This is a genomic window from Thermoanaerobacter sp. X514, from assembly GCF_000019065.1.
Taxonomy (GTDB): Bacteria; Bacillota; Thermoanaerobacteria; order Thermoanaerobacterales; family Thermoanaerobacteraceae; genus Thermoanaerobacter; species Thermoanaerobacter pseudethanolicus.
The window spans coordinates 393,529-451,199 of record NC_010320.1; the positions used below are offsets into that span (position 1 = coordinate 393,529).

General features: G+C 34.4%; 50 protein-coding genes and 4 pseudogenes (2 of these 54 only partly in view). 40 read left to right on the top strand and 14 right to left on the bottom strand.

Annotated elements, in window-relative coordinates; all coding sequences use genetic code 11:
* Positions 1–2,785 carry the 5' portion of a pyruvate:ferredoxin (flavodoxin) oxidoreductase gene (gene nifJ / locus TETH514_RS01925; RefSeq protein WP_009051791.1) on the bottom strand. It extends 743 nt beyond the left edge of the window, so 2,785 of the gene's 3,528 nt are visible here — the first part of the coding sequence; it begins with the start codon at positions 2,783–2,785; its stop codon lies off the left edge, out of view.
* 490 nt (positions 2,786–3,275) lie between these two features.
* On the opposite strand from nifJ, the gene TETH514_RS01930 reads away from it, so the two are divergent.
* From TETH514_RS01930 to TETH514_RS12495, 3 genes and pseudogenes are all read left to right on the top strand, one after another.
* The gene (locus TETH514_RS01930) at positions 3,276–3,875 is read left to right on the top strand and encodes an HD-GYP domain-containing protein (protein WP_003867539.1); all 600 of its coding nucleotides are present in this window, start codon (positions 3,276–3,278) and stop codon (positions 3,873–3,875) included.
* Positions 3,876–3,889: 14 nt separating this feature from the next.
* Positions 3,890–4,087: pseudogene (locus tag TETH514_RS01935) on the top strand (chemotaxis protein); the annotation flags it as partial.
* Between the two features lie 101 nt (positions 4,088–4,188).
* A pseudogene (locus tag TETH514_RS12495) lies at positions 4,189–4,326 on the top strand (ISLre2 family transposase); the annotation flags it as partial.
* Positions 4,327–4,770: 444 nt separating this feature from the next.
* On the opposite strand, the gene TETH514_RS12830 reads toward TETH514_RS12495, so the two are convergent.
* Positions 4,771–4,917, bottom strand: a complete 147-nt coding sequence (locus TETH514_RS12830; RefSeq protein WP_012268597.1) for an ISNCY family transposase — start codon at positions 4,915–4,917, stop codon at positions 4,771–4,773.
* Positions 4,918–5,261: 344 nt separating this feature from the next.
* Here TETH514_RS12830 and TETH514_RS01940 point away from each other — a divergent pair, with 344 nt between their 5' ends.
* From TETH514_RS01940 to TETH514_RS01960, 5 genes are all read left to right on the top strand, one after another.
* Complete coding sequence (locus tag TETH514_RS01940) at positions 5,262–7,025, top strand: methyl-accepting chemotaxis protein (RefSeq protein WP_009051789.1); 1,764 nt, start codon at positions 5,262–5,264, stop codon at positions 7,023–7,025.
* Positions 7,026–7,206: 181 nt separating this feature from the next.
* On the top strand, positions 7,207–8,103 hold the full coding sequence (gene ftcD, locus TETH514_RS01945) for a glutamate formimidoyltransferase (protein WP_003867534.1): 897 nt from the start codon (positions 7,207–7,209) through the stop codon (positions 8,101–8,103).
* A gap of 9 nt (positions 8,104–8,112) precedes the next feature.
* A complete protein-coding gene (locus TETH514_RS01950; protein ID WP_003867533.1) occupies positions 8,113–8,574 on the top strand; it encodes a hypothetical protein in 462 nt (153 codons plus the stop codon).
* Between the two features lie 33 nt (positions 8,575–8,607).
* Positions 8,608–9,039, top strand: a complete 432-nt coding sequence (locus TETH514_RS01955; RefSeq protein ID WP_009051788.1) for a nucleotidyltransferase domain-containing protein — start codon at positions 8,608–8,610, stop codon at positions 9,037–9,039.
* A gap of 17 nt (positions 9,040–9,056) precedes the next feature.
* A complete protein-coding gene (locus tag TETH514_RS01960) occupies positions 9,057–9,485 on the top strand; it encodes a DUF86 domain-containing protein (RefSeq protein ID WP_003867531.1) in 429 nt (142 codons plus the stop codon).
* A gap of 67 nt (positions 9,486–9,552) precedes the next feature.
* Here the strand turns inward: TETH514_RS01960 and aglA are convergent, their stop codons facing one another.
* The 4 genes from aglA to TETH514_RS01980 form a co-directional block, all read right to left on the bottom strand.
* Positions 9,553–10,995: an alpha-glucosidase AglA gene (gene aglA / locus TETH514_RS01965; protein WP_009051787.1), complete on the bottom strand. Its 1,443-nt coding sequence runs from the start codon at positions 10,993–10,995 to the stop codon at positions 9,553–9,555.
* A gap of 25 nt (positions 10,996–11,020) precedes the next feature.
* On the bottom strand, positions 11,021–11,854 hold the full coding sequence (locus tag TETH514_RS01970) for a carbohydrate ABC transporter permease (protein ID WP_003867529.1): 834 nt from the start codon (positions 11,852–11,854) through the stop codon (positions 11,021–11,023).
* 12 nt (positions 11,855–11,866) lie between these two features.
* Complete coding sequence (locus tag TETH514_RS01975; protein WP_009051786.1) at positions 11,867–12,790, bottom strand: carbohydrate ABC transporter permease; 924 nt, start codon at positions 12,788–12,790, stop codon at positions 11,867–11,869.
* Between the two features lie 78 nt (positions 12,791–12,868).
* Positions 12,869–14,155, bottom strand: a complete 1,287-nt coding sequence (locus TETH514_RS01980; protein WP_009051785.1) for an ABC transporter substrate-binding protein — start codon at positions 14,153–14,155, stop codon at positions 12,869–12,871.
* Positions 14,156–14,323: 168 nt separating this feature from the next.
* Between TETH514_RS01980 and TETH514_RS01985 the strand changes: the two genes are divergently transcribed.
* The 26 genes and pseudogenes from TETH514_RS01985 to TETH514_RS02110 all read left to right on the top strand — a co-directional run bounded on the left by TETH514_RS01985 (position 14,324) and on the right by TETH514_RS02110 (position 47,696).
* A complete protein-coding gene (locus TETH514_RS01985; protein WP_009051784.1) occupies positions 14,324–16,027 on the top strand; it encodes a sensor histidine kinase in 1,704 nt (567 codons plus the stop codon).
* Between the two features lie 10 nt (positions 16,028–16,037).
* A complete protein-coding gene (locus TETH514_RS01990; protein WP_009051783.1) occupies positions 16,038–17,135 on the top strand; it encodes a response regulator in 1,098 nt (365 codons plus the stop codon).
* Between the two features lie 92 nt (positions 17,136–17,227).
* Positions 17,228–17,866 carry a cyclodeaminase/cyclohydrolase family protein gene (locus TETH514_RS01995; RefSeq protein WP_009051782.1) on the top strand — a complete coding sequence of 213 codons (639 nt, stop codon included), beginning with the start codon at positions 17,228–17,230 and terminating at the stop codon, positions 17,864–17,866.
* A gap of 287 nt (positions 17,867–18,153) precedes the next feature.
* Positions 18,154–19,209, top strand: a complete 1,056-nt coding sequence (locus TETH514_RS02000) for a BMP family protein (protein ID WP_009051781.1) — start codon at positions 18,154–18,156, stop codon at positions 19,207–19,209.
* A 59-nt stretch (positions 19,210–19,268) separates the two neighbouring features.
* Positions 19,269–20,798 carry an ABC transporter ATP-binding protein gene (locus TETH514_RS02005; protein ID WP_009051780.1) on the top strand — a complete coding sequence of 510 codons (1,530 nt, stop codon included), beginning with the start codon at positions 19,269–19,271 and terminating at the stop codon, positions 20,796–20,798.
* Entirely contained in the window at positions 20,798–21,856 is a 1,059-nt protein-coding gene (locus TETH514_RS02010; RefSeq protein WP_003867520.1) for an ABC transporter permease, read from the top strand. The genes TETH514_RS02005 and TETH514_RS02010 overlap by 1 nt, the downstream gene beginning before the upstream one ends.
* Positions 21,856–22,776: an ABC transporter permease gene (locus TETH514_RS02015; RefSeq protein WP_003867519.1), complete on the top strand. Its 921-nt coding sequence runs from the start codon at positions 21,856–21,858 to the stop codon at positions 22,774–22,776. The genes TETH514_RS02010 and TETH514_RS02015 overlap by 1 nt, the downstream gene beginning before the upstream one ends.
* 15 nt (positions 22,777–22,791) lie before the next feature.
* A pseudogene (locus TETH514_RS02020) lies at positions 22,792–23,515 on the top strand (GntR family transcriptional regulator).
* A 15-nt stretch (positions 23,516–23,530) separates the two neighbouring features.
* Positions 23,531–23,938, top strand: a complete 408-nt coding sequence (locus TETH514_RS02025; protein WP_003867517.1) for a cytidine deaminase — start codon at positions 23,531–23,533, stop codon at positions 23,936–23,938.
* 32 nt (positions 23,939–23,970) lie between these two features.
* A complete protein-coding gene (locus TETH514_RS02030) occupies positions 23,971–25,140 on the top strand; it encodes a phosphopentomutase (RefSeq protein WP_009051779.1) in 1,170 nt (389 codons plus the stop codon).
* Between the two features lie 15 nt (positions 25,141–25,155).
* Positions 25,156–26,451 carry a pyrimidine-nucleoside phosphorylase gene (locus TETH514_RS02035; RefSeq protein ID WP_009051778.1) on the top strand — a complete coding sequence of 432 codons (1,296 nt, stop codon included), beginning with the start codon at positions 25,156–25,158 and terminating at the stop codon, positions 26,449–26,451.
* 121 nt (positions 26,452–26,572) lie between these two features.
* Entirely contained in the window at positions 26,573–28,219 is a 1,647-nt protein-coding gene (locus TETH514_RS02040; RefSeq protein ID WP_009051777.1) for a methyl-accepting chemotaxis protein, read from the top strand.
* Between the two features lie 122 nt (positions 28,220–28,341).
* Positions 28,342–29,289, top strand: coding sequence for a hypothetical protein (locus TETH514_RS02045; RefSeq protein WP_009051776.1), 948 nt, complete (start codon positions 28,342–28,344; stop codon positions 29,287–29,289).
* A gap of 450 nt (positions 29,290–29,739) precedes the next feature.
* Positions 29,740–31,140 carry an N-acetylglucosamine-specific PTS transporter subunit IIBC gene (gene nagE / locus TETH514_RS02050; protein WP_009051775.1) on the top strand — a complete coding sequence of 467 codons (1,401 nt, stop codon included), beginning with the start codon at positions 29,740–29,742 and terminating at the stop codon, positions 31,138–31,140.
* A 112-nt stretch (positions 31,141–31,252) separates the two neighbouring features.
* Complete coding sequence (locus tag TETH514_RS02055) at positions 31,253–31,738, top strand: PTS glucose transporter subunit IIA (RefSeq protein WP_009051774.1); 486 nt, start codon at positions 31,253–31,255, stop codon at positions 31,736–31,738.
* A 17-nt stretch (positions 31,739–31,755) separates the two neighbouring features.
* Positions 31,756–32,583: a glucose PTS transporter transcription antiterminator GlcT gene (glcT, locus tag TETH514_RS02060; RefSeq protein WP_003867510.1), complete on the top strand. Its 828-nt coding sequence runs from the start codon at positions 31,756–31,758 to the stop codon at positions 32,581–32,583.
* Positions 32,584–32,714: 131 nt separating this feature from the next.
* Entirely contained in the window at positions 32,715–33,866 is a 1,152-nt protein-coding gene (gene nifV / locus TETH514_RS02065) for a homocitrate synthase (protein WP_003867509.1), read from the top strand.
* A gap of 24 nt (positions 33,867–33,890) precedes the next feature.
* Complete coding sequence (locus TETH514_RS02070) at positions 33,891–35,810, top strand: aconitate hydratase (protein ID WP_009051773.1); 1,920 nt, start codon at positions 33,891–33,893, stop codon at positions 35,808–35,810.
* A gap of 534 nt (positions 35,811–36,344) precedes the next feature.
* Positions 36,345–37,466: a winged helix-turn-helix transcriptional regulator gene (locus TETH514_RS02075; protein ID WP_009051772.1), complete on the top strand. Its 1,122-nt coding sequence runs from the start codon at positions 36,345–36,347 to the stop codon at positions 37,464–37,466.
* 310 nt (positions 37,467–37,776) lie between these two features.
* Positions 37,777–39,789 carry a hypothetical protein gene (locus TETH514_RS02080; RefSeq protein ID WP_009051771.1) on the top strand — a complete coding sequence of 671 codons (2,013 nt, stop codon included), beginning with the start codon at positions 37,777–37,779 and terminating at the stop codon, positions 39,787–39,789.
* 267 nt (positions 39,790–40,056) lie between these two features.
* Entirely contained in the window at positions 40,057–41,352 is a 1,296-nt protein-coding gene (locus tag TETH514_RS02085; protein WP_009051770.1) for a transporter, read from the top strand.
* Positions 41,353–41,431: 79 nt separating this feature from the next.
* Entirely contained in the window at positions 41,432–42,937 is a 1,506-nt protein-coding gene (locus TETH514_RS02090) for a DUF4127 family protein (protein ID WP_009051769.1), read from the top strand.
* Positions 42,938–42,962: 25 nt separating this feature from the next.
* Entirely contained in the window at positions 42,963–43,643 is a 681-nt protein-coding gene (locus tag TETH514_RS02095) for a hypothetical protein (RefSeq protein WP_009051768.1), read from the top strand.
* 24 nt (positions 43,644–43,667) lie between these two features.
* Positions 43,668–45,815, top strand: coding sequence for a hydantoinase/oxoprolinase family protein (locus TETH514_RS02100; RefSeq protein WP_009051767.1), 2,148 nt, complete (start codon positions 43,668–43,670; stop codon positions 45,813–45,815).
* A gap of 4 nt (positions 45,816–45,819) precedes the next feature.
* Positions 45,820–46,350 (top strand): hypothetical protein, encoded by a 531-nt coding sequence (locus tag TETH514_RS02105; protein WP_009051766.1) that lies wholly within the window; start codon positions 45,820–45,822, stop codon positions 46,348–46,350.
* A gap of 8 nt (positions 46,351–46,358) precedes the next feature.
* Positions 46,359–47,696 carry an FAD-dependent oxidoreductase gene (locus tag TETH514_RS02110; RefSeq protein WP_009051765.1) on the top strand — a complete coding sequence of 446 codons (1,338 nt, stop codon included), beginning with the start codon at positions 46,359–46,361 and terminating at the stop codon, positions 47,694–47,696.
* Positions 47,697–47,739: 43 nt separating this feature from the next.
* Here TETH514_RS02110 and panD read toward each other — a convergent pair whose 3' ends face one another.
* The 6 genes from panD to TETH514_RS12835 form a co-directional block, all read right to left on the bottom strand.
* Complete coding sequence (panD, locus tag TETH514_RS02115; protein ID WP_009051764.1) at positions 47,740–48,093, bottom strand: aspartate 1-decarboxylase; 354 nt, start codon at positions 48,091–48,093, stop codon at positions 47,740–47,742.
* On the bottom strand, positions 48,093–48,944 hold the full coding sequence (panC, locus tag TETH514_RS02120; RefSeq protein WP_009051763.1) for a pantoate--beta-alanine ligase: 852 nt from the start codon (positions 48,942–48,944) through the stop codon (positions 48,093–48,095). The genes panD and panC overlap by 1 nt, the downstream gene beginning before the upstream one ends.
* Complete coding sequence (gene panB, locus TETH514_RS02125) at positions 48,941–49,765, bottom strand: 3-methyl-2-oxobutanoate hydroxymethyltransferase (RefSeq protein WP_009051762.1); 825 nt, start codon at positions 49,763–49,765, stop codon at positions 48,941–48,943. The genes panC and panB overlap by 4 nt, the downstream gene beginning before the upstream one ends.
* Positions 49,725–50,615: a Rossmann-like and DUF2520 domain-containing protein gene (locus TETH514_RS02130; RefSeq protein ID WP_009051761.1), complete on the bottom strand. Its 891-nt coding sequence runs from the start codon at positions 50,613–50,615 to the stop codon at positions 49,725–49,727. Before TETH514_RS02130 ends, panB begins: the two co-directional genes overlap by 41 nt.
* Before the next feature lie 201 nt (positions 50,616–50,816).
* On the bottom strand, positions 50,817–51,581 hold the full coding sequence (locus TETH514_RS02135) for a tRNA (adenine-N1)-methyltransferase (RefSeq protein ID WP_003867503.1): 765 nt from the start codon (positions 51,579–51,581) through the stop codon (positions 50,817–50,819).
* Positions 51,582–51,784: 203 nt separating this feature from the next.
* Positions 51,785–52,072, bottom strand: a complete 288-nt coding sequence (locus TETH514_RS12835) for a tyrosine-type recombinase/integrase (RefSeq protein ID WP_369791825.1) — start codon at positions 52,070–52,072, stop codon at positions 51,785–51,787.
* On the opposite strand from TETH514_RS12835, the pseudogene TETH514_RS12505 reads away from it, so the two are divergent.
* From TETH514_RS12505 to TETH514_RS02160, 5 genes and pseudogenes are all read left to right on the top strand, one after another.
* Positions 52,001–52,165, top strand: a pseudogene (locus TETH514_RS12505) (ISLre2 family transposase); the annotation flags it as partial. The gene TETH514_RS12835 and the pseudogene TETH514_RS12505 overlap by 72 nt on opposite strands.
* Before the next feature lie 176 nt (positions 52,166–52,341).
* Positions 52,342–52,701 (top strand): DUF2294 domain-containing protein, encoded by a 360-nt coding sequence (locus TETH514_RS02145; protein WP_003866908.1) that lies wholly within the window; start codon positions 52,342–52,344, stop codon positions 52,699–52,701.
* Positions 52,702–53,084: 383 nt separating this feature from the next.
* Positions 53,085–54,245 carry a 5-(carboxyamino)imidazole ribonucleotide synthase gene (locus tag TETH514_RS02150; RefSeq protein WP_003866907.1) on the top strand — a complete coding sequence of 387 codons (1,161 nt, stop codon included), beginning with the start codon at positions 53,085–53,087 and terminating at the stop codon, positions 54,243–54,245.
* Complete coding sequence (purE, locus tag TETH514_RS02155) at positions 54,242–54,769, top strand: 5-(carboxyamino)imidazole ribonucleotide mutase (protein ID WP_003866906.1); 528 nt, start codon at positions 54,242–54,244, stop codon at positions 54,767–54,769. Before TETH514_RS02150 ends, purE begins: the two co-directional genes overlap by 4 nt.
* On the top strand, positions 54,762–56,012 hold the full coding sequence (locus TETH514_RS02160; RefSeq protein ID WP_009051760.1) for an OFA family MFS transporter: 1,251 nt from the start codon (positions 54,762–54,764) through the stop codon (positions 56,010–56,012). Before purE ends, TETH514_RS02160 begins: the two co-directional genes overlap by 8 nt.
* Before the next feature lie 266 nt (positions 56,013–56,278).
* Here TETH514_RS02160 and TETH514_RS02165 read toward each other — a convergent pair whose 3' ends face one another.
* Together TETH514_RS02165 and TETH514_RS02170 are read right to left on the bottom strand one after the other, a co-directional pair.
* Complete coding sequence (locus TETH514_RS02165) at positions 56,279–56,662, bottom strand: DUF4363 family protein (protein ID WP_003866904.1); 384 nt, start codon at positions 56,660–56,662, stop codon at positions 56,279–56,281.
* A 2-nt stretch (positions 56,663–56,664) separates the two neighbouring features.
* Positions 56,665–57,339, bottom strand: coding sequence for a DUF421 domain-containing protein (locus tag TETH514_RS02170; protein ID WP_003866903.1), 675 nt, complete (start codon positions 57,337–57,339; stop codon positions 56,665–56,667).
* Positions 57,340–57,560: 221 nt separating this feature from the next.
* On the opposite strand from TETH514_RS02170, the gene TETH514_RS02175 reads away from it, so the two are divergent.
* Positions 57,561–57,671 carry the start of a Cof-type HAD-IIB family hydrolase gene (locus TETH514_RS02175; protein ID WP_003866902.1) on the top strand. It continues 711 nt past the right edge of the window, so 111 of the gene's 822 nt are visible here — the first part of the coding sequence; it begins with the start codon at positions 57,561–57,563; its stop codon lies beyond the right edge, outside the window.

The following is a 57,671-nucleotide window of genomic DNA, read 5'->3' on the forward strand; positions in this document are numbered from 1 at the left end:
GTTTAATTGTGGCTTCTTTTGATTTTTTGCCGTCCATCATGTTATCAAGCCAGAATTGTAAAGCTTCTTTGAGTTCTGCTGTAATGTTAAGTTCTAACAGTTCTTTTACTATATCAGCTAATTTTTCTCTTTGCTGTTTTACAGCTAATGCCATACCAAGACCAAATTCTGCATTGTCCTCAAAGAGAGAATTTGCCCAAGCAGGTCCTTTCCCTTCATGATTTGTGCAGTAAGGTGTAGATGGCGCACTTGCTCCCCAAATTGAAGAACAACCTGTAGCATTTGCTATCATCATTCTATCGCCAAATAATTGGGTTACAAGTTTTGCATAAGGTGTTTCACCGCATCCTGCACAAGCGCCTGAGAATTCAAGCAATGGTGTTTCAAATTGACTTCCCTTTACTGTTTCTTTGTTCATTGGGTTTTCTTTTGGTGATAAAGTCATTGCGTATTCCCAGTTCTTTGCTTCTTCCATTTGTGTTTCTAAAGGTTTCATAACAAGCGCTTTTTCTTTTGCAGGGCATTCATTTGCACAAACGCCGCAACCTGTACAATCAAGAACGCTAACCTGAATTCTGTAGTATAATCCTTCAAAGCCTTTTCCGATAGCCTTTTTAACTTTAAAGCCTTCGGGTGCATTTTTAACTTCTTCTTCAGTAAGAAGGAATGGTCTTATTGCGGCGTGAGGACATACAAATGCACATTGGTTACATTGGATACAGTTGTCTATCTGCCACTCAGGTACGTCAACAGCAATTCCACGTTTTTCATAAGCTGCTGTGCCTGGTGGGAAGGTTCCATCTTCTCTTCCAAGGAAAGCACTAACAGGAAGCTTGTCTCCTTCCAATCTATTCATTACATCGGCAACATTCTTCACAAAATCAGGTGCTTGCCTTTCTTCTTTTGGTTCATCTTCAGCATCTGCCCAAGAAGCAGGAACTTCTACTTTGACTAAAGAATTTATACCTCTATCTACAGCCTCGTAGTTCATCTGTACTATCTTTTCGCCTTTATGTCCGTATTCTTTTACGATAGCTTCTTTTAAGTGTTTTACTGCCTCTTCAATTGGTATTATGTTTGTGAGTTTGAAGAAAGCAGATTGCATTATCATGTTGATTCTTCCGCCTAAACCTATTTCTTTTGCGATGTCTACAGCGTTGATGATGTAGAAGTTGATGTTGTGTTTAGCTAAATATCTTTTGATTGAAGCAGGCAATTTTTTGTCTAATTCTTCAACTTTCCAATTGCAGTTTAGGAGGAAAGTACCACCATCTTTTAATCCTGCTAATATGTCATAGTTGTAAACGTAAGACTGCTTATGGCAAGCAATAAAGTCTGCTTTGTTTATCAAATATGTTGACCTTATTGGTTTTTTGCCGAATCTTAAGTGAGATACTGTCACACCGCCTGATTTCTTTGAGTCATAAGAGAAATATGCTTGCACGTATAAATCTGTGTTGTCACCTATGATCTTTATAGCACTCTTGTTTGCACCTACTGTACCATCAGAACCGAATCCCCAGAATTTGCAGCTGGTTGTTCCTTCTGGTATTGTATCGACTTCTTCTCCTACAGGAAGTGATGTAAAGGTTACGTCATCAATTATTCCTATTGTGAAGTGGTCTTTTGGCTCATCAGCTTTGAGGTTGTCAAATACAGCAATGATTTGTGCAGGTGTAGTATCTTTTGAGCCAAGACCATAACGACCTCCAACAATGACTGGACGCAATTCACTGTCAAAGAAAGCTGTTTTTACATCTTCATACAAAGGTTCACCAATTGAACCGGGTTCTTTTGTTCTATCGAGTACTGCTATTTTCTTAACAGTCTTCGGTATCGCTTCCAAGAAATGTTTTACAGAGAAAGGCCTGTAAAGATGTACCTTGACTACTCCTACTTTTTCTCCTTTTTTCATCAAGTAATCAACTGTTTCTTCAATAGTTTCTGTCACAGAACCCATTGCTATTATTATTCTTTCTGCATCTGGTGCTCCGTAGTAGTTGAATAATTTGTATTCTCTGCCTGTTAATTTGTTTATTTCATTCATGTAATATTCTACGATTTCAGGTATAGCATTGTAGAATCTATTGGCAGCTTCTCTTCCTTGGAAGAATATATCTGGATTTTGCGCTGTACCCCTTGTTACAGGATGTTCTGGATTTAGTGCTCTTTGTCTGAAGGCTTTTAAAGCTTCATAATCTACAAGTTTTTTGAGGTCTTCGTAATCTAAAACTTCGATTTTTTGTACTTCATGCGATGTTCTAAATCCGTCAAAAAAGTGCAAGAAGGGCACTCTTCCTTTAATAGCAGAAAGGTGTGCAACGCTTGCTAAATCCATTACTTCCTGTACACTGCCAGAAGCAAGCAGAGCAAAGCCTGTCTGACGGCATGCCATAACGTCAGAATGGTCACCGAAAATTGAAAGAGCATGGGTTGCAACGGCACGTGCACTTACATGGAATACCCCAGGTAAAAGTTCCCCTGCAATTTTATACATGTTGGGAATCATTAAAAGAAGTCCTTGTGATGCAGTGAATGTTGTTGTGAGAGCGCCTGCTGCTAGTGACCCATGAACAGCTCCTGCAGCACCGGCTTCCGACTGCATTTCAATTACTCTTACCGGCTGACCAAATATGTTTTTTCTTCCATGTGCACTCCATTGGTCTACTACTTCTGCCATTGGAGACGATGGAGTTATAGGGTAAATCGCAGCTACTTCCGTAAAAGCATAAGCCACATGGGCAGCAGCTGTGTTACCATCCATGGTCTTCATTACTTTAGCCATTTCTTTACTCCTCTCCTTATTTATTTAATAATTAAATAAAAGGGTCAAAAAATCACCAATCAAAGAAGGATGTACCTGATATAGTACAGTATACAATATTTCATTTTATTATATAACAGGTATTTATAGTGTGTATAACAGGTCGCATTAATTTAGATTTTTACTTTTATTAAAGCTATATAACAGGTACAAAATAATTATACCATACCAACTTAAAAATTAAAACTTTTTTTGTGACAAATTTATATCAAAAACTTAAGGTTAGATAAAAAAGTGCTTTTTATCTATATTGCGATATTATGCTAAATACATTTTTCAAATAAACCACGCAAGAATAAATATCAAGAAAAATTCCACAAAAAAAACTTTTTTTTTTTTTTTTTTTTTTTTTTTTTTTTTTTTTTTTTTTTGAAACTTTTTTAAAATTGACATTTCAAGAAACAAATGGTATAATTTCTTTGTCAAATTATGTCGAAAAGAAGGGAAAACGGTGGAAGTATACAATTACAGCGAGTATTATCTTATAAAGCATTTAATGACGAGTTTGAAACATTATCACTATACGACTTACTTACACAGTATAAGAGTTGCAAAACTTACTTATTTAGTTTCTAAAAAATTAGGATTACCTAAAGAGGAGCAAATTTATAACTGTAAGGGGGGATTATTACACGATATTGGCAAGGTATTGGTACCTGTCTCCATTCTTGACAAGCCAGGTCCGCTTACAGAGTTAGAATACGAGTTTGTGAAGATACATCCGAGTTATGGCTCGGAAATGTTAAAAATTTTTCCTTCATTGAAGGATTTGGTTCCAGGGGTACTTTACCATCATGAAAGGCTAGATGGTTCTGGCTATCCTTTTGGTGTCAGTATTATCCCTTTAAGTGCTCAAATAATAGGAATTTGTGATTCTTTTGATGCAATGACTACAAAAAGGCCTTATAATGAAAAGAGGTTAAAAAGTATACACGAGGCAATATTTGAATTAAAAACCCAACTACAAAAATATAATTACAAAATCGTAGAAGCACTGGAAGAAGTCTTGCGGGAGAAAAAGGGGAATCAACAACACTTTATTTCTATATAATAGGAGGGTAACAAATGAAAAGTATTAAAACAAAACTTTTGGTGTTTATGCTCTTGCTTATTTTAATTCCCCTTGTCATAGCAGGATATTTTTCTACAAATATTGCAGAGAGTGTTCTTAAAACCAAGATAAACGATTCCAATCAAGCAGCTTTATCGGTTTTAAATAAGTACATAAATTCTTTTAAACAAAACACAGAAGATAGTGTAAAATTTCAGTAGGTGATTAAGCAGGAAAAAGAGGTGCAAATGTAGAAAAAAGACCTCACCGCGAAAAAAATCAAAACAACATCAAAAGGGAGGTGAGGTCTGATATGTTATTAGATGTTCGACACATAGTGGGTGCAATCCTGCTTTTTGTAGAAGGTTTAATAAAAATAATAAAAGAGAGTAAAGATTTTTATGAACTAGAAAAAGGGATACATGAACTTACTCAAAAAGTATCAAAACAGTTCAATAGCGATTAACAATCTTTACCATATAAAAGATGGTAAAGAAAGAGGAATTTTTTAGTTTTTGAAATCAATAATTTAACATAAATAGAAATATATATCATAAACACTAGAAGGAATAGTAATTAGCGGTGAGGTAATTTAGAGAATCAGCTAAAATATTTAGTTAAAAAATTTTACCTACAAAATCTTGACACGGACTTAAAATAGAAGCATGTTATGCCGACAAATAAAATGTAATATAAATAAGCAAAAAAAGATAAAGAAAAAATATTAGAATCTATTAGAAAAGGGAATATTGATACAGCCAATATAAGTTTTCCGAATTTAATAGATACCATAATACTAAAAATGAAACAGGAGGGAATACTGAAATTCCTGGAGAAGGTGTTTTTGGACAAGCATGCGGACAACATGAATATACCCTTATACCTGATATTAACACTAACTATTGCAACAGAATTGAGAAGCATTAGGAACTCTTGAGAAGCCACAAAGCTCTCTCAGTTCTTTAGATAGACCAAGGATATAAACGAGCAGTTGAATAGTAGGGATAGAGAGAATTTTTTGGATAATGAGAGCAGTAAGCATAGATTCAAGACTAATTCCCTATAGGTAGTGGAAATAATAATGGACGTAAAAAGAAGGCGGAATAAGTTCAGATAAATCAACAAAAGACTCAAAGAGTTTAATAATCTTAGGTTTATCTTCTTCAAAAAAAGATTGGACATTAGCGTAATTATCTGAGAGAGATAATTTTTAGCTTTGATTTTCATGGGATTTCCCCCCCATTTTGTTTTTGGATTTGGTCGTCTATATAAAATTTGACAAAAGTGGAGGAATTCCTTTAAAAATATATAGCAGAACCCCTTAATTTGTGAGGATTTTGGGGTTCTGCAAAGACCTATGGATACTAAACAAAGGAGGAACATTAAATGAAAAAACTGCAAAAAGTAGGTACAAAAAGTATTAAATCAACATTAGTTTTAATGTTCATTGCAGTAACTTTAATAAGTATGTCTGTTTTAGGTTTTGCTGCTTATAATGTATCTAAAAAGGCACTTTTAAATCTTGGAGAAACCGCACTAAAAAATAAAGTAAATATGGGAATTGCTTTCATGGAAGCATTAGAAGAACAAGTTCAAGCGGGTAAACTAACAAGAGAAGAAGCACAAGAAATTTTTAAATCTAAGATGTTAAATCCTAAAAAGGAAGATGGAAAAACCAGAGGTCAAAATGATAAACTAGAACTAAATATAGGAGCTTATATGTATGCTATAAATAGTCAAGGAATAGAAATGATGCATCCATATAAAGAAGGAGAAGATATATCCGAAGTAGTAGACCCTAAAGGTAATAATATAGTAAAGCTTATTATTGAAGAAGGTAGGAATCCTAAAAATAATGGTATTATACATTTTTATTGGCAGAATCCTGGCGAGAAAAAAATGCGTCCTAAAACTAATGCAGTTGGGTATTTTGCGCCCTGGGATTGGTTTGTAAATGTTGGTGCTTATGATGAAGACTTTTATAGACCAGTAAAAACAGTTCTTAATGTAATAATTATAATATCAATAATAAATTTAATTGTTGGTTCTATGCTTATTATTTGGTTCCTTAATAGAAAACTTAATCCTCTTAATGAACTATCAAAAACAATGGAAGAGGGAGCAAATGGTAATTTGAATGTAAATATTGATATTAAATCAAAAGATGAAGTTGGAATACTGGCAAACAGCTTCAACACAATGATAGAAGGAATAAAGAAACTTGTTTTTGACATAAAGAGCATATCAGAATCTGTAAATCATTCTGCAGAGAATTTAGCAGTAGCATCAGAGCAGGCAGCTCAAGCCACGCAGGATGTTGCAAAAGCCATTGAAGAAATCGCACAAGGAGCTTCTAGCCAAGCAAAAGAGGCAGAGGAGAGCGCTAATGCCACTGTATTACTTGGGCAATTGATAGACCAATCCCTTAAAAACGCTGATGAGATAAACCAAGAAGTAGCAAATGTCAGCATGGTATCCAACGAAGGGCTTGTGATTATAGATGACTTAATTAAAAAGACAGAACTGACAGTAGAAGCGAATAACAATGTAAAAGAATCCACAAATTATCTTTTAGAAAAATCTACGGAAATAAGCAAGATTGTAGAGACGATAACAGGTATAGCTGACCAGACAAATCTTTTATCACTAAACGCAGCGATAGAGGCAGCGAGAGCAGGAGAAGCAGGAAGGGGCTTTGCAGTTGTAGCGGATGAAGTGAGGAAATTGGCAGAGCAGTCTTCACAGGCAGCGAGAAACATAGCAAACTTAATATCTGAAATACAAAACACTATTAACGATACCTACAAAACAGTAGAAGATTCAACAAAATCGATAGAAGAGCAAAGCAATGTAGTCAATACTACAAAAGATGTATTTGAAGGAATACTTCATGCAGTGAATTTCATAGTAGAAAAAATTGACAATCTTAATAAATCTTTAAAGGAGATAGAATCTCACAAGAACAAGATAGTTGATTCAATACAAAACATAGCGGCTGTATCAGAGGAGGCTGCAGCATCAGCCGAGGAAGTATCGGCAACTTCAGAGGAGCAGTCAGCGATTGTGGAGGAAATGGCTACAACAGCAAATGAGCTTAAAAATTATGCCAATACGCTTATGGAAGCAATTAAGCAGTTTAAAGTAGAGTAAGCGGGAGAACTCCCGCTTTTTTAAATTTTAAAAATGCATAAATATTAGCAGGATTTTTGACATATTAAATAGAAATATACTATATTGACAAATTCAAAATTTAGAAATGGTTTTGAAAGCGAAAGAAAAAGGAATAAAAATGCCTATGCTAAAATAAACGTTGGAAAGGATGAGGAAATAAATGGATCAGATAATTGAATGTGTACCTAATTTTAGTGAAGGAAGAGACCAAGAAAAAATAGCACAGCTTGTCAAAGAAGTTGTGTCGACGGAAGGAGTAAAGCTTTTGGATTACTCTTCCGATAAAGACCACAACAGGACAGTTATAACCTTTTGTGGAGATGCAAAGGGAGTAAAAGAGGCGGCTTTTAAGCTCATTAAAAAAGCTTCAGAGATAATTGATATGAGGTACCATAAAGGAGAGCATCCGAGGATTGGGGCAACAGATGTAGTACCCTTTATACCTGTAAAAAATGCTACAATGGAAGAATGTATCCAAATTGCAAGAGAAGTAGGAGAAAGGGTTGGAAGAGAGCTTAATATACCTGTGTATTTATATGAAGAAGCTGCTACAACTCCTGAAAGAAAAAATTTAGAGAATATAAGGCGGGGAGAATATGAAGGCTTTTTTGAAAAGATAAAACAGCCGGAATGGAAGCCAGACTTTGGTCCGCAGGAGATGAACCCAAAAAGCGGTGCGACAGTGATTGGCGCAAGAAATTTTCTCATTGCCTACAATGTCAATCTTGCTACAGACAATATTGATATAGCTAACAAAATTGCTAAAGCTATCCGATTTTCAAACGGCGGTTACCGGTATGTAAAGGCGATGGGGGTGGAATTAAAAGAAAGAGGAATTGTGCAGGTGTCGATGAACCTTACTGATTTTAATAAAACACCTATTTACAGAGTTTTTGAAACAATTAAAGCAGAAGCTAGTAGGTATGGGGTAAATGTTATAGGCAGTGAAATAATAGGGCTTGTGCCAGCAAAGGCTTTGTTTGATGTGGCAGATTATTATTTAAGAATAGAGAACTTTTCTGAAAATATGGTTTTAGAAAATAGAATATACGAATGAGGTGTTAAAATGGAGGCAGATTTGTTAATATACAACATTAAGAAAATTTATACACCTCTTGGCAATTGCCCGCTATGTGGAAGTGACATGGAAAATATAGAAGAAATTGAAGATGCTTATATTGCAATAAAAGATGGAAAAATTTTAGCGGCAGGGAAATCACCTGCCGCAATTTCTGCAAAAGAAAAAATTGACGCAAAAGGCATGATTGCAATTCCTGGATTTGTAGATCCTCATACTCATATTATGCACTATGGTTCTAGAGAAAATGAAATGGCTCTAAAGCTTAAAGGTTATTCCTATATTGACATTTTAAAACAGGGTGGAGGTATACATTCTACAGTAAGAGCGACAAGAGAGGCATCTGATGAGGCACTGCTTCAAAAGGCTCTAAAAAGCCTTGAAATCATGCTTTCAAATACAGTGATAAAGTCAAAGGGGAATGATGTGGTTGTTATTGGAATAAAATAGTTTTTATGTTACAATGAAAATGGGTGAAGAAGAATGTTTGCTGTATCCCAGAAGTTATCAGAAATATGTGAAAAATACAAAATAGGTTTAGTGTACCTGTTTGGTTCACAAAAAGAAAATGCATTGAAATTACTGCAGGGGGAGAAAGTAGTCATAGATGACCCTTTGGCAGACATTGATGTAGGCGTGGTTTTTTTGGAGGATATAGAAAAAATAGAAAAGCGTTATTTGCTTTATGCGGATATTTACAATGGGCTAGAAGATCTTTTTAAACCTTATAAATTGGACTTGGTATTTCTTCAAGAAAATCATTCCATATTCCAGCTAGAAGCCTTAAAGGGGATATGCGTATATTCCTACTCTGAAGAGTTTAAAGATAGTTATGAAATGCAGATTTTAAGAAGAGCAGCAGACTTTAAATATATGTACGATAAGTACATTGAAGAAGTGCTAGAAAAATATTAAAAGTTGTGGTGGGGAATATGATAAATAGCCAGTTAATTTTGGAAAGACTTATTCTTATTAGCGAGTATTTGGAGGAACTAAAAGTTTTGTCTTCAATGGATAAAGCAACTTTTTTAAGTGATAAAAGAAATTCTGCGGCTGCAGAAAGTTTTTTAAGGAGAACTTTGGAGGCAATTTTCGATATAGGAAGGCATATATTAGCAAAGGCAGGTAATATCGAATTATCAAAAGAATATAAATCAATTGCGAGAGGGTTAGGAGAATACGGATATATAGATGAGGAGTTGAGTAAAAAATTAGTGAAAATGGCGGGATATAGAAATAGAATGGTGCATCTTTACAATTTAGTGACAGATGAAGAATTATATGAGATTATTACATCTAACCTTAAAGATATAGAAGAATTTGTATCGGAAATAAAAAAGAAGGTGCTAAAAAGAGAGTAAAATAAAAAAGGTGCCATTTGTACAAAGGATTTTACAAATGGCACCTCATTAGTTAAATTTAGCCTCACTATTTTTTTAAATAATGTTTTTTCATCTCTTCATTTTCTGGTAGGGATAGAATTTCTTCTAAAACTTTTTCTACCTGCCCATCATTTTGAGTTCTAGGGTCTCTGTACAGAAGTTCTTTTATTATGTCTATGTCCCCTGTTAAAAATGCTTCTACTGCCATTTCCATTCTCATAATTCTCGGTTTTAGGTAATACTTTATTACTCTCTCTGGGAGCATGGGTTCTATTTTTTCTGGATGTATTCCTTCGCTATCTACTATTGCAGGTACTTCTACAACAACATCATTTTCTACTGCAGGAATTATTCTTCTATTTGGTATATTTACTACAAATCTTTCTTTTTTGCCGGTTACAATCGATTCTACGAAAGGAATGTGCTGTTCTTCACTTTTTTGCTCTGGGTCTAGTATTTTTTCCATTTCCTGTAGTAATTCATTGTCTTTTGCCTCTTGACCGAAAATTTCTTTTATATCGCTAAACTTTGCTTTTGGATTTTCTATCAAGAACTTTGCAATCTTTTTAGTGATGTCTGTAATTTTTCCTAATGTTTCTTGGTACCATTTCCAACCTATTTCAGAGTCTGCACCACACCAAGGTTCTCCATACCACTTTTTCTTTGTTTCCAGGTTTTTATGATACCGCCAAGAAGCATTTCTTACGGTATCGCCAACAGGCAAAACTCCGTGAAACTTGTACATATCAATGGCAGCTGAGGATAGCTGGTCATTAAATGGATGAAGAGGTTTCCAGTTGTGAGAATTTTCCTCTATCCAGGTGTTGAGCTTTTCGTAAGCACTTTTTCCTTCATATATAAATCTATTAAGCCATATTCCGTGATTTACTCCTGCTACTTGCCAATCTACTTTATTATGCTTAAGTCCCAGTGTGTCAAATACTTCTTTTAATGCAAGATGTCCATGGCAGAATCCAACTGCTTTTATCGAAGAGGTCCTTGTTACAAGAGTTGTGCCTTCAAATACGGGATTAGCAGCTTGTAAATACCAGGCGTTTGGAGACAGTTTTTCAATTTTCTTGGCAATTTCTACGAAATATTTCAACTGATTGTAATTTGAGAAAGTGTAATAATCTGAAACCATATTAAATTCCTGTGCATCTATTCCTCTATAATAGCCATATTTTTCGCTAATCTGTCTGACTTTTTCTAGATAAGTATGTCCTCCTACCATTGCTGTATTTATTACGAAATCTGCATCTATTATGGCATCTTCTAAATTTTTAGTTTTTTCAAACTTTAACTCTGCTCCTACTTCTTCCACATACCTTTTTGCAAGTATGTACACGGCCTCTAATCTTTCTTCATCGATATCCATGAGAGTTACTAAGCTTCCATATAACGCTGGAGTTTTGCATAAATCGCTCACCAACCTCAGAGAAAATACAGCACTTCCTGCACCTATAATACCAATTTTTACTGATGGCATTTAAAACACTCCTTTCATAAAATTTTTATCCTTTTACTGCTCCAGCAGTCAAACCGGAGATTATCCTTTTTTGGAAGATAAGTACCATTATAATTAGAGGAACAGTTACTACAACAGATGCTGCTGCAATATCTCCCCAAGGAAGGTCATGTTCTCCAGGAAACATAGCTATACCGACGGGTACTGTTCTCATTGAGTCTTGTGTGTTAAATACAAGGGCGAAGAGGAATTCATTCCATGCAGCTATAAACGTGAGAATGGCAGTTGTAAACATACCTGGGGTAGCAAGAGGCATTATTATCTTTAAAAATGCTTGCATAGGAGTAGCACCATCTACTTTTGCAGATTCTTCAAGTTCAAAAGGAATTTCTTTAAAAAATGAGGTTAAAATCCACAAAGAAAGAGGAATTGCAAAAGTAGTGTATGTTAATATAAGCCCTAGATAGCTATTTAATAGGTTTACATTTTTTAGAAAAATAAACAGAGGGCTTACAATAGCTATTCCAGGAAACATTGATACAGACAAAACTAAAGATAGTATTATCGCCTTTCCTTTAAATTTAAGCCTTGCTAAAGCATATGCTGCAAAAGAAGATACAAAAAGACTAAAAAGAGTGGTAGATGAAGCAACAATAAAACTATTTTTCAAATAGGTTAAAAAAGGGCGTTTAGTAAATACATTTATATAATATCCCGTATAAATTTTACTTGGAATCCATGTTGGAGGAATACTAAATAGTTCTTGTGGAGTTTTAAAGGAGGTAAGTGTTTGCCATAGAAAAGGGAAAATTATATATACAAGGAATATTGTTAAAAAAATATAGAAAATAATTTGGTTTATGGTATTTTTAAGTTTCATTTTTATATCACCTCATTTCAAAATGCTTTTATCTAAAAGCTTTATATAGAACATTGCAAAAATGAAAACAAAGATGAATATTATAACAGCTATTGCTGAACCAATTCCAAAGTCAAGGTTTCTAAAAAGGGTTTTATATGCATATATTGAAAGGGTTTCTGTTGAGTTACCAGGTCCTCCTCCTGTCATTACGAAAATGAGGTCAAATACTCTAAAAGCATCTAATGTTCTAAATATGAGAGCAACTAAAATTGTAGGTTTTAACAATGGTAAGGTTATCCTAAAAAATTGTCTTATGCTTCCTGCTCCATCTACTTTTGCTGCTTCATAAAGGTCTTGGGATATATTCTGAAGCCCAGCAAGCAATAATAACGCCATGAAAGGTGCAGTTTTCCATACATCTGCAAATATAGCTGCCGACATTGCTGAAGAAGGACTACCTAGCCATGCCTTATAACTGTTGATTAAACCTACTTTCATTAAGATGTCATTTAATACGCCAAACTGATCATTATAAATGAATTTCCACATAAGAGCTGATATTACAGTCGGTATTGCCCATGGAATCAACACGGCAGCTCTTACCAATCCTATTCCTTTGAATTTTTTATTCATCAAAAGTGCCATTATCATTCCAAGTACTAATTCTAATGCTACAGATACAACTGTGAAAAATACAGTATTTAAGGTTGCAGACCAAAATCTGGAATCAGAGGATAGTGTGATGTAATTTTGAAGTCCTACAAAATGAGTGAGTCCAGGAAGCTGCAATTTCATGTAATAAAGACTTAATTTAAAAGTATTGAGTACAGGATATAAAGCTATTGCAATAATACAGAGTAAGGCTGGAGCAACTAATATATATCCCAATGTGGCTTCACTTAGTTGGAACTTAGATTGTTTAGTTGGGGATGTTAAATTTTTTTGTTCTACCACGTTATCACCTCTTTTTTATATTAAGTGGCAGCAAAAAGCTGCCACTTTGGATTTGTATGAAGAAGTACCTTTAAAAATTTACTTTTTACCTTCGTTTTTAATTATGTCATTCAAATCTTTCGCTATGTTTTGTATAGCTTGCTGTGCTGTTATTTCTCCTGTCAAAGCTTTGTGAAAGTTTATTTGCATTGAATCAGACATTTGAGGATAAAAAGGAGATACAGGCCTTGGTTTAGCTGTTATGAATACATCATAAAAATCTGCCCAATAGGGATTTTTTGCTAAAACTTCTTTGTCCTGATATAAAGATTTTATTGTTGGGAGATTGCCGCCTTCTAAAGCGGTTACCTTTTGACCTTCTTCACTTGTAACAAATTCTATAAATTTCCATGCTTCTTCAGGATGCTTTGAGTATTTGTTTATACCGAGATTCCATCCACCTAAAACTGGAGTGCCAACTTCGCCGTCTTTTCCTCTTGGAATTGGAGCTATACCTACTTTACCTTTTACTGGGGAATCATCTCCATTTACTAGAGACCATGCATAAGGCCAGTTTCTCATGAAAATTGCTTCACCTTGTTGGAATACATTCCTCGCATCTTCTTCTTGATATGTTGTTACACCTGGAGGAGCAATTTTTACTAAATCTATCAAGTATTGAAGTCCTGCTACTGCTTGTGGTGTGTCTATTGTGACTTTGTCTCCTTCAAGAACACTTCCACCATTGCTTCCTATAAGCTCTAAAGCATCGCAAACTAAACCTTCATATTGATTGCCTTGAAATACTATTCCGTATTTAGTACCACCTTTACCAACGTTTTCTTTTGCCATTTGAATTAATTCATCCCAAGTTTTTGGAGGAGTATCTATGATATCTTTTCTATAATAAAGGACTCCTGCGTCTGTAAATCTTGGCACTGCCCACACATGGCCATTATATGTTACTGCTTCAACGGGTCCTGGTAAAAACTTATCTCTCATTTCTTTTGTAAATTTATCATCTAACGGGAGTAACCAATTAGCAGCAGCAAATTCAGGTGTCCAAATAATGTCCATTGCTAAAACATCAATACTTGAATCTCCTGCTGACAATGCAGTAACATATGAATTATGCTGGTCATCTGTAGAGTTAGGTAGTTCTTGAACTTTGACTTTAATGTTTGGATATTTTTTTTCAAAAGCTTCGACTAATTTTTGGGTTGCTGGTGTAGAGTCTTTACCTGTAGAATAAGTAATTGTGATTGGTTCATTCTTAGAAGTATTACTTGAAGTAGATGAGGTCGTGTTAGAACCACAACCGGCAATTAAAGTTCCTATTAATGCCAGTGAAACTATTGATGTCAGGATTTTATTTTTTTTACCCATCTAAATTCCCCCTTAAATAGTATTGGTGTTGTATAATAATTATATAAGAAATCGGTTGCAAAAATAATGTGACATTTTTAATATTTTGTGTATTTTTTTATAAACTTTTAATTATAAAGAAGGTAGTTGCTATATTCTGTTGAAATATTTATATAAAAGGTGGTTTTTATGTTATACAAAAAAATTTTGCTTTCATACATTTTAATAATAGTTATACCGCTCATAATGGTGGCGGCGATAACAGGCAATATTACATCAAGATATATAAATGAAGAGGTAAAAAAGACTACTTTTCAGACCCTAAATCAAGCAAATAAAAATATATCAAAAATGCTAGAAAATATGAAAAATGCTATACTATATGTTTCAATGAATAAAGAACTTCAGTATAATTTATCACGCAATGGGGGAGAAACTCCTTTTCAAATAAACAGAGAAGTTACAGCTATAAGAAACAGTATATTATATCCCGGAATATTTAATGAAAATTATTCTTCTATAGAAATTTTTGCTTTGCATAAAAATCAATATCCAATGAGGTTAGAACAAAATGATGTGATGTCTTCAAAAGTAGTAGAAAATAAAGAATGGTACAAAAAGACTATACAGCTTAATGGCAGGTTGTACTGGTATATAAACGACGATTTTGGAAAACAAATGATTTCTGTTTCAAGGTTGGTTTTCGATATAAAAAATTTTGCCAAACCTATAGCAGTCATTTCTGTAGATATGGACATGTCCAAAGTTGCCTCAGTGGTATCTGATATACACCTTGGGAAAACAGGTAAGGTATATCTAGTTGATGATAAGGGTAAACTCATATATTCCGAGGACAAAAGCTTTTTATATCGTTATACCACTAAATTATACAATAGCAGTTCTGGAAGTGATTTTATTACTATAAATGGTAATAAAATAATGGTTATATACAATACTCTACCTCAAAATGGGTGGAAACTTGTTGGTATGGTATCTATGGCTGAACTTAATGAAAAAGCTGAGATGATAAGAAATTTTATCTATCTTACTGCGCTTTTGAGTCTTGTAATTGCAGCCTTGATTTCTCTTTATTTTTCATACAGTATTTCACAGCCAATAATAAAACTTGCTACTGAAATGAAAAAAGTTGAAAAAGGTAATTTCAACATAAGTGTTGAAGAAAACTGGGATGGAGAAATAGGAGTATTGTATTCAAGTTTTAACTACATGATAGAAAGGATAAATGAACTTATACATGAAGTGTATTTATCAAAAATAAAGGAAAAAGACGCGGAATTAAAAGCTTTGCAGGCACAGATAAATCCACATTTTTTATACAACACACTTGATACTGTAAATTGGTTGGCAGTAAAACATAATGTACCTGAAATAAGCAAGATTGTAAATTCTTTAGCATCAATTTTGAGATACAGCATTAATAAAGGGAATGATGTAACTACTGTTGAAAATGAATTGAAGCATGTTGAAAGCTATATTACAATTCAAAAAATCAGATTTAAAGATAAGTTTGAGGTGAGTTTTAATATAGATAAAAGAGTTTTACACTACAAGACGATAAAGTTAATTTTGCAGCCTCTTGTTGAAAATGCAATAATTCATGGGATAGAGACTTATGAAGGAAAAGGGAAAATTTTGATTAACGGTTATTTAGATGGTGAAAAAATTGTATTCGAGGTCATAAACAATGGTAATCCTATAGATTTAGATTTAGTAAATAAACTATTGGATTCGCCAGCAGATGATAAAGATAGTTATGGAATACAAAATGTTAATGAAAGGATTAAGTTATATTATGGGGAAGAGTATGGACTTTATTACCAAGCAATAGATAGCAATACTGTTGCCCGAATTGTAATTCCTGCTGTTTTGTGAGGTGGATTTTATGAAAATTTTAATTGTAGATGATGAACCGATTGTAAGAGAAGGGCTTAAAAATAATGTTAGTTGGCAGGAGTTAGATTTACGTGTGGTAGGTTGCGAAGCCAATGGAAAAAGTGCTCTTGATGTGTTTAACAGAGAACAACCTGATATAATTTTAACGGATATACGCATGCCCTTTATGGATGGACTCGAACTTACAAGGGAAGTCAAAAAGCTAGACCCTTTAGTTGTGGTAATTTTGTTAAGTGCATATGATGATTTTAAATATGCTCAACAAGCTATAAGGTTAGGAGCCTTTGATTATATTTTAAAACCTATCGACATTGACACGCTAAAAGAAACTGTAAGACGAGCGGTTTTAAAAAGAAAAGAATTATTGGACAAAAAAAAGGAACCATTACCATCATTGAACAAAGAAGATTTGAAATTTTTTAAAGCAGAATATTATAAATATCCTTTAAAATTGGAAGAGAAATTATCAAAAGCGATAAAACGGGGAGATAAAGATTTGGCTCTTAACATTTTTAACGATATTTGGAATGAATTTCACGACAAAAATTATACAGAAGATTTTATAAAAAGATGGGGGTTAGGGCTTGTTGCAGTTATTACGCGGTCGTTTATAGAAATTGGAGAAAATGCAGATATTTTATTTAAAGAAACGGACCCTTGGAGACAAATTTCTGAATTATCTACTAAAGAAAAATTTCGAGAATGGATGAGAAATATAATAGAAGTAGTATGTGAATATGTTTCTCTTACTAAAAACTCTAAAAATAGGAAATTAATTGATGAGGCTATCAAACTAATACAAGAAAATTATAGTGATTTAAATATTTCTTTAAATAGCATTGCTGAGAAATTATATATAACTCCAAACTATTTAAGTACTTTATTTAAAAGTGAAATGGGTGTCACATTTTCAGATTATTTAACTGCTTGCAGGATTGAAAAAGCGAAAGAACTTTTAAAAGATGTAAAGGTTAAAATCTACGAAGTAGCCGAAGCAGTTGGATATACTGATCAACACTATTTTAGCAAAGTTTTTAAAAACATAACAGGTTTTACTCCAAAAGAGTATAGAGAAAAAATATTGTAACAATTTTTTTGGCAGTTGTATTACGAAAATTATATATCATTGGTATAATAGGTAGTGGGGGAAAATATATACACAGAGAAGGAGATGGTTTTATGCTGATTGATGATTCATTAAAGGAGTATATTGAAAAAGTGGCCTCAAAATCACCAACGCCGGGAGGGGGAAGTGTATCGGCGGCAGCGGCAAGCCTTGGGATTGCCCTTTCTTCTATGGTTTACAATCTTACAATAGGGCGAAAATTTTATGAGGAATATACTGATGATATTAAAGAAGAGATTCAACAAGGGCTTAGTATATGTAATCGACTTCTTGCAGAATATGTAAAGCTTGTTGATGAAGACACTGTAGCTTATGACGAAGTGATGAAAGCCCTTAAAATGCCAAAAGATACTGAAGAAAATAAAAAAATAAGAAACGAAGCACTTCAAAAAGCTTATATTAACGCTATGAATGTTCCTCTAAAACTTGCGAGGTTGTGTGGAGAGGCTTTTACTCCTACGATGTTGATTGCGGAATACGGGAATCCTAATGCCATATCTGATGCGGCAGTTGGAGCGATTCTACTATATGCAGCAATAGAGGGAGCTGTTTTGAATGTTAAAGTGAATATTCCTTATATTAAAGATAGAGAAATTGCCGAAAAGGCAAACAAAGAATGTGATGAAATTTTGGCAAAATACAAAAATATAAGGGATGAAATTGTAAATAAAGTTTTAAATAAAATTTCTTGATAGAGTGCGATGAGCACTCTTTATTTTGCGCTACCTTTAAGCTAATAGTGCCGAAAGTTCTTAAAATAAGCTTTAAATTTTGCATAAAAAAATAGTTATTGCAGAAATATAAAGAAAAGAGAAGATTTAAAAAGATATCTATAAAAGAGCTCAATAAAATAACTTATTTTAGAATTTGTAACAAGAGATTAATAAAGTTATAATAAAGTTAGATGTCAGACAAGTTTATATGTTTACTACTTATACAAGTAGTAAACGGTAACAAAATTTTTGTAGGAGGTTATATGATGAAAAGGTGGCGTGTTGTTTTAGCATCCTTGTTAATTGTAGTGTTATCAGTTTCAGTGCTTTTGTCGGGTTGCTCTTCAAAAACAAAGCAAGAAAGTACACAACCCGAGACTGCGCAAGAATCTAAAAACAAAGATTTTAAAGTAGGTCTTGTAACAGATGTGGGTGGCATCAATGACCGCAGCTTTAACCAAATGGCTTATGAAGGCTTGCAAAGAGCTGCTAAAGAATTAGGTGTTACAGTGAACGTAATACAATCAAAGAAAATGGAAGACTATGTACCGAACTTAACAAATTTTGCACAACAAGGGTACAACTTGGTAATTGCAGTAGGTTTTATGATGCATGATGCTGTTGAAGAGGTATCACAAAAATTCCCTGACACAAAATTTCTGATAATTGATTCAGAAGTGACAGACAGGCCTAACGTTTCATCAGCTATGTTCAAGGAAGAGCAAGTCGGCTATCTTGTAGGCGCTATGGCTGGATTAATGGAAAAAGAAAAAGTTGGTAAGGTAAAAGGTACAAACACCATAGGTGTTGTTGGCGGAATGCAGATACCACCAGTTGATCGCTTTATTGCAGGTTATCAACAAGGTGCAAAAGCTGTTAATCCGGACATAAAAATTCTAATCAATTATACAAATAATTTCGATGACCCAGCAACAGGTAAACAAATGGCTTTGACACAGATAAGCCAGGGTGCAGAAATCATCTTCCAAGTTGCTGGTGGTATTGGCGAGGGTGTAATAAAAGCAGCCCAAGAGAAAAACGTATATGCTATTGGTGTTGACGCAGACCAAAGCTATTTAGCTCCTGATCATGTTTTGACATCAGCAGTTAAGAGGGTTGATGTTGCAACATACAATGTTATAAAAGATACTTTAAATGGCAACTTTAAGAGTGGAATTGTATACTTTGACTTAAAGAATGACGGTGTTGGAATAGGTAAAGTGAATAAAGATGTTCCACAATCTATCATAGATAAAGTTAATCAATTAGCACAAGATATAAAAGACGGTAAGATAACAGTATCTGACAAAGTTTCAAAATAAACTAAAACCATAAAAAACCGGGGCTGAATACTGTTCAGCCCCTTTTTGGAGGTAGGAGTATGAGCGCTATATTGGAAGTAAAGAATATTACGAAAGTATTTCCTAAGGTTGTAGCAAATGACAATGTCAACCTTACAGTTGAAAAGGGAGAAATTCACGCTATACTTGGAGAAAATGGTGCTGGCAAATCTACTTTAATGAATATTATATACGGCTTATATAAACCGGATTCAGGTCAGCTCATTTTTGATGGTGAAGAACTCAATCTAAGTGGTCCTCATGAAGCTATTGAAAAAGGTATAGGAATGGTACATCAACACTTTATGCTTATTCCTGTTTTGACAGTTGCAGAAAACATTGTATTAGGTGCAGAGCCTAAAGGCATAACTTACGATAGGGAAAAAGCAAATGAACTCATAAGAGAGATTTCAAAAAAATATCACTTAGAAATAGATCCTGAAGCAAAAGTAAAAGATTTATCTGTTGGTCTTCAGCAAAGAGTTGAGATTTTAAAGGCTTTTTATAGAAAAGCAAAACTTTTGATTTTGGATGAGCCAACAGCTATGCTTACTCCTCAGGAAACAGAAAAATTATTTGAAATAATGAGGGGACTTGTAAAACAAGGTATGTCAATAATATTTATAAGTCACAAATTAGAAGAAGTATTAGAAATTTCTGATAGAGTTACAGTTATGAGAAGAGGTAAAACTGTTGGTACTTTGAACACAAAAGAAACGAATGAGCAAGAACTTGCTAATTTAATGGTAGGTAGAGAAGTAGTATTGAGAATAGAAAAGAGTGAGTACAAGCCAGGGGATGTCGTTTTAAGTGTTAAAAATTTAAATGTAGTTGACCAGCAGAACGTTCCTAAGGTTAAAGATGTAAGTTTTGATATACACGAAGGAGAAATTTTTGGACTGGCTGGTATTGATGGAAATGGGCAGTTAGAATTAGTAGAAGCTATAATGGGATTAAGGCCTAAGAAATCTGGTAATATTTTATTTTACAGGAAAGATGTTACAAATTTTACTACAAGACAGCTTTATAGAGAGGGTATATCGTATATTCCACAAGATAGGCAAGCAGATGGACTTGTTTTGGATTTTACAATTGCAGAAAATTTGATTTTGAGGGAATATAAAGATCCCACCTATTCTCGTTATGGTGTAATTCAATATAAAAAAGTATATGAAAATGCCGAGAGAAAAGTTAAAGAGTTTGACGTAAGGCCTCCTGAGTACATGCTTAAGGCTCGTGGTTTATCAGGAGGAAATCAGCAAAAGGTAATACTGGCGAGAGAAGTAGGATACAATCCTAAGCTTTTAATTGCAGTTCAACCCACAAGAGGAATGGACGTTGGTGCTATAGAATATATCCATAAGAGACTACTTGAATTGAGAGATAAAGGTGCTGCTGTATTTCTCATTTCATTAGAGCTAGAAGAAATAATGGCATTATCAGATAGGATTGGAGTTATATACAATGGACAGCTTATGGATATTTTGGACGGCAAAACTGCAACGAGAGAACAAATAGGAATGCTTATGGCTGGTTCGCGATTTGATAAGACGACATTGGAGGCGAGATAATGAAGAATCTTTTAAAAGAACTGTATATTCCTGTTGCAGCTGTGCTTATAGCAATAATAGTTGGTTCTATTATAATGCTTATTACAGGATTTAATCCTACAACAGCTTATATATCTTTATTTATAGGTGCTTTTGGTTCAGTTAATAATATTGCAAATACTCTTGCAGCTGCTGTACCTCTTATATTGACAGGATTGGGTGTAGCTATATCTTTTAAGGCTGGACTATTTAATATAGGTGCAGAAGGACAGTATTGGATAGGTGCAATAGTAGGTGTTTGGGTAGGCTATAGTTTTACTGGATTACCTTGGTATATCCACATACCTTTTGCACTTATAGCTGCGATGATAGCAGGAGGACTTTGGGCAGGACTCATTCCGGGACTTGCAAAAGCCTATACTGGTGCTAATGAAGTTATAACTACAATGATGATGAGCCACATTGCAATATATTTTAGCCACTTTTTGCTTCAATTTGGCCCTATGATGGAGAAGGGAGGAACAATTCCTCAATCTCCACGTATTAAGGAGAGCGCAGTTATACCATTTTTAATTAAGAATACACAACTTTCTTATGGAATTTTTATTGCTCTTGCTGCTGCAATTTTTGTATATTGGCTTATGTTTAAAACGACATGGGGTTTTGAAATGAGAGCAGTAGGATATAATCAAAGAGCAGCAAGATATGCAGGGATGAATGTGCCTTTGAATATGGTGTTTTCATTAGGATTAAGTGGTGCATTTGCAGGACTTGCTGGAGCTGTTCAGATGTTAGGAGTCCAGCATAGGCTTTATGACAGTTTTACTGCTGGATACGGTTATACAGCAATAGTTGTAGCGCTTCTCGCAAACAACAATCCGATAGGAGTTATATTTGCGGCAATTTTGTTTGCGGCTTTAGATACTGGTTCTCAGTATATGCAGCTTAATGCGCAGGTACCGGGTCAAATGGCAGACGTTATTACAGGGCTTATAGTATTCTTCGTTGCAGCTCATAGAGTAGCAGAAGTTATTAAAGACAAATTTGCGAAAAACCGCAAAAAGGAGGCGCAAGCATAATGGAAATATTTTTAAATCCACAACTTTGGGCAGCTACTTTGGCGATGGCCACACCATTAGCATTACCTGCGCTAGGTGGTACTTTTTCTGAAAGATCTGGTGTTGTAAATATAGCGATGGAAGGTATTATGCTTATTGCAGCATTTTTTGCAGTTGTATTTGCTCATGCGACTGGTAGCGCTTGGCTAGGACTTTTAGGTGCTATGATAGTTGGGCTTATAGTAGCTTTGATTTTTGCGTGGGCAGCTGTAAGCTTAACGGCTAATCAAATAATTTTAGGTATGGCAATTAATATTTTTGCATCGGGTATTACGGCATACCTTTTAAATACGATGTATGGTTTTACAGGAACTCCTGTTGACACTCCTATGCTACCTACTATAGAAATCCCAGGCATTAAAGATACACCATTTTTAGGCCAAGTTTTGAGTGGTCACAGTGTAGTAGTATATTTGATGATAATAATTTTATTTGTGTCAGATTATTTTCTGTTCCACACAAATTTAGGTTTAAGACTTCGAGCAGTTGGTGAAAATCCTGAGGCGGCTGAAACAGCGGGTATTGATGTTATAAAATTAAGGTATCTTGGCGTTGCATTAAGCGGTGTTCTTTCTGCGATGGGTGGTGCTTACCTGTCAATAGGTGCGTTAAATAGTTTCATCCCTGATATGACAAGTGGTAGAGGTTACATTGCGTTGGCAGCAATGATTTTTGGTAAATGGACGCCTTTTGGGTCTTTTGGTGCTGCACTTCTCTTTGGATTCGCAACGGCTTTCAGCATGCAGCTCCAAAATACGGCATTTTCTAAGAATATAATCATGATGTTGCCCTATATAGTGACAATACTTGCACTTGTGGGTGTCGGTGGAAAGAGCGTACCACCTGCTGCAGATGGAGTACCATATACACCAAAGAAATAAGGTGATTTTATGTCGATGCTGCTACCTGAGAAAAAACCGCTGTATGAGCTTGCCTTAAGGAAAATGGAAGAATTGATAAAGACAGGGCAGTGGAAAGAGGGCAGCAAGCTCCCTTCTGAATCACAGCTTGCCAAACAATTTGGTATTAGTCGAGCTACTTTAAGAGAAGCAATGAGAATTTTAGAAGATGAAGGACTTATAGTGAAACAGCAAGGGGTAGGAACTTTTGTAAGGAGAAAACCCCTTATAAAGAGTGGCTTGGAAGAGTTATTTAGTGTTACCACTTTAATTGAAAGGCAAGGGATGGTACCTGGTACAAAAGATTTTACTGTATATAAATTGCCTGCTACAGAAAATGAGGCAAATCACTTAAAATTGAAACCAGGAGATATTATATATAAAGTAGAAAGGGTAAGAACAGCAGATGAGGTCCCGGTTGTGTATTGCATTGACAGGTTACCTCGAAGCATTGTAGGCGAATCTTTCGGGATTTGAACAATCTGTGTTTTCTTACCTTGAAAGTGAACACTCTATTACAATAACCTATGCAGTTTCTAATATAAGAGTTATAAAACATGACCCTGTAGTTGAGAAAAAACTAATGATGGACAAAAATGATTCAATTCTTTTGTTAGAACAGGTGCATTACGATGAAAACAATACGCCAATCCTTTATTCTTCTAACTATTTTAATGCTTCTAAATTCGACTTCTATATTATACGCAAAAGAATATTATGAAAGTAGGTGTATAAAGTGGAATATAAAGATTATGAGAAGCTTGTGGAATTAGCGAAAGATGCAAGGGAGAAGGCCTATGTGCCTTACTCCCACTTTAAAGTAGGTGCATGTGTTCTTACTGAAGATGGAAAAGCTTACCAAGGATGCAATATTGAGAATGCTTCTTATGGTCTTACCAATTGTGCAGAAAGGACAGCACTTTTTAGCGCTTATGCAAATGGAGATAGAAAATTAAAAGCAATTGCTGTAGTTGCAGATACTGAAGGTCCTGTTTCTCCTTGTGGTGCATGTAGACAGGTAATGATGGAATTGGGTGGAGAAGACATGGTTGTTATATTGAGCAACATGAAAGGCGATTATGCTGTTGTCACTGTTAAAGATTTGTTGCCAGGTGCTTTTACCTCAAAAGATTTAGAGAAATAATACGGACATAAGTTCATAGAAGAGGTGGTAAAATGTTCAAAAGAGTCATACTAATAGTTTTGGATAGCGTAGGAGTAGGAGAATTGCCAGACGCTTATAAGTTTGGGGATGAAGGTTCAAACACCTTAGGCCATGTGACAGAAAAGACAGGTGTTGAACTTCCTAATATGGGGCGATTAGGGCTAGGGAATATAATTCCTTTAAAAAGCGTTCCTGAAAACCCTAACGCTATTTGTGGATATGGCAAGATGGCTGAAAAATCAGCAGGGAAAGATACTACTACAGGTCATTGGGAGATAGCAGGACTCTTTATTGAGAAACCTTTCCCTACTTATCCCCATGGTTTTCCTGATGAAATTATCAAGGAATTTGAAAAAAGAATTGGTAGAAAAGTTTTGGGAAATAAGCCTGCTTCAGGTACGGAAATAATAAAAGAGCTGGGAGAAGAACATGTAAAAACAGGATATCCTATAGTTTATACTTCTGCTGATAGCGTATTTCAAGTAGCAGCCCATGAGAATGTCATACCTCTTGAAGAGCTTTATAGAATTTGTGAAATTGCCAGGGAAATACTAAAAGGAGACCATGCGGTAGGAAGAGTCATTGCAAGGCCTTTTACCGGTACTCCTGGAAATTTTGTGAGAACAGGAAATAGGAGAGATTTTTCGTTAAAGCCTTTTGAGCCTACTATATTAGATATGTTAAAAGAAGATGGATATGAGGTTTTTGCTATAGGAAAGATTGAGGATATTTTTGCTGGGCAAGGAATTACTGGGAAAAATCATACGACAAACAATGACGAGGGCATTACAGCTACTATAAAAGCGATGGATGAAATTAAAAATGGGTTAATTTTCACAAATTTAGTTGATTTTGATATGTTGTATGGCCATAGAAATGATGTAGAAGGATATGCAAAAGCTTTGAAACATTTTGATAACAGACTTCCAGAAATTATGGAAAAACTCACAAAGGAAGATTTACTAATTATAACTGCTGACCATGGTTGTGACCCTACTACTGAAAGCACAGACCATTCAAGGGAATATGTGCCACTATTAGTTTATAGTCCTTTAATGAAACATGGAGTTAATTTAGGAGTAAGGAGCACATATGCAGATATTGCTGCCACAATAGCTGAAACATTCAGGGTTGGTCCTACAAAGCATGGCACATCTTTCTTGAAGGAATTACCTTTATGAGTGGGGGTATGATTTATGCGGATGTATGACCTTATAATGAAAAAGAGAGACGGTGGAGTTCTTACAAAAGAAGAGATTGATTTTATAATCTCTTCTTATACCAAAGATTATCTTCCTGATTATCAGATGAGCGCTTTGGCAATGGCTATATATTTTAGAGGAATGACGCCAGAAGAGACTGCACATCTTACTATGGCTATGGCTTACTCTGGCGATGTGATGGATTTATCAGCCATTAAAGGAATCAAAGTGGATAAACACTCAACTGGTGGTGTAGCTGACACTACTACACTAGTGCTTGCTCCGATGGTAGCAGCCTGTGGAGCGCCTGTTGCAAAAATGTCAGGAAGAGGTTTAGGACATACCGGTGGAACGATAGATAAACTTGAGTCAATACCAGGAATGAGAATAGAACTCAGCGAAGAGGAGTTTACTGACAACGTAAATAAATACGGCATTGCTATTATTGGGCAGACAAAAAATCTTACACCTGCTGATAAAAAGTTATATGCGTTAAGGGATGTTACTGCAACAGTAGATTCTATTCCACTTATTGCAAGCTCTGTTATGAGCAAAAAGATTGCAGCAGGTGCAGATGCCATAGTATTAGATGTGAAAGTGGGTAGAGGAGCTTTTATGAAAGATTTAGAAAGCGCCAAAGCCCTTGCTAAATTGATGGTAGATATCGGTAATTCTGTTGGTAGAAAAACTGTGGCGCATGTTACAAATATGGATTACCCACTTGGGCTTGCGATAGGAAATGCTCTCGAGATAATAGAAGCTGTTCAAGTTTTAAAAGGTCATGGTTCTAAAGATTTATTGGAAGTATGTATGCTTTTGGGTTCTGATATGCTTCAAATTGCAGGTGTTGCAAAAGACGATACAGAGGCGAGGGCAAAACTAAAAGAAGTGCTTGATAGCGGAAAAGCCCTACAAAAATTTAAAGAATTTATAAAAGCACAAGATGGAGATGAAAGAGTAGTTGACGATTTTTCACTTTTACCACAGGCTAAGTATGTAAGACCTTGGATTGCCGACAGGGATGTATATATAAAAGACCTGATGGCTTTAGATTTAGGCCTTGTAGCGATGAAGTTAGGAGCGGGAAGAGAAAGAAAAGAAGACAAAATAGATTTAGCAGTTGGTATAATGTTAGGGGGAAAAGTTGGAGATATAGTTAGAAAAGGTGAGCCTATTGCTACAATATATGCTAATGATGAGGGTAAAGCTGAATGGGCTTTAAATGAAATTAAAAAGTATATTCTTCTCTCTGATGAGCCTGTGGAAAGGCCAACATTAATATTTGAGTAACAAAAAGCGGTTCTTTTTAGTGTTTTGTAAGAAGAACCGCTTATTTCTATTAAATTTTTGCCGATTTAAACCGATAAATAAATACGGAATTTTTATTTTTAGTTAGAGGGGAGAAGTGTAAATGGGAAAAACTATTCGAGCTCAGGTTGTGCGATCTTTTGTAATTATAGGCATTTTAACAGTTATACTTTCGGTGATTGTGAATTTAGGACTTATAAATACTATTAACAACATTGAAAAATTAAGAAAATATGTGGTAAATCAAGTCATTAACGTGTCAAATGCCCAAGTTCAAATTGCGGTATTAAGTGGCAATATTCAACAAACTTTAAATGACTATATGAATGGCAATGCGACAAATTTTTCCGTTGGAGTTCCAATTAGTTCGATGGAGACCTACATTGCTAATATCCAAAATAGCTTAGATGACTATAAAAATACCAAGAATTACGACTCACTTAATAAAAATTTATTGCTAATTAAAGAAGGTATTCAGAACCTAAAGAAAGCAGTAAATGAATTACCCGAAAAGTATGACTCTGTTAATGATAGCGACAAAGTAGTAACTATTACTTATTATTTGAATCATATACAAAGTGCTTTGAATGATTTTAGTTCTACATATTCCCAGGGCTTTTTACCCTATTTTAATCAAATGATAGAAAATAATAAAAGAAATTTTTACATATCACTAGGAATGAGTATTGTAATACTATTGATAATTTTAATTTATGCAGCGATAATAATAAGAAAATTAAGGAAATATGCAAAACTTATTAATTCTGAAATCATAAATGCAGAAAAGCAATCAGAAGAAGTCATGAATTACGCGGTAAACATAAGAAACAAATCAGAAGAAAATACTATGAACATAACTTCTTCAAAACAAGGTTTAGAGGATTTAGTGAATGGGATTAACATAATTTCAGAAAATATAAATGAAGTTGCTGAGTCTATTACTAAAGTTTCACAGACTAATGAAAATTTGTCACAAGTCTCCGATAAACTTATGAGAGACATGAATGAAGCAATGATGAGAATCAAAGAAATAGAAGAAAATGCAAACAGGCAAGGAGAAGAAGTTAAATCATTAATTGAATCTTTACAAGAAAGCTTGGAAAACTCCAAAAATACTTCAAAACAACTGAATGAACTAGAGAAAAGAATGGGTGGTATAAAAGATATTCTTTATTCAATATCAGATATAGCGGAACAGACGAATCTTTTGGCACTTAATGCGGCAATTGAAGCAGCAAGAGCTGGAGAAAACGGAAGAGGATTTGCAGTTGTGGCAGAAGAAATAAGGAAACTTGCAGCGCAATCGACAGAAAGTGTAGAAAGAATAGGAGAAATAATAGAATCTCTTACCCAATTTACAAGAAATACTGTGGATAATGTCATCAAAAACATTGATAATTCTACAAAAGCATCTCAGGAGGTAAATAAAGTATTAGATATATTTGAACAGACAAAAGAAGGGTTTGACAAAGTCGCTGATATTATTAGTGAAATTTCTGTTGCGGCAGAAGAGACGGCTGTAAGTTCTAGTCAAACGCTGCAGGCCATGAAAAACGTAATGGCAGCATCACAAAATATATCTGCACAAGTAGAAGAATTACTTGCCTCATCTGAGCAGCTTCTTGCAGAGATAAATGTAGTAGATGAAAATAATTTAAAAAATCTTGAACACATAAAAGAACAAGTTGAATATGCAGAAAATCAAAAAGCTAATATGCAGAAAATTACAAGTATAGTGATGCAGTTGTAATAATTGACATACACTACTTTATGGTATATAATTTAGTTAAACAGCGTGCGACGGGTTACGGCATGAGCTGGGAAGGTAGCTATTACCTTGCCAGCTTTTAATTTTATGAGAGGAGGATTTTTATGAAAAGGATTTTTGAGCTTACAATGATAGACATTGATAGAATGGACAAAAATACACTCATTGAAACAATCAAAACTTCCGAAGGAAGGACGGTAATGGCAGAGACTATTGTAACAGTTCCACCGCTGGTTTATGGAGTATCAAACATGGAGCTTGCAGCGGCTTTTGGCAGTGATATGATTACGTTGAATTTTTTTGATTTTCAAAAACCATTTATTTTTGGCATAGATGACGTAGAAATAAACTTTTCAGCTGGGCCTTCCGAATTACAAAAAATAGTCGAAATAGCCTCCAAAAACGCAGAAGATTTTGACTACATCAAGAGAGTTAAAAAAATTGTTGGAAGGTTTATAGGTGTAAATATAGAGCCTGTTCCTGAAGGAGTAGAATATGTAGAGGGACGAAAATTAAATAAAGAAAATCTTTTAAAAGCTAAAGAATACGGATTTGATTATATCGTTATAACTGGGAATCCCAATACAGGAGTAAGTGTAGGCACGATAATAAAAGGAATAGAATTAGCAAAAGAGATTTTGGGTGAAAATATGATGATTATTGCCGGAAAAATGCACGGTGCTGGCTCAGGAAACATATATGAAGACAAAATTTTAAAAGATTTTGTGAAAGCAGGTGCCGACTGTGTTTTGATACCAGCGCCTGGTACTGTTCCAGGAATTGATTTAAATCTTGCAAAAAGACAGATAGATGCAATACATCAAGTAGGTGCATTAGCAATGACTACAATTGGCACCTCACAAGAAGGTTCACAAAAAAGCACAATAGAATTTATCGGGGTTCAATCAAAAATGGCAGGGGCAGACATACAGCATATAGGAGATGCAGGATATGCAGGAGTAGCACTTCCTGAAAACATAATGGCACTGTCTATTGCCATAAGAGGAGTAAGGCATACTTATAGGAGAATGGCATATTCTTTGAATAAGTAATTATGGTTATAAAAAAGGCCTATGATGAATTCGCCATAGGCCTTTTTACACTCTTTTGAATATGTCTTTTAAATTTATAGTGAGGTCATCGAAGATACTCACTTTTATGCTATTGGCAATGGCATCAGTACAACCTCCAGGTTAAATATATTTTCAACTTATTGGTTAATTTTATTATAAAATTATTTTTCAAATAATTCAATGAAAAACGAGGATGCGACTTAAAGATATATGCGAAATTATAATAAGGCAGTGTAAAATTTAAGTAGGTGCCTAAGAAGGGAAAATTAGTTATTGACAAACTGTAAAATAGATTATATAATATTCGTAAACGAATACTAAATTACGGCGTGTTACTGCAAAAGCAGGCATGAGCCGGTTGAGGTGTTATTACCTTGCCGGCTCTTTTTGTATTAAATGCCTGAAAAATAAAAATAAGGAGGTTTTTGTATGAAGTGGTTAGCAAGTGTTCAAAAACTTGGTAAAGCCTTAATGCTTCCAGTTGCAGTTTTACCTGCAGCAGCATTGCTTTTAAGGCTTGGAGCACCTGATGTTTTCAACATTCCTTTTATCATGCAGGCAGGTGCAGCGGTATTTGACAATTTACCCCTCATCTTTGCTATAGGTATTGCAATAGGTTTTGCAGAAGGGGACGGAGTTGCGGCTCTTGCTGCAGCGGTAGGCTATTTTGTACTGACAAAAGGTGCTACCACAATAAACAAAGACATCAATATGGGTGTTTTAGGCGGTATATTGATGGGTATCATCGCAGGTTATTTGTATAACAAATACCATGATATTAAACTTCCTGATTTCTTAGGTTTCTTTGGAGGAAAGAGATTTGTTCCAATTGTAACGGCATTTGCTGCAATTGTACTGGCACTTGTGATGGGGTATGTATGGCCTCCAATACAGAATGGCATATATGCGCTTGGTGAGTGGATAATTGGCGCAGGAGCACTTGGAGTATTTGTATACGGTGTGCTAAATAGGCTTTTGATTCCTTTTGGACTTCATCACGTTATAAACAGTCTTGTCTGGTTTGTTTTTGGTACATTTAAGACAGCAGCTGGCGAAGTTTTAACTGGCGATTTAAACAGGTTCTTTGCAGGAGACCCGACTGCAGGTATCTTTATGGCCGGATTTTATCCGATTATGATGTTTGGACTTCCAGCAGCAGCACTGGCTATGTGGGCAGCAGCTAGGCCGAATCAAAGAAAAGTTGTGTCTGGTGTGTTAATAAGTGCAGCTCTTACAGCCCTTTTAACGGGTATTACTGAACCCATCGAATTTGCATTTATGTTCTTGGCACCAGTACTTTATGTCATACACGCCCTTTTGACAGGTTTGTCTCTCACTATAACTTATATTCTTGGAATAAAAGCTGGTTTTGGTTTTTCGGCTGGTCTTATTGACTATGTATTAAGCTATGGCATATCTACCAAACCGCTCTTACTTCTTTTGATAGGTATCATATACGGAGCAATATACTATGTAATTTTCTATTACGTAATAGTAAAATTCAATTTGCCAACTCCTGGCAGATTAGAAGAAGAAGCAACAGATCAGTATAAAGAATTGTCAAAATCAGAAATTGGAGGTATTGCTGCACAATACGTAGAGGTATTGGGTGGAGCAGAAAATATACAGTCTTTGGAGGCTTGCATAACAAGATTGCGCTTGACTGTAAAAGACGATACAATAATAGACGATGATAAACTTAAAAAGTTAGGGGCGACAGGCGTAATGAGAATGGGCAAAAATGCATTGCAAGTAATTGTTGGTACAAAAGCTGATTTGATTGCACAAGAAATGAAAAAACACATGAAAAAAGCAGGAGGTAAAATTTAAGGTGAAAATGTTTTAGGCGGCCGTAAACTGGCCGCCATCAAAATTATTTTAAGAAGTTTGAAATATATGGGTATAATAAGATATTATTAAAATACAGAAAGGGATGGTATACATGTTTAACATATTTAAAAAGAAAAAATACGTAGATATATATTCTCCTATTAATGGTATATTATTAAAAATTGAAGATGTGCCAGATCCTGTATTTTCTCGAAAAATGGTAGGAGATGGAGTGGCATTAGAACCCACAGAAGGTATTGTATATTCACCGGTTAATGGAACTCTTATACAATTATTTCCTACAAAACATGCTTTGGGAATAAAAACAGAAGAAGGATTAGAAATACTAATTCATATTGGGATGGACACAGTAGAAATGAAAGGAAATGGATTTGAAAGTTTTGTTTCAGAAGGTGAAAAAGTGAAAATAGGAAATAAGTTGCTTAAATTTGATATGGAATTGGTTAAAAAAGAACATCCCTTGACATCTCCAATTATTATTACTAATATGGATATAGTGGATAAAATTGTAAAAGAATCTTATGGTGAGGAAGTAAAAGCAGGAAAGACAAAGATTATGAGAGTATACCTCAAGTGAAAAGTGAGGTATTAATTATGTATCAAGTGGTAAAAGTTCTTAACAATAATGTGTGTATGGCAAAAGACGATAAAGGTATGGAATGCATAGTCGTTGGAAAAGGTATAGGATTTGGCAAAAGACCAGGTGATATTATTGAAGAAGATAAGTTGGAAAAAATATTCTATGTACAAGAAGATGTTAATAAAATTAAGTTTTCTGAGTTGATGGAAAAGATAAGAGGAGATGTAATAGGTATTGCAGAAGAAATAATAGCGATGGCAGAAAAAATAAAAGGCAAAAAACTTAATGAGCATATACACATTGCACTTGCTGATCACATTGCCTTTGCGATTGAAAGAATAAATATGGGAATAGAAATAAAAAATCCTTTTGATATAGAGATAAAAGCTTTATATAAAGATGATTACAATATTGCATTAAAAGCGTTAGAATTGATAAATCAAAGACTTAACATTTCACTTCCTGAGGATGAGGCGGGTTTTATAGCTCTTCACTTGCATGCTGCTTTAGAAAATGCTGGTTTATCAAATACTGTGAAAAATACCAGATTGGTATCTCAATTAGTGTCTACAATTGAAAAACACTTAGGTAAGTATATTGACAGAGATTCAATTGATTATATAAGGCTTGTAACCCACTTGCGGTTTGCTATTGACAGAGTAGAAAAAAATGCCCCTGTGACAAACGAACTTTTAGTATCAATAAAGAAGAAATTTAAAAAGGCTTACAATATAGCAATGCAAGTATCAAAAATAATAGAAGACACCCTCCAAAAGAAAGTTCCTGAAGAAGAAACAGGATATATTGCAATACACATTCAGCGATTAATCAATACTATTTAACAAACCCGAACTAAATTTGCTTTTAGTTCGGGTTTTGCAATTTTTATAATCTAAAATTGCAAAATACTATTGACTTTAAGAGGAGATACATATAAAATATGTTATAAAGAGTTTTTGAAGGGGGAAGTTCGATGACTCTTAAAAAGGGTAAGAAAGTATACATTGTTGACACAACTTTAAGGGATGGAGAGCAAACTGCAGGAGTTGTGTTTGCAAATAATGAAAAAATCAGAATTGCGCAAATGTTAGATGAAATTGGAATAGATCAATTAGAAGTAGGTATTCCCACAATGGGAGGAGACGAAAAAGAAACAGTTACAAAAATTGCAAAGCTTGGATTGAATGCCAGCATAATGGCGTGGAATAGAGCGGTTGTAAAAGATGTTCAAGAATCTTTAGAATGTGGTGTTGATGCTGTTGCAATCTCTGTGTCTACTTCGGATATTCACATTGAGCACAAGCTTAAAAAGACAAGGCAATGGGTTTTGGACAATATGACTGAAGCAGTGAAATTTGCTAAAAAAGAAGGGGTATATGTTTCTGTCAACGCAGAAGATGCATCTCGTACAGATATGAACTTCCTTATTGAATTTGCGAAATGTGCAAAACAAGCAGGAGCCGATCGTTTGAGATTTTGCGACACCGTAGGATTTTTGGATCCTTTTAAAACATATGATATGGTCAAAGCAATAAAAGAAGCTGTTGACATTGATATTGAAATGCATACCCACAACGACTTTGGAATGGCTACTGCAAATGCTCTTGCGGGTATGAGAGCAGGAGCTAATTTTATAGGAGTTACTGTAAATGGCCTTGGCGAAAGAGCCGGAAATGCTGCTTTAGAAGAGGTTGTAATGGCATTAAAGCACGTCTACAAAATAGATTTAGGAATAGATACAACTAGATTTAGGGAAATTTCCGAATACGTTGCTTTAGCCTCAGGAAGACAGTTGCCAGCATGGAAAGCTATAGTTGGAACAAATGTCTTTGCCCATGAGTCAGGTATTCATGTAGATGGTGCCCTTAAAAATCCTCACACATATGAAATATTTAACCCTGATGAAGTAGGCCTTGAAAGGCAGATTGTGATAGGCAAGCATTCTGGCACTGCGGCTCTTATAAATAAGTTTAAAGAATACGGCAGAGTTTTAACAGAAGAAGAAGCAAATTTGCTTTTGCCGCATGTCAGAAAATTAGCTATACAGCTTAAGAGGCCGCTTTTTGACAAAGAGCTTATGTACCTTTATGAGGATGTTATCAAAAACAGAGAAAAGGCTATATAAAATTATGTTACAGGAGTGAAGGCAATGAATCTTACGCAGAAAATACTATCTTCTCACCTCATCGAAGGAGAAATGGTGAAAGGTCAAGAAATAGCCATTAAAATTGACCAAACTTTGACTCAAGACTCCACTGGTACAATGGCGTACCTACAGTTAGAAGCTCTTGGAATAGATAGGGTAAAAACTGAACTTTCGGTTGCTTACATTGACCACAATACATTGCAGCAAGGTCCTGAAAATGCTGATGACCACAAATACATCCAGACTGTTGCAGCAAAATACGGCATATATTTTTCAAGACCGGGCAATGGAATTTGCCATCAGGTACATCTCGAAAGATTCGGAAGGCCTGGGAAAACTCTTTTAGGTTCTGATAGCCATACGCCAACAGCAGGTGGGTTAGGAATGTTAGCTATAGGAGCAGGTGGATTAGATGTTGCTTTGGCTATGGCGGGAGAGCCTTACAGGATTATTATGCCTTCCATTGTCAATGTAAGGCTTACTGGGAAACTTAGACCTTGGGTATCGGCAAAGGATGTAATATTGGAGCTTTTAAGGAGACTGACTGTAAAGGGTGGCGTTGGGAAGATTTTTGAATATTCAGGGGATGGGGTAAAAACCCTATCAGTGCCCGAAAGAGCCACAATTGCTAATATGGGCGCGGAATTAGGGGCTACTACATCAATTTTTCCATCGGATGAAAGGACGTATGAATTTTTAAAAGCCCAAGGAAGAGAAGAGGTATTTGTGCCTTTGGCTGCCGATGAAGATGCAGAATACGATGAGGTCATTGAAATAAACCTTGATGAACTGGAACCTTTAGTAGCACTTCCTCATAGCCCTGATAATGTTGTAAAAGTTAAAGACGCAGGAAGGCCAAAAGTTGACCAAGTTGCTATAGGGTCCTGCACAAATTCCTCTTATGCTGATTTGATGAAAGTTGCTTCCATATTGAGAGGCAAGGTTATTCTAGAACATGTAAGTCTTGTAATTGCTCCAGGTTCAAGACAAGTTCTTAACATGCTTGCAAAAAATGGTGCACTTTCAGACCTGATATCGGCAGGTGCAAGAATACTCGAAAGCGCTTGTGGCCCCTGTATTGGTATGGGGCAAGCCCCTGCAACAGGTGCAATTTCGATTAGAACCTTTAATAGAAACTTTTACGGCAGAAGTGGTACAAAGTCGGCATCAGTATACCTAGTAAGCCCTGAAGTTGCTGCTGCTGCAGCTTTGACAGGGTATTTAATAGATCCGAGAGAGTTAGGGGAAGCACCTGAAGTACCTTATGTGGAGAAATTTGAAATTAATGACAATATGATTATAAAACCGCCAGAGGATAGGGAAAAGGTGGAGATAATAAAAGGACCTAATATAAAGCCATTCCCTCTCAATACACCTCTTTCTGATATAGAAAAGAGGGTACTTATTAAAGTAGGAGATGACATAACTACAGACCATATAATGCCTTCAAATGCTAAGTTGTTGCCCTTAAGGTCTAATATCCCTGAACTTGCTAAACATTGCTTCGAAATAATAGATGAAAACTTTTCTAAGAGAGCGATTGAATGGGGCGGTGGCATAATTGTCGGAGGAAGCAATTACGGACAAGGCTCCAGCCGAGAGCACGCAGCATTGGCTCCGCTTCAACTGGGAGTAAAGGCTGTCATAGCAAAGTCATTTGCGAGAATACACAAAGCAAACCTTATAAATAGTGGAATTCTTCCTCTTACTTTTGTAGATGAAAAAGATTATGAAGACATTGAGGTTGGGGATGTTTTAAAGATAGAAAATGCTGTAGAACAAGTAAGAAGTGGTAAAAAAATCATAATAGTAAATGTCACAAAAGGAAAAACATTTGAAGTAACTCTTGATGTTTCGGATAGAAACAGAGAGATATTAATAGCAGGCGGTATGATAAATTTTGTAAAAAGTAAAAAGAAATAAAACAAAGGTACTTGCTTTAAAGTAAGTGCTTTAGAGTAACAACAAACCCCACTTTTTATGAGCTTAAAAAGTGGGGTTTAGTTTGTATTTGGATGTAATTGTACATAATCTGATAAATATTTAATAAGAGCCATGCAAAGGTGGTGCATTCTAGCTCTTTTTTATAGTCATGAAGCTGCACAAATTTTGTGTAAATCAATTAAACATCTTTTGTTTTTTATATTGACAAAGCGACATGGTAATATAGATGTCATAGGCTAAAGTAAAAAAATGGCTTTAATTAATATAAAATTGAAACGCAGAGTTGATACATTAAAAAATTTTTATTTTTTAATGAGGTTAAGAAGGATTTTTAAAAATAATGTAGAATATATATATTACAAACTTATTTATTTTAAATTAATAAGCCGAAATAGAACAAGAAATATTTTGATAAATACTAACTAATTTAATTTAAATAAGTATTATAAAAAGTAAATAAAGAAACCTAACGAGGTCTATTTTATAAAATGACGAAAATAATAGGAGGTTATTATGGCTTTTAATAGTAAAGTATCAAAAGAACTGAATAAAGAACTGATTCTATCCTGTATAAGAAATGAAGAATTTATTTCAAAAATTGAAATTTCAAAAATTACTGGTATTAGTCTACCGTCTGTATCAAAAATAGTGGATGAGTTAGTGGAAGAGGGAAAAATAATACAATCGGGTATAGGTGATTCATCGGGAGGTAGAAAGCCTGTTCTGTATAAATTTAATAAGAATTTTGGATACTTTAGCACCGTGATTATCAATAAAACTGATATGAGCGTTTATTTAATGAACTTATATGGTGATATCATTGCAAAGGATAAAATAAGTGTAAATGGTGCAGATGGTAATGATTTAGTATTTTCTATTGTTAGCGGAATTACACGTATTTTAAGCAGTTATAACATATTTGTTGACAAACTTTTAAACATTTGCATAGCTGCACCTGGATATTTTGATTATATTGAAAATAGATTTTTAATAAAAGGAATACAATCTCTAAAAGATGTTGATTTACATGAAAAATTAAGTAAAAAATTTCCGAATGTTAAAATTAAATTTGCAAGTGATATTCATATGATGGCACTTGGGGAATGGTCAAAAGTAAAGAATAAAGCCGAAAAAAAGAGAATTGTTGTAATAAATATAGACAGAGATCTGAGAGAAAATGCTTGTTTTGCAATTGTAGATAATGGGAATATATTAAAACCAGGGAGAGGATACCTCGGAAGAATTGAAGAAAGTATGATATCTTTAGTTGATATTAATATATTGAGAAAAAACGGATACGAAGAAATTGGGAAATTAATTAATGATTTTAAATCTAATAAAACACGAGCTATAAATCTTTTGATGAATTTGGTGGATTTTTTAACAAAAATAATAAAACACATCCAGCATTATATAGATCCAGACTGTATTATATTTCACGGATATATAGGACATCAAGGTTTAATAGATATTGTTAAAGCAAAGCTTCAAGGAGATAATTTATTATGTGATATTCAGAAATCATTACTTAACGAAGAAGCTACATTATATGGTTGTATAGAGGAAACTCTATCAACTTTATTTAACCAGTATGAAATGCCGATAAAAATCCACAATGTGGATTTTTATAAATAAAATAGTTAAATCCAAAATAAAGCAAATATCAAAGTAAAAAATATCATTATTAGCAATTAAATAGTAAATTAAGCCTTGATATGAGTTTAAACATGGAACAAGTAAAATAGTAAAATAGTAAAAAATACAAAAACAACAAAGACAAAACTTAATACGCCTGCTCGATTTTAAAAGAGTGCTAAGCATGTTAAAGCAAAAAGTAAGCTATTAAGCAAAAGTTGTACTTTAAACAGTTAAAATTTAGCGAAAAATGAGATTTAAAAAGCTTAATTGAGTTAATCACAAAATAGGGAGATGGGAGGAAGTGAAAATGAAAAGGTTATTTACCTTGGTGCTTATGGTTTTACTTATTGTTGGCATGTTGCTTTCCAAGGTGGTAGCGGAAGAAGGCTATAAAGGTTATGGCGAACCTACCCCGGAGGTTATGCCTGAAAACAAAAGCCATGCCGAGGATATCCATTGGATAAGGATAATGAATGATTTTAACGGAGCCATTGAAGTAAGTTATGATAAGGGTAGATCCTGGATCCCTGTGGGCAAAGTTGTTCAGCCTGCCGTAAGGAACAATCCCAATGGCTACCGGGCCAGTGGCTGGGCCAAGGTAGGTCAAGTGGCAGCTTCGGCTACTAATGCTATACATATTAAAGTAGGCCATAATGACCAAGATCCTGCGTTTCCAGAAGGGAGAGGAGTAATGGTCAGTATATTGCCAGAAGAATTTTTCTCACCTCCGCCGAATTACGGTTCTTATACCGCTGCAGATTCCGGTATTTGGACCAATATTCCATCAGGTACCTACATCTTTTCAAAAGAACTTGCTCCCTTTGTAGGGAATGAAGTATATTTAGAAAGAGATGGAAAACTAGTTTCATTGCCGGAGAATTGGGTTCCTGCTCCTAAAGATGTGCTGGTAATAAAGGTAAAAAAACCCGTGTTATATCCTAGGGAAATAATATTTGAAAACCGTATAGACGGGAAAGTTGAGATAGTCTATCAGGAAGGTAGGACTATCCGAACTAAAACCATTGCCAGAGTTATAAAACCGGTAGAAGGTGTTGGCAGGTTCGAAGGGACTCTTTACACAGGCTTATCGAAAGTTAGAGCAAATCATACAGGCGTGATATGCATAAGTACCGCTCCTGTGTTTAGGGGAACGTTGGATCAGGCAGGGGAAAACGACAAAGGTGGTTTTCAGATTTTGCCAGTCCATCATTCATTCAGTCCAGAAATGGGAAATGCCTGGGTATTAACCCAGTGGATGATTATAGGGCCCTTGGATGAAAATTCTCCATCCCCTGACGGTGTGGCACCGCTTTTTTCACGCTATTTGAGACCAAGGTATGATGTAGAGGTTAGGTTCAACAATGGTTTATGGGAACCATTGCCAGCTCTAACAGGTCGTCAGGATGAAGCTCTAAAAGATATGACACATGTAAAAATTTTGTTTCCTCAAGTAGAGCAGAAAATTCCTGTAGATATACCTATACCTACTATAAATTCTATTCCAGAGAGCAGCAAAGAAGCAAATATAAGTATTTCAGGGGAATCTTATCCAGGTACTAAAGTAGAAATTTATGTGAATGGTATTAAGCAAAAAGAAGCAAAAACTGGTTCAGATGGTATATTTATAGATAACATAGTATTGTCAAGGGGAGAGAATATTATACAGGCAAGAGCTGTGGACCCTGCAGGAAGAGTAAGTGAATTTTCTGCAGAAAGGAAAGTGATTCTTGAAAATGTTCCTCAACCGCCAATTTTGGATATTCCAAAGTCGCCTACTAATTATCCAATTATAAATGTCTCAGGGAGAGCTGAACCTGGCTCAATTATTACTTTAACGATATACAACGAAAATACTGCTGAAACAACAAAAGTAACTGATATAAGAGCTAATGAAGAAGGTATATTTAGTTCACAAGTATATCTTTTAGAAGGAGTAAATGTAATTACGGCAGAAGCTATATATAGTGATGGTACAAAAAGCTTACCGTCGTCTCCAATTAGAGTGATTCTAGATACAATTCCTCCAATTATTTCTGATATGTATCCAGCTGAAGGAGAAGTTATAAATACAACTACACCTCTTATTTCTGCCAGAGTGTATGATGAGGGTAGCGGGCCTGTATATTTTGCAATTAAATTAGATGGTGTGTCAAGACCTGTTACATACGATTCAAAAAATAACATTATGTTTTACCAGGTTACATCACCTCTTGCACCAGGGCCTCATACATTGGCTTTCTATGTAAAAGATGCAGCCGGGAATTCAACTAGGGTGCCTCAGATCGGCGAGTATGTATTTTATGTTGAAAGTGGCAATTAAATTTCAATGTCTACTATTGTTAATGCAAAAAATTTAAATTGAATTAGATGTTTCTTCTAATTTATAACAAGGATTTTAATAAAAATAATAGACATTTTGGATTTATTTGATTTTTCAAAGGGATTCCTATCTATAGTTTTCTTTGCTGAAAATACTGGAAAACAAATAAAAACAAGGGAATCCCTTTGGAAATAAATATGGAATCCTTCAATCAGTATGAGTTTTGAGGGATTCGCGAAACTCAATAAAAATTTAAGGAGGGTTTTTATGAGTGTCCAAGGTATTTTAATCATTTTAGTGTTTGTCTTCTTTGCGTACTTAATGGTTACACAAAAAATGCCTGCGCTTTTAGCACTACCATCAATGGCTATTGTTATTGCTATAATAGCTGGGATGCCTTTAAATTACATTTTATCGAACATAATAGGTGCTGGAGCTGTGAGGCTTCAAAGCGCAATGGCTGCTGCAATATTTGGTGCAATTTTAGCGCAGATAATAAACAAAACAGGAATTTCTGAAAGCATTGTAAGAACTGCTGCAGAATTAGGGGGAGACAGGCCGATTATCGTTGCATTAGCAATAACCTTTGCAGTTGCTCTTATATTTACTTCTCTCGGAGGCTTAGGATCTGTAATAATGGTAGGAACGATTGTTTTACCCATTTTAATATCAGTAGGAATTGAACCAGTTATTGCTGCTTCATTGTTGCTCATGGGGTTAAATTTAGGAGGTTTATTTAATGTTATGAACTATGCTTTTTACCAAAGTGCTTTAAACCTTGATATGGCAACAATAAAAAGCTTTGCCTTAGCTTTTGGAATAATTGCAGCAGTTGTTCTTTTATTGTTTATATTTATCAATGTACCGAAAAAGAAGACTGTTACTGCTTGGGCAATGCCCACAGAAACTCAGGAAGAAAAGCCTCGCGCTTCTTGGTATGCTCTTTTGACGCCAATCATACCCGTTTTACTCCTTTTCATATGGCCATTAATCTTTAAAGATGCAGAAGGCAAACCAATTCAGATAGATATAATATCAGCAATGTTAATAGGTATTCTTTATGGTATTTTGACAACAAGACCCCGCGAAATAAAAAATCTACTTACAAGTTCAATAATTGAGGGGATAAAGGATGTCGCACCTGCACTAGGTTTGATGATAGGGATTGGTATGCTTTTACTCGCTGTTATGGATAAAACAACTGCAGCACTAATTTCTCCAATTATTTCCAAAATTTTACCAACTTCAAAAATTGGATATGTATTATTTTTTGTGATACTATCACCATTGGCACTTTACAGAGGACCTTTAAACTTATGGGGACTAGGGAGTGGTGTTGCTGCCCTCATGATTTCAGCAGGTATATTACCTCCTCAAGCTATTATGGGTGCATTGATTGCTACAGGCAATATTCAAGGTGTGTGTGACCCTACTAATACTCATAACGTTTGGACTGCATACTTTACAAATACAGATACAACAACCATTCTGAAGAAGACATTACCATATATGTTAATTGTTGTATTGTTAGATATTATATATGTAGCGCTTTTTAAATGGTAAAAAGAAGGAAAAGGGGGAGGTTATTCCCCCCCCTTTATAGGATAATATAACTATAAATTTTTTGAGGAGGGCAGATACAGTGCTAAAGATAGCGTATATTCCGCTTGACAACAGACCCTGCAATTATGATTTTATATTAAAAGCAGCTAAAATCAAGGGAATAGATATTATTACACCGACTGAAGAAAAGCTGGGTAAATTTACTACTCATGGGGATGTAGAATATATAAGAAAGTGGTTGATGAATCTCCGTAATGTAGATTATCTTATTTTATCTATAGATATGTTAGCCTATGGTGGTTTAATTGCAAGTAGAGAAATGAATTTAAATGTTGTTCCGTATGGGTTTGCAGAATCTATTAGAGAGTTTAAAAAGAATAATAGTAATTGCAAGGTATATGCCTTTAATATAATTATGAGAACATCTATAAGTGTGAAAGACGAAAAAACATATGAATATTGGAAACTGATTAATGAATATTCTTCCCTAGCTTATAATGAACACGAAAATTTTAGTAGAATAAAAGAGCTTGAAAAGATAATTCCTAAGTCTATTCTTGATGGTTATTTAAAAGCCAGAAGACGCAATCATGAAGTTAATAATATCTCAATCGATTTGGTAAATGAGGGAATAATAGATTTTTTGGTTTTAGGTCAAGAAGATTGTGATAAAATAGGAATTCATCTTTTAGAGCAGGAAAGACTGCTTACAAAAATAAGAGAATTAGGTCTTGAAGAAAAGATAATGATGATGCCAGGTGCTGACGAGTTTGGTCAGATTTTATTTGTAAGGGTATTGAATGATATTTCAAGAATGAAAATTGGAAGGTTAGTGTATGATAATGATCGTCTAAGATATGTAGTAGCACAATACGAAAACATACCAATTTACGAAACTTTAGATTTGCATATCAAAGCCGCTGGTTTTGATATAAATGAAGTAAATGATCAGATAATTTTATATATAATAACGCCTAAAATATTTGATGACATTATTTGGATTGATGATGACCATTATAAATATCTTGAAGGTGTTAAAGCTGAAGATATTTATATAAATGATGAAGAACTAGATGCCTATATAAAAAATCACAAAATTATAATATTTGATTTATGTCATGCCAATGGAGGCTGGAAAGAACTTATTTATTTTCTTTCGAAAAACAACTTATTACATGAAATATATGGATATACAGCCTGGAATACGGCTTCAAATAGTATTGGGACAGGACTCTTATTTTATGCTTTGTTATATGAAGAGAATAAGGACAGTAAATTATTTCTTGAATTTCTTATAGAAAGGTTTTATGATGACTTTTTATACCAAAGCATAGTTCGCCCAAAAATAAATAAAATTTTACAAAAGGAAGGAGAAAATATCCATTTATTTAGAGAGTTTAAATACAATTATAATATAATATTATGTGAACTTATGAAAAAACATGATGAGATTATTAAGAAATCAATATTAAATAAACCTATTAAGATTTTAGAAAATTTGCAAATAAAAGATTATCACATTGAATGCTCTTTTCCATGGAATAGGACATTTGAAATAAAAGTGGATGTTAAAGTTCAAATATAAATTTTTCTAGAGGGGTGATATTATTATGAGATTGATTGAAAGGTTAAAAAGCAATAAAATGACACTTATTGTTAGTCTCCCTCAAAATACTTTAGAACTTGCTTTGGCGGCAGTCAATGGTGGTGCCGATGCAATTAAGGTCCATACAAATGTTTTTCATAGAGCAAGTGGCAATAGGTTTCCAAGACTAATAGAACAAGTAGATATTCTAGAGGAAATTGTAAGAAAAGTCAACATACCTGTAGGCATTGTGCCAGGGGGAGATGAATCTTGTATTGAAAAAGAAGAAATTAAAATATTAAAAGATATTGGTTTTGACTTTATATCAATGTTCGTTCATCATATGCCCTTATATATTTATAAATCGGGGCTTACAATAATGTCTGCGATAACGAGAGATTATACTATTGATGAAATAAAGACATTGAACTATTTAAATGTTGATATAATTGAAGCGGATATGTTACCGGATGATAAAAGCGATACTATTCATTTAGCAGATTTAATGAGGTATAGAGAAATAGTTGAATGTGTCAATAAACCGGTAGTTGTACCTACTCAAAGGATTATTCTACCTGAAGAAGTAGAAGATCTTTATAATATTGGTGCTAAAGGTTTTATGATTGGTGCTGTTGTTACAGGCAACAACCCAGAACAAGTAGAAAAAGCTACAAGTGAATACAGAAAAGCTATTAACAGGCTTTAGTATAATTTCCATAAGGAGGAGATAATGTTGAAAGTAAGAATCGGTATAGATGTTGGAGGAACATTCACAGATGCGGTTGCCATAGATAATGACACTTATGAATTAATAGGGACAGTAAAGCTTCCCACAACTCATACTGCAAAAGAGGGAGTCGCGAAAGGCATTATTGATGTACTTAAAAAACTTATGGATGAGTACGACATTAAGCCAGGAGATATCTTGTTTATAGCTCATGGTACAACACAGGCAACAAATGCATTATTAGAAGGTGATGTTGTTCCTGTTGGCATTATAGCTGCAGGGAGGGGGATTGAAGGTATTAAAGTAAAAAGCGATACAAATATACAAGATATAGAACTTGCACCAGGTAAAATATTAAAGATTGTAAATAAATATGTTGAATTAGACGACGAATTTGAAAAAAACGTAGAAATGAAAATCGAAGAGTTAAAGACGCAAGAGATAGGAGCAGTTGTTGCTGCTCAAGCCTTTTCAGTGGACGATCCAACAACAGAGAATAGAATAATAGAGATTGTAGAACAAAAAGGACTTCCGGTGACAGCAACGCACGAAATAACAAAGCTATACGGATTAAAAATAAGGACAAGGACCGCAGCAATAAACGCATGCATACTTCCCAAAATGATAGAAACAGCAAACATGACAGAAGAAAGCGTAAAGAAATCCGGCATAAAGGCACCTCTTATGATAATGAGAGGTGACGGAGGAGTAATGAGTATAGCAGAAGTGAGAAAAAGACCAATACTTACCTTGCTTTCAGGACCTGCTGCAGGTGTAGCGGGTGCCCTTATGTATGAAAAAATATCTGATGGCATATTCCTTGAAGTTGGAGGAACAAGTACAGATATCTCTGCAATAAAAACAGGCAAAGTAATGGTAAACTATGCGGAAATTGGAGGGCATAAAACATATCTTAATTCTCTTGACGTAAGAACGGTAGGAATAGCAGGGGGAAGTATGATAAGGCTTGGTGACAAAGATATAGAAGACGTTGGACCCAGAAGTGCTCATATTGCAAATTTACCTTATGCAGTCTACAGCGATCCAGAAGAAATAATAGAACCTGAAATAGTATATATAAAACCAAAAAAGAACGATCCTGATAATTATGTTGCAATCAAAAGCAAGAATGGAAAAGTATTTGCAGTAACTGTATCCTGTGCAGCAAACGTATTAGGATATGTAAGACCAGAAGATTATGCCTATGGTAATGTAGAAGCTGCAAGAAGGGCCTTAGAACCAATTGCGAAAAAACTTAATAAAACAGTTGAAGAAGTAGCAAAGAAAATTATGGACATTGCGAGCATGAAAGTAATAAAAGTTGTTGAACAACTTCTTACTGATTACAAACTTGACAAATCTACTACAGTACTTGTAGGTGGGGGAGGAGGAAGTGCATCAATAGTTCCCTATGTTGCAAAAATGATGGGTATGGACCATAGAATAGCCAAAAACGCCCAGGTGATCTCTACAATAGGTGTAGCACTTGCAATGGTAAGAGAAATAGTAGAGCGTACCATACAAAATCCTACTGAAAAAGACATATTGTCAATAAGAAACGAAGCAAAAGAAGCAGTGATAAAATCGGGAGCATTAGAGGAAACAGTAGAAATATATGTAGAAATAGACTCACAGAAAAATATAGTGAGGGCAATTGCGACAGGAGCTACAGAGTTGCGTTCGAAGGACATATTAAACAGGAATTTAGGACGAGAAGAAATAAAGAAAATAGCAGCTCAATCAATGAAGCTCGAGTCAGCAAAAAACGTTCAAATAATCGATGAAACAGGTTCAATGTATATCGTAAAAGGCATAGAAAACAAGAAGAAATTTTTTGGATTGTTATCACAAAAAATAGAAAGCGTAATGGTAATAGACAAAGAAGGAGTTATAAGACTTAACAAAAATAACGGTAAAGTATATAGAACAAATATAACAAACTTTGAAAATTATTTAAACAAAGCATTAGAACAAAACATATTTTACGGTGATGGTGGAGCTGAAATTCCTGACTGCTTTATCATACTACCAAATAGAATAGTAGACTTATCAGGACTTATTGACAAAGAACAAATAATTTCACTGGCGAAGGTAGAAATAGGCGGTTTATCTGATAATGACCGGATACTCATATTATTAAGTAAAAGGTGATGAAATGATACCATCTGTATTTCTTGATAAACAACAATTAATTAGCCAGGAGTTAAAATTTGATATTTATTACAATAGGATATCTGAACTTAATCTTAATGATATACTAGAGATGGCATGGGATAGAGGAATCAAAGAGGCAAAAAAAATAAAAGACAAAAATATAAGGCAATTAATATTTCAAGAAAATATACTTGTAGAAACTGATGAAAAAAGTTATAATCCTGATTATGCTATTTTTAGTGATTATAACAGTGGAGAAAAAAAGATTACCCTTTATAAAAAAAATATACAAAACATATTTGTTCCTTCTATACCGGATAACTATATTTTTTGGAGAGATTACGAAAAAGTTGTAGATTTATTTCTGACCCATGAATATTTTCACCATTTAGAGACCAAATATATTGGATTAACAAGTGAAATAAAAAAAATACAGATAAAAATCGGGCCATTTGTTCTAAAAAGAAAATTGAGAGCCTTGAGTGAAATAGCTGCACATGCATTTGTAAAAGAATTTTATGATATATGGTAGGTGATAGAATGAAACTATATGACGTAGTTGTTGTTGGTGGTGGCGTATCAGGTACAGTTGCAGCAATAGCATCTGCAAGAAATGGAGCTCAAACTCTTCTAATTGAACGATATGGATTTCCTGGTGGTACGCTTACAAATATGGGTGTTGGTCCTATGATGACGTTTCATGCGGGCGATAGACAGGTTGTAAAAGGAATACCACAAGAGATAGTAGATAATCTTGTGAAAGTTGGTGGAAGCCCCGGCCATGTGATTGACACAACTGGGTTTGTAAGCACTGTAACACCTTTTGATGTAGAACTTATGAAATATACTTTGCAAAAGATGCTTATAGATAGTGGTGTAGAAATACTATTTCACAGCTATTTATCGGGCGTTGAGATGGATGGAAGCAAGATAAAATCAATTAAAATTGTGAACAAATCAGGGGAAATGACTATAAAAAGCAAAATTTATATAGATTCAACAGGAGATGCAGACCTTGCTATAAGGTGTGGCGTTAATTATTTATTAGGAAGACCTCAGGATAACTTGACACAACCGATGACAATGAATGTGAGAATAGGCAATGTAGATATAAAAAAAATAAAAGAATATATGCTAAATAATCCAACTGAATTTAGAATGGTAGATAAAGAAAAAATCATAAAAGCAAAAAGACTATCGGTAAACGGCTTTTATTCTATATTAAAAGAGGCAAGAAAAAAAGGAGAAATAAATTTTGAAAGAGACATGGTATTATTTTTTGAAACAAATACACCGGGTGAAGTTATAGTAAACATGACAAGGGTACAAAGGCTAAATGGTACAGATATAGAAGATTTAACTAAAGGTGAAATAATCGGCAGAAGCCAAGCCATTGAGTTGTTTAACTTTATGAAAAAAAGAATACCTGGTTTTGAAAATTGCATATTGATTTCAACAGGTCCGCAAATAGGAGTGAGAGAAACTAGAAAAATAGTTGGTGAATATATATTAACAGCTGAAGACCTTGTTTCAAACAAGCGTTTTGATGACTGCATTGCAAAAGGAGGTTATCCTGTTGATATACATTCTCCGGAGGGTGAGGACGTTGTTTACCTGAAACTTAAAGAGGGAAGTGATTATGATATACCATATAGAAGTTTGTATAGTAAAAAAGTAGATAATTTACTTGTGTCAGGCAGATGCATATCATCAACACATGAAGCAAATGCAGCAATAAGAGTTTCCCCAATTGCTATGGCAACTGGGCAAGCGGCAGGGACAGCCGCAAGTATAGCAGCAAAAGAAGATATAAAAGTTTCAAATGTTGATGTAGAAATGTTGAGAAACATTTTATTAAAGCAAGGGGCTTATATTTAATGGTACCAGGTACTTTAAATATGTACCTTGTACCATTAAATTTTTACATATTTACAGGTTTATTGTTTTCATCTACAAATATTACTTTAGGCTTATAATTTTTGGCTTCCTCATCATCCATTATTGCATAAGATATTATGATGATTATATCGCCTACCTGACATAGTCTTGCTGCTGCGCCGTTTATGCATATTGTACCTGAGCCTCTTTCGCCTTCTATTGCGTAAGTGTCAAATCGTGCACCGTTGTTGATATTTAAAACTTGTACTTTTTCATTTGGCAGTATATCAGCAAGTTCCATTAAATTTTTATCAATTGTTATAGAACCCTGGTAATTTAAGTTGGCATCTGTTACAATTGCTCTGTGTATTTTAGATTTCATCATAAACCTTTGCATTATATATTTTCCCCCCACAATAGATTATCTATAAGCCTTGTTGTCCCAATAAAGCAAGCTATTGCAATAAGTGCTTTATCTTTTATATAAGTTAAGTCTTCTAATGTATCAGGATGAACGCAGGAGACATATTGCACTTTGCACAAAGGCTCTGAGTTTAAGACTTCATTTACTTTTTTTATTATAGTATTAGCATTTCTTTCGCCATTTAGAAGTAATTTTTCAGCTTCTTTTAGAGATTTTGAAAGTATTAGGGCTGCTTTTCTTTCTTCAGGATTTAGATATACATTTCTTGAACTCATTGCTAAACCGTCACTTTCCCTTACAATAGGGGCTTTAATTATTTCTACAGGAAAATTTAAGTCTTCCACCATTTTCTTTATCACTGCAACTTGTTGTGCATCTTTTTGCCCGAAAACTGCTATGTCTGGTGTGAAAATGTTAAATAATTTTGCCACAACTGTTGTGACGCCTTTAAAATGACCGGGCCTGAAAGCTCCACAAAGTTTTTCAGTGATTTTATCTACATTTACCGTTGTGAGAAGTTCAGAAGGATACATTTCCTCTACAGAAGGAGCAAAAACAAGGTCACAGCCTTCTTTTTCAAGAAGTTTTAAATCCCTTTCCAAGTCTCGAGGATATCTATCAAAGTCTTCATTAGGTCCGAATTGAATTGGATTTACAAATATGCTTACAGCTACAAAATCTGAATGCTTTTTTGCAATTCTTACGAGGGACAAATGGCCTTCGTGCAAATATCCCATTGTAGGTACAAGTCCAATTTTTTTACCTGACAATTTTTGTTCTTTAATTATATTTCTTACATCACTAATTTTATCTGTTACTATCATTTATTCTCCCTCTTTTCTAAAGTAAAAGAATGTTCTTCATCTGGGAATAAGACTTGTTGTACTTCTTTAATGTAAGCATTTATGCCATCAATCATTATTTTTTCAATATCTGCGTATTGTTTTACAAATTTAGGCCTATGACCTTGAGTTATTCCCAGCATGTCGTGGGTGACAAGGATTTGACCATCGCAGTAAGGACCGGCACCTATTCCAATAGTTGGAACTGAAATATTTTCTGTAATGTTTTTTGCAAGCTCCATTGGAATGCTTTCAAGCACAAGGGCACATATACCTGCTTGTTCTAATACTTTGGCATCGTTAAAAATCTTTTTTGCTTGTTCCTTTTCTTTGCCTTGGACTTTATACCCTCCCAGTTGATGGACTGATTGAGGAGTGAGACCGAGATGACCTACCACTGGTATTCCTGCGTCTACTATGGCTTTGACTATTGAAGCTATTTCTTCTCCTCCTTCTAATTTTACGGCGTGGGCTCCGCCTTCTGCAATAAGCCTTGCAGCATTTGTCATAGCCTGTTCTTTTGATATGTGATATGACATAAAAGGCATGTCAGCAACTATAAATGCACGATTGACTGCCCTTGAAACGGCTTTTGTGTGATGTATCATGTCTTCCATTGTGACAGGTATTGTGCTTTCGTATCCTAAAACCACCATCCCGAGAGAATCTCCTACTAAAATCATGTCAATTCCGCAATTGTCAAGGATTTTAGCTGTGGGGAAGTCATAAGCAGTTAAAGCTGTTATCTTTCTTCCTTCTTTCTTAAATTTCCTTAGTGTGAGAGTTGATACTTTTTCCTCCATTTAATATACCCTCCAATTCAAAATATTTTTCATCGTTAAAACTTCCTTTTTCATAAGCAATCTCAAGAGTTAATTTACCCAAACTTTTATAAAGCTCTTCAAGACTTGGATCTTTTATATTTTCAAGATGAAGTTTTACAGTATTTATATCTCCTCTTGCTATAGGGCCTGTCAAGGCTTTAGCTATTCCATTTTCTTTTATATTTTTTAAAGTTCCTTCCATTAAAGGGATTAATGCATCAGGATAATTTTCAAAAGGAAAACCTGATTCTTTTAAAAGAAGCAAACTAAATTTTGAAAGAGCTACAAGGTAATTTGAGGCTACAACACAAGCAGCATGATAAAGGGGTCTTACTATATTGTTTAAAACTATGTATTTACCTGATATTTTATTTACAATTTCTTTTCCAATTTCAACTGCTTTTTTATCCCCTTCTAAAGTGAAATAGGATTTTGGGAGAAGTTCTAAAGCTGCTGATACAGAGGGGCACGTTTGTATAGGATGCATTACCATGATAAAATTATTTTCATCTTTAACAGGGTTTAAAACTTCTAAATTTAAAGCTCCACTTAAATGAGCAAAAATTTTTTCTTTAAGTATTTCCTTGTACTGACTTAAATTATTTACTACTTCTGGTATGCTACTGTCATTTGTACTTATTATGATTACATCAGAATTTGTAATAATCTCTTCATAATTATAAAAGGCTTTAGATTGTGTAAATTTTGCTGATCTTTTAGCTGATTCTAAATTTCTACTTAAAAAACCTGATATATTAATACCCTTTTGCGATAACAAAAAAGCGAGGCTTGTTCCTACAACACCAGCCCCGACAAATCCAATTTTCAACTTTTATCCCTCCTTTTACATGGGAGACAAACAAAAACCTTCCACCGATGGGAAGGTAATTTTTTATCTCCCGTCCCGGTCTTGTGATCCTGGCGGGGCCGAAATGAGCCCTATTGAATTTTTATGAAGTGTGTGGTTCTATGAAGATACCACCACTTTTAAAATAGCACAATGTTTTTATAGAGTCAATAAAGACAATTACTATTCTAGCTTCCTTGCAAAAATGAGATAACCTGTGTGACCTACCATCAGGTCTTCTGGCCTTAATCTTTGAGGATTTAACTTGTATTTTCTAAGTAGGATTTCACTTACTTCTGAAATATAAAATCCATTTTCCTCAAGTGCAGCCAAACTTTCAGATACTTGATTTGTGGTAGGGACTAATATTCCTAAGTGTCCTGCAGGTTTTAGCGCTTTTCTTACTTCTTCTAAAACTTCCCACGGTTTTCTAACATCTAAGAAAAATGCGTCCAAATCTCTTTCTTTGATTCCATCATTTATAGATTTATTGTACATTATGACATTGTCAAATTCCGAAAATTCGCTGAGATTATTTTGTGCAAGCTTATAAAATTCTTCTCTTTGTTCATATGTATATACTCTTCCATAAGGTCCCACAGCGCGAGAGAGGTATACAGTGAAAGCTCCAGAGCCTGTTCCTGCTTCACCTACTCTTTTGCCTGGAAAAATGTCAAGGCGCATTGCTATATAACAAGCTTCTTTAGGATAGACAATTTGTGTTTGGCGCTTTAAGGAGTGCATTATGTAGTCAAAAGTATCGCAGTTAAGCACGTGATATTTTATCCCTTGTACTTCAAAACTATTGCCGGGTTTTATTTGGGACAAAAAATCTGTATCAATTTGGCCTTTTGGCAGTCCTATTTTAGAGGGAGAGGATAGATCGATTACTTTTTTAAAATTATCTGGCCCTATTATTACGCGTTTTGTAGTTATTCGTGATTCCACAATTGTTCCCCCTTTCTTTTAAAAGGGTTTTTATGCTTATATTATAACACATTGTTTCATAAAGTTACAGAATTTATGAGTAAGTTTTAAATTTGCTCTGAAACATCGCTTAAATATAAGGCTTTATGGTTTGCATAACAAATTAAAGTTATTTGGTGCCCAAAATATTTATTTAGCCTCATTTTAATTTTCGAAATACTTTTCTAATTTTTAACAGAATCTCTTTTTACCTCTAGCAACACATGAGAATATATATCTGCTGTAGTAGATATTTGAGTATGTCCGAAAAGTTTTTGTACAACTTTTAACTGTACTCCCGCTTCTAATAATCGTGCAGCAAAAGTATATCTTAATGCATGAAGATTCTTATCTTTTTCTAAACCGGCTTTTTCACGCAATTTGTAGTATTTACTATTGAAGGCTCTGGGATGAATATAAGTGCCCTTTCGAGTGTAAAAGAGGTAGTAAAAAGGATAAAACCATCTGTGAATGAAAAAATAAACAATATCACAGTGTTGAGCATAGGAAAAGTGACACCGATATATAGAATTTTGAGGGCAATAAAATATGAAAATATAATATAAAAAAATTAAGAAAAACAAGCATAACAGGAAACCATTGATTTAAGATATTTCAGGGGTTGTCGCTAAAAATTATCCTACAGTATCTTGACACTATCCCTTTTTGAATAAATCTTGACATCAAAATTTCATTTTGCTATACTGATAACTAGATTAAATGATGGTAGTGAAGACAGGGTATGACAAAAGGACAAATTGAGGCAAAGATCAGCGAAGCTGTTAGCAAGTTTGAAATGGAGTATATGGGTAGGGGCCCTAAACAGATAAAGACTATAATAACAGAAGATATTATAGTTGTAAGATTAATAGGTTTTCTCAGCCCTAGCGAGAAAAAACTTGCCCAGACAAAAGAAGGTGTAGAGCTTATCAAGAAAGTGAGAGTTACATTATTTGAAAATGCAAAAGAGGATTTAGCAAGTCTTATAAAAGAGGTCATTGATGTTGATATTGCGGGAATATATTCTGATGTAAATACAACCAATGGTGAGAAAGTTATAGTGATAACTCTCAATGAAAATTTAGAAAAGCGCTTGGCTTGAAAAATTGGCAGACCAAGCAAAGGGCTTTAAAAAGCCAGTTGCGAGGTAAGCCACTATTTGCAAAGCTTTTATTTTTGCAAAGATTGGCTTTTTTTGTTGTGTTGCTAAGGTTAAAAATACAATTTAAGGATGTATATGTATTGTTTGCCAAATTATAGGAGGTAAACCTCCACAAAACTCAGGATTTGGCATCAAAACATTTGATAAAAAAGAGATTTTTTGTACTTAAAAAAGAGATTTTTTGTACTTATAGAAAAATTTTTTAAAGATTATTGCGAAAGTAAAATTGGGAGATAATGGATTTTGTCTATGAGGAAGTTATTTGTTATCTTCTAATTATCCTTGTGCGAATCTATTAGAAAGGAGAGACGTTTTTAGAAAGAATGACTAAGAGGATTTTTGGTTATCCAATAATGAAAATTGGCATAATTGGTGGCGGACAGTTAGGAAAAATGTTTGCTCAAAAGGCAAAGCAAATGGGTTTTTATGTTATTATCTTAGATCCAAATCCTGAATGTCCAGCAACACAGGTTGCAGATGAACAAATTATTGGTGATTATTACAATGAGAACAAATTGAAAGAGCTTGTAGAAAAAAGCGATGTCACCACTTATGAGATAGAACATATCAATACGGCCATTTTGAAAGAACTATTTGATAAAGGGTATAAAATATACCCCTCACCTTATTCTTTAGAAATTATTCAAGATAAACTAAAACAAAAACAGGTGCTAAAAGGTGCTAATCTTCCTGTGCCAAGATTTGAAAAGGTGGAGAATTTTGAGGTATCTTTCTTTGAAAAATTTGGTTTTCCATTTATTCAAAAAGCTACAAAAGGAGGATATGATGGCAGAGGTGTTGTTGTTATTAAAGATAAAAATGATTTAGACAAAATGTTGAGGGTAGACTCTTTGATTGAAGAATTTGTCGATATGGGAAAGGAATTAGCAGTTATGGTTGCTCGTAATTTACAAGGTGAAATAAAATGTTATCCAGTTGTAGAGATGGTTTTTGACGAATCTGCGAATATTCTTGATTTGTTAATTGCACCTGCTAGGATTGAAAAAGAAATAGAGGAAAATGTAAAAGAGATAGCAATTAAGGCAGTTGAAGCTCTTGATGGTATTGGCATTTTTGGTATAGAGATGTTTTTAACAAAAGATAAGAAAATATTGATAAATGAAATTGCGCCAAGACCACATAACTCTGGGCATTATACAATAGAAGCTTGTGTAACCAGCCAATTTGAACAACACTTAAGAGCAATTTGTGGTTTTGCATTAGGATCAACCGAATTGTTATCTCCAGCAGTTATGATAAATCTTCTTGGTGAAAAAGGGTATAGAGGAGTGCCTTTGATAGAAGGCTTAGAGGAAGTACTCTCAATTGAAGGGGTTTCATTTCATTTTTACGGCAAAAGACTAACAAGTCCTTACAGAAAAATGGGGCATGTTACAATAGTTGATGATAATTTAGACAGTGCAATAGAAAAGGCTAAAAAAGTAAAGGAAAGATTGAAAATTAAATCGGAGGTGGAAAGATGAAAAAGCCATTGGCTGGGATTATCATGGGTAGTGATTCAGATTTGCCAGTTATGAAAGAAGCAGCAAAAGTCCTGGAGGATTTTGGTGTTGAATATGAGATAACAATTGTCTCTGCTCACAGAACCCTTGAGAGGATGTTCAAATATGCAAAAGAGGCTGAACAAAGAGGGATAGATGTGATTATTGCCGGTGCTGGCGGCGCTGCACATCTTCCTGGAATGGTTGCAGCAATTTCCTCTTTGCCAGTTATTGGAGTTCCAGTAAAAACATCTTCATTAAATGGTTTGGATTCTCTTTTGTCAATTGTCCAGATGCCAGCAGGAGTGCCAGTTGCAACTGTAGCAATAAATAATGCCAAAAATGCTGGAATTTTGGCAGCTGAAATCCTTGGCATAAAGTATCCTGAGATTAGAGAAAAAATAATTGAATTTAAAGAGAAAATGAGAAAAGAAGTAGAAGAAAAGGCTAAAGACTTAGAAAATATCGGGTATGAAGAGTATCTTGGGAGGAGGCAAAATGCGTAAAGAATCTTACTTTCAAAGACTTCCAAGCAGTAAAACGCGCTGGATTTACATAGCTTTGGGACTGACCATGAACTTCTGCCTCGGCTCTGTCTATTCGTGGAGCATTTTTAGAAAACCTTTAGAAGAGTTATTTGAAATAAGTGCTACTGAAAGTAGTTTGCCCTATATGTTCTTTCTTGTATTTTACGCAATATTTATGCCAATTGCCGGAAGATTTTTGGACAAATATGGACCAAAGTTAGTATCAATAATAGGTGGTATTTTGGTTGGTATTGGATGGATGTTAGCTGGTTTTTCTTCAAACTTATTATTGCTAACAATAGGATATGGAATTATTGCTGGAACTGGAGTAGGAGTTGCCTATGGAGCACCAATTGCAGTTTCTACAAAGTGGTTTGAAGACAAAAGAGGGTTTGTAGTGGGACTGACCGTTTTGGGTTTTGGAATGTCACCTCTTATTACAGCACCCATTGCAAGAAAACTTATAGATTTGTATGGACCTCTTTTCACATTCAGGATTTTAGGGATAGTATTCTTTTTTGTAATTGTTTTATTGTCAATACCTCTTAAGTTTCCGTCAAAAGATGAAGGGTATATCAAAACAGAATCTAACAGAACAAAAGATGTCCAATCATACAATCCTTCGACAATGTTAAAGACGACTACTTTCTGGGGCTTGTGGTTATGTTTTGTTATAGGGACATTGAGTGGTTTGATGGCAATTGGAATATCAAGTCCTGTGGGGCAAGAGATAATAAAATTATCGCCAGATGCTGCTGCCATATCGGTCTCCATTTTTGCTATATTTAACGGAATTGGCAGGCCACTTTTTGGCTTCTTGACGGATAAAATTACTCCAAGAAATGCTGCAATGCTTAATTTTGTCATAATACTTTTTTCTTCATTAGGTATGTTGTTTGCAAAAGAAGGCAGAGTAGTCTTGTTCATGATAACTTTTAGCTGTTTGTGGTTGAGTTTGGGTGGTTGGCTGTCAATAGTACCAACTGCCACTGCACAGTTCTTTGGGACACTGCATTATAGCAAGAACTATGGTTTTCTATTTACTGCTTATGGTGTTGGCGCTATCTTGGGGAATTTGATCTCAGGATCTATAAGAGATATTCTTGGAAGCTATGTATTTAATTTTTATATAACGTCTATTTTATCAATAATTGGTATATTGATTGCGTTTTTTAGTTTAAAAGATAGAAAGAAAAAGGAAAAAGCAGCCATGCAGAAATAGAAATTTTTCTAAAATAACTTTGTATAAGTATACATTTTTTAAAATATAGATACCCCATACCCTTATATATGATGTAGGAGTATGGGGTTTTAAAATGGAAGAAAATATCTTTTTGGTGCCATTTTGGTGCCCAAAAGATGCCCAAAAGTGATGAAATGTGTCCAAATATGCCAAACCCAAAATTAACAAAGCCAGTATTGATGCGGGAACGAGGCATTAAAGTGGGGTGAAAAAAGCTATAATTATACCAAGCATAAAATTACAGATTAAAGGATATTTTCAAGAGTCGGTTTTTCATTTTGGGGTATATGTCTTATTAACATTTTAATAGCTTTAAGTTGTGCCATGCTTAAATCTTTGTTTTTTGTCTCTACATAACTTTTTAATTTTTCCATGTTTATTTCTATTTCATCAATTTCCCTGTGTTCTACCAGTATTGCCCACTTCTTACCTATTTTTTTCCATTCTCTTTCTGCTTTTTCAATGCTTTTCTTTGCTTCTTTCCAATGTTCTTTTTCTATGTTTTGCTGTACCACTGTCAGCATTTTATTTAAATTTTCAGAGGTTTTATCAAGGTATTTAAAAGATACAATATCTAAAAGCAGGACGAAAGCGACAATAGATATCATCAAAGGAACTACATATCGCACATTTAACCTTCCTTTCTGTAAACAGTCAGAACTTTATTAGTATCTAAAGAAGCAAAAAGTACTTCTTTGACATTTTGTATTTTCCACATTTTAAGTTGTTCATTTAACCATTCCATGTCAATACCTGCTTTCTGCATGTTTTGATGCATAATTCTTCCGTCTATTATTATAGGAAGTGGCAATCCTTCGTATTGAGGAGTTAAATTTAAGTCTTGGGGAGTCACGGGTTTTTTGCAACTTTTTGGTATTACACTTAAACTGCCATTTGTTTCAAGTATTGCATATTCAACATCAGCTATATTAGGATAACCTTTTACTCTCAATTCTTCCAAAAGGTCATTTATATTGTAGCGTTCTTTTTGAAGTTGAGATGTTAGAATTTTTCCTTTTTCAATTAAAATAGTAGGTGTACCGCAAATTATAGCTCTTGCTCTTAAGCTCTTCATTGATAAGTAGGATAAAAAAAGTTGTGAGACTAAAAGGGTTAAGATAGGTATAATACCTGATAAAAGAGGGATTCCTTTGTTTTGCATAGGGATTGCTACTAAGTCTGCTATCATGATTGCGATAACTAGTTCGTAGGGTTGAAGCTGACCTATTTGTTGTTTTCCTGAAATTCTCATAAATATTACCACAAGAGCGTATAAAATTAAGGTGCGGAAAAACAGTATTAACATAATGTCACCCTTTCTAAGTCTTCATATATAGTATTGTTGATGGGTTTTGAAAATATTCATTTACATTTATTCCAATCTTTTACCATAAAGTTTGTTAAAAAACTTTTTATAATGTAAAATTTTCAGTGGTAACGTTTTATAACAATTTATGATATAGTATGTAAATTTACAAACTGTTATAATATAGATGAGGGATAAATAAAAAATAGGGGTTGAAGAATATGTATAAACTTTTTGTCACAGATGCTGATGGGAGCTTATTAAATAGTAATTCTGAAATCTCTGATAAAAATAAAGAAGCAATAAAAGAGGTGATTTCAAGGGGAGTCATT

Bases quoted from the DNA above. Each gene is read 5' to 3' on its own strand.
- TETH514_RS12830 (WP_012268597.1), bottom strand. From the start codon at position 4,917: ATGCTTACTGCTCTCATTATCCAAAAAATTCTCTCTATCCCTACTATT.
- TETH514_RS01940 (WP_009051789.1), top strand. From the start codon at position 5,262: ATGAAAAAACTGCAAAAAGTAGGTACAAAAAGTATTAAATCAACATTA.
- ftcD (WP_003867534.1), top strand. From the start codon at position 7,207: ATGGATCAGATAATTGAATGTGTACCTAATTTTAGTGAAGGAAGAGAC.
- TETH514_RS01950 (WP_003867533.1), top strand. From the start codon at position 8,113: ATGGAGGCAGATTTGTTAATATACAACATTAAGAAAATTTATACACCT.
- TETH514_RS01955 (WP_009051788.1), top strand. From the start codon at position 8,608: ATGTTTGCTGTATCCCAGAAGTTATCAGAAATATGTGAAAAATACAAA.
- TETH514_RS01960 (WP_003867531.1), top strand. From the start codon at position 9,057: ATGATAAATAGCCAGTTAATTTTGGAAAGACTTATTCTTATTAGCGAG.
- aglA (WP_009051787.1), bottom strand. From the start codon at position 10,995: ATGCCATCAGTAAAAATTGGTATTATAGGTGCAGGAAGTGCTGTATTT.
- TETH514_RS01970 (WP_003867529.1), bottom strand. From the start codon at position 11,854: ATGAAACTTAAAAATACCATAAACCAAATTATTTTCTATATTTTTTTA.
- TETH514_RS01980 (WP_009051785.1), bottom strand. From the start codon at position 14,155: ATGGGTAAAAAAAATAAAATCCTGACATCAATAGTTTCACTGGCATTA.
- TETH514_RS01985 (WP_009051784.1), top strand. From the start codon at position 14,324: ATGTTATACAAAAAAATTTTGCTTTCATACATTTTAATAATAGTTATA.
- TETH514_RS01990 (WP_009051783.1), top strand. From the start codon at position 16,038: ATGAAAATTTTAATTGTAGATGATGAACCGATTGTAAGAGAAGGGCTT.
- TETH514_RS01995 (WP_009051782.1), top strand. From the start codon at position 17,228: ATGCTGATTGATGATTCATTAAAGGAGTATATTGAAAAAGTGGCCTCA.
- TETH514_RS02000 (WP_009051781.1), top strand. From the start codon at position 18,154: ATGAAAAGGTGGCGTGTTGTTTTAGCATCCTTGTTAATTGTAGTGTTA.
- TETH514_RS02005 (WP_009051780.1), top strand. From the start codon at position 19,269: ATGAGCGCTATATTGGAAGTAAAGAATATTACGAAAGTATTTCCTAAG.
- TETH514_RS02010 (WP_003867520.1), top strand. From the start codon at position 20,798: ATGAAGAATCTTTTAAAAGAACTGTATATTCCTGTTGCAGCTGTGCTT.
- TETH514_RS02015 (WP_003867519.1), top strand. From the start codon at position 21,856: ATGGAAATATTTTTAAATCCACAACTTTGGGCAGCTACTTTGGCGATG.
- TETH514_RS02030 (WP_009051779.1), top strand. From the start codon at position 23,971: ATGTTCAAAAGAGTCATACTAATAGTTTTGGATAGCGTAGGAGTAGGA.
- TETH514_RS02035 (WP_009051778.1), top strand. From the start codon at position 25,156: ATGCGGATGTATGACCTTATAATGAAAAAGAGAGACGGTGGAGTTCTT.
- TETH514_RS02040 (WP_009051777.1), top strand. From the start codon at position 26,573: ATGGGAAAAACTATTCGAGCTCAGGTTGTGCGATCTTTTGTAATTATA.
- TETH514_RS02045 (WP_009051776.1), top strand. From the start codon at position 28,342: ATGAAAAGGATTTTTGAGCTTACAATGATAGACATTGATAGAATGGAC.
- nagE (WP_009051775.1), top strand. From the start codon at position 29,740: ATGAAGTGGTTAGCAAGTGTTCAAAAACTTGGTAAAGCCTTAATGCTT.
- TETH514_RS02055 (WP_009051774.1), top strand. From the start codon at position 31,253: ATGTTTAACATATTTAAAAAGAAAAAATACGTAGATATATATTCTCCT.
- glcT (WP_003867510.1), top strand. From the start codon at position 31,756: ATGTATCAAGTGGTAAAAGTTCTTAACAATAATGTGTGTATGGCAAAA.
- nifV (WP_003867509.1), top strand. From the start codon at position 32,715: ATGACTCTTAAAAAGGGTAAGAAAGTATACATTGTTGACACAACTTTA.
- TETH514_RS02070 (WP_009051773.1), top strand. From the start codon at position 33,891: ATGAATCTTACGCAGAAAATACTATCTTCTCACCTCATCGAAGGAGAA.
- TETH514_RS02075 (WP_009051772.1), top strand. From the start codon at position 36,345: ATGGCTTTTAATAGTAAAGTATCAAAAGAACTGAATAAAGAACTGATT.
- TETH514_RS02080 (WP_009051771.1), top strand. From the start codon at position 37,777: ATGAAAAGGTTATTTACCTTGGTGCTTATGGTTTTACTTATTGTTGGC.
- TETH514_RS02085 (WP_009051770.1), top strand. From the start codon at position 40,057: ATGAGTGTCCAAGGTATTTTAATCATTTTAGTGTTTGTCTTCTTTGCG.
- TETH514_RS02095 (WP_009051768.1), top strand. From the start codon at position 42,963: ATGAGATTGATTGAAAGGTTAAAAAGCAATAAAATGACACTTATTGTT.
- TETH514_RS02100 (WP_009051767.1), top strand. From the start codon at position 43,668: ATGTTGAAAGTAAGAATCGGTATAGATGTTGGAGGAACATTCACAGAT.
- TETH514_RS02105 (WP_009051766.1), top strand. From the start codon at position 45,820: ATGATACCATCTGTATTTCTTGATAAACAACAATTAATTAGCCAGGAG.
- TETH514_RS02110 (WP_009051765.1), top strand. From the start codon at position 46,359: ATGAAACTATATGACGTAGTTGTTGTTGGTGGTGGCGTATCAGGTACA.
- panD (WP_009051764.1), bottom strand. From the start codon at position 48,093: ATGCAAAGGTTTATGATGAAATCTAAAATACACAGAGCAATTGTAACA.
- panC (WP_009051763.1), bottom strand. From the start codon at position 48,944: ATGATAGTAACAGATAAAATTAGTGATGTAAGAAATATAATTAAAGAA.
- panB (WP_009051762.1), bottom strand. From the start codon at position 49,765: ATGGAGGAAAAAGTATCAACTCTCACACTAAGGAAATTTAAGAAAGAA.
- TETH514_RS02145 (WP_003866908.1), top strand. From the start codon at position 52,342: ATGACAAAAGGACAAATTGAGGCAAAGATCAGCGAAGCTGTTAGCAAG.
- TETH514_RS02150 (WP_003866907.1), top strand. From the start codon at position 53,085: ATGACTAAGAGGATTTTTGGTTATCCAATAATGAAAATTGGCATAATT.
- purE (WP_003866906.1), top strand. From the start codon at position 54,242: ATGAAAAAGCCATTGGCTGGGATTATCATGGGTAGTGATTCAGATTTG.
- TETH514_RS02160 (WP_009051760.1), top strand. From the start codon at position 54,762: ATGCGTAAAGAATCTTACTTTCAAAGACTTCCAAGCAGTAAAACGCGC.
- TETH514_RS02170 (WP_003866903.1), bottom strand. From the start codon at position 57,339: ATGTTAATACTGTTTTTCCGCACCTTAATTTTATACGCTCTTGTGGTA.